33 protein-coding genes are annotated in these 43637 nt (G+C 41.3%); 14 read left to right on the forward strand and 19 right to left on the reverse strand.

Annotated elements, in window-relative coordinates; all coding sequences use genetic code 11:
• Positions 1-649: 649 nt before the first annotated feature.
• From galE to RCZ04_RS04735, 7 genes are all read right to left on the reverse strand, one after another.
• The gene (gene galE / locus RCZ04_RS04705; protein WP_460484802.1) at positions 650-1669 is read right to left on the reverse strand and encodes an NAD-dependent epimerase/dehydratase family protein; all 1020 of its coding nucleotides are present in this window, start codon (positions 1667-1669) and stop codon (positions 650-652) included.
• A gap of 120 nt (positions 1670-1789) precedes the next feature.
• Entirely contained in the window at positions 1790-2317 is a 528-nt protein-coding gene (locus tag RCZ04_RS04710; RefSeq protein ID WP_460484803.1) for a Crp/Fnr family transcriptional regulator, read from the reverse strand.
• Positions 2314-2988 (reverse strand): L-2-amino-thiazoline-4-carboxylic acid hydrolase, encoded by a 675-nt coding sequence (locus RCZ04_RS04715; protein ID WP_460484804.1) that lies wholly within the window; start codon positions 2986-2988, stop codon positions 2314-2316. Before RCZ04_RS04715 ends, RCZ04_RS04710 begins: the two co-directional genes overlap by 4 nt.
• Positions 2989-3063: 75 nt before the next feature.
• Positions 3064-3624, reverse strand: coding sequence for a Crp/Fnr family transcriptional regulator (locus tag RCZ04_RS04720; RefSeq protein WP_460484805.1), 561 nt, complete (start codon positions 3622-3624; stop codon positions 3064-3066).
• 205 nt (positions 3625-3829) lie between these two features.
• Positions 3830-4732 carry a DUF3078 domain-containing protein gene (locus RCZ04_RS04725; RefSeq protein WP_460484806.1) on the reverse strand — a complete coding sequence of 301 codons (903 nt, stop codon included), beginning with the start codon at positions 4730-4732 and terminating at the stop codon, positions 3830-3832.
• Between the two features lie 20 nt (positions 4733-4752).
• Positions 4753-5076 (reverse strand): iron-sulfur cluster assembly protein, encoded by a 324-nt coding sequence (locus RCZ04_RS04730; RefSeq protein ID WP_460484807.1) that lies wholly within the window; start codon positions 5074-5076, stop codon positions 4753-4755.
• Between the two features lie 9 nt (positions 5077-5085).
• Positions 5086-5508 carry a SufE family protein gene (locus tag RCZ04_RS04735; protein ID WP_460484808.1) on the reverse strand — a complete coding sequence of 141 codons (423 nt, stop codon included), beginning with the start codon at positions 5506-5508 and terminating at the stop codon, positions 5086-5088.
• Positions 5509-6188: 680 nt separating this feature from the next.
• On the opposite strand from RCZ04_RS04735, the gene RCZ04_RS04740 reads away from it, so the two are divergent.
• From RCZ04_RS04740 to RCZ04_RS04750, 3 genes are all read left to right on the forward strand, one after another.
• Complete coding sequence (locus RCZ04_RS04740) at positions 6189-7511, forward strand: vWA domain-containing protein (protein WP_460484809.1); 1323 nt, start codon at positions 6189-6191, stop codon at positions 7509-7511.
• Positions 7512-7545: 34 nt separating this feature from the next.
• The gene (locus RCZ04_RS04745) at positions 7546-9834 is read left to right on the forward strand and encodes a hypothetical protein (RefSeq protein WP_460484810.1); all 2289 of its coding nucleotides are present in this window, start codon (positions 7546-7548) and stop codon (positions 9832-9834) included.
• An 89-nt stretch (positions 9835-9923) separates the two neighbouring features.
• Positions 9924-11510, forward strand: coding sequence for a DUF5018 domain-containing protein (locus tag RCZ04_RS04750; RefSeq protein ID WP_460484811.1), 1587 nt, complete (start codon positions 9924-9926; stop codon positions 11508-11510).
• A gap of 106 nt (positions 11511-11616) precedes the next feature.
• Here the strand turns inward: RCZ04_RS04750 and ilvA are convergent, their stop codons facing one another.
• The 6 genes from ilvA to RCZ04_RS04780 all read right to left on the reverse strand — a co-directional run bounded on the left by ilvA (position 11617) and on the right by RCZ04_RS04780 (position 19046).
• On the reverse strand, positions 11617-12804 hold the full coding sequence (ilvA, locus tag RCZ04_RS04755) for a threonine ammonia-lyase (RefSeq protein ID WP_460484812.1): 1188 nt from the start codon (positions 12802-12804) through the stop codon (positions 11617-11619).
• A 267-nt stretch (positions 12805-13071) separates the two neighbouring features.
• Entirely contained in the window at positions 13072-13902 is an 831-nt protein-coding gene (locus RCZ04_RS04760; protein ID WP_460484834.1) for a leucine-rich repeat domain-containing protein, read from the reverse strand.
• A 16-nt stretch (positions 13903-13918) separates the two neighbouring features.
• Positions 13919-14731 carry a leucine-rich repeat domain-containing protein gene (locus tag RCZ04_RS04765; RefSeq protein WP_460484813.1) on the reverse strand — a complete coding sequence of 271 codons (813 nt, stop codon included), beginning with the start codon at positions 14729-14731 and terminating at the stop codon, positions 13919-13921.
• Between the two features lie 618 nt (positions 14732-15349).
• Positions 15350-16186, reverse strand: coding sequence for a leucine-rich repeat domain-containing protein (locus RCZ04_RS04770; protein ID WP_460484814.1), 837 nt, complete (start codon positions 16184-16186; stop codon positions 15350-15352).
• Positions 16187-16414: 228 nt separating this feature from the next.
• Positions 16415-17236 carry a mechanosensitive ion channel family protein gene (locus RCZ04_RS04775; protein WP_460484815.1) on the reverse strand — a complete coding sequence of 274 codons (822 nt, stop codon included), beginning with the start codon at positions 17234-17236 and terminating at the stop codon, positions 16415-16417.
• Positions 17237-17366: 130 nt separating this feature from the next.
• The gene (locus tag RCZ04_RS04780) at positions 17367-19046 is read right to left on the reverse strand and encodes a DUF6377 domain-containing protein (RefSeq protein WP_460484816.1); all 1680 of its coding nucleotides are present in this window, start codon (positions 19044-19046) and stop codon (positions 17367-17369) included.
• 1028 nt (positions 19047-20074) lie between these two features.
• On the opposite strand from RCZ04_RS04780, the gene RCZ04_RS04785 reads away from it, so the two are divergent.
• The 6 genes from RCZ04_RS04785 (at position 20075) to RCZ04_RS04810 (ending at position 26933) form a co-directional block, all read left to right on the forward strand.
• Positions 20075-20725, forward strand: coding sequence for a peptidoglycan-binding protein LysM (locus RCZ04_RS04785; RefSeq protein WP_460484817.1), 651 nt, complete (start codon positions 20075-20077; stop codon positions 20723-20725).
• Positions 20726-20882: 157 nt separating this feature from the next.
• Positions 20883-21104 (forward strand): hypothetical protein, encoded by a 222-nt coding sequence (locus RCZ04_RS04790; RefSeq protein WP_460484818.1) that lies wholly within the window; start codon positions 20883-20885, stop codon positions 21102-21104.
• A gap of 134 nt (positions 21105-21238) precedes the next feature.
• On the forward strand, positions 21239-22222 hold the full coding sequence (locus RCZ04_RS04795) for a hypothetical protein (RefSeq protein ID WP_460484819.1): 984 nt from the start codon (positions 21239-21241) through the stop codon (positions 22220-22222).
• A 213-nt stretch (positions 22223-22435) separates the two neighbouring features.
• Entirely contained in the window at positions 22436-25474 is a 3039-nt protein-coding gene (locus tag RCZ04_RS04800; RefSeq protein ID WP_460484820.1) for a leucine--tRNA ligase, read from the forward strand.
• A gap of 62 nt (positions 25475-25536) precedes the next feature.
• Positions 25537-26244, forward strand: coding sequence for a hypothetical protein (locus tag RCZ04_RS04805; RefSeq protein WP_460484821.1), 708 nt, complete (start codon positions 25537-25539; stop codon positions 26242-26244).
• Positions 26241-26933, forward strand: a complete 693-nt coding sequence (locus RCZ04_RS04810; protein ID WP_460484822.1) for a hypothetical protein — start codon at positions 26241-26243, stop codon at positions 26931-26933. Before RCZ04_RS04805 ends, RCZ04_RS04810 begins: the two co-directional genes overlap by 4 nt.
• A gap of 491 nt (positions 26934-27424) precedes the next feature.
• Here RCZ04_RS04810 and RCZ04_RS04815 read toward each other — a convergent pair whose 3' ends face one another.
• Positions 27425-28660 carry a hypothetical protein gene (locus RCZ04_RS04815; protein WP_460484823.1) on the reverse strand — a complete coding sequence of 412 codons (1236 nt, stop codon included), beginning with the start codon at positions 28658-28660 and terminating at the stop codon, positions 27425-27427.
• 640 nt (positions 28661-29300) lie between these two features.
• On the opposite strand from RCZ04_RS04815, the gene RCZ04_RS04820 reads away from it, so the two are divergent.
• The 3 genes from RCZ04_RS04820 to RCZ04_RS04830 all read left to right on the forward strand — a co-directional run bounded on the left by RCZ04_RS04820 (position 29301) and on the right by RCZ04_RS04830 (position 32305).
• Entirely contained in the window at positions 29301-29723 is a 423-nt protein-coding gene (locus RCZ04_RS04820; protein ID WP_460484824.1) for a hypothetical protein, read from the forward strand.
• A gap of 92 nt (positions 29724-29815) precedes the next feature.
• A complete protein-coding gene (locus RCZ04_RS04825; RefSeq protein ID WP_460484825.1) occupies positions 29816-30025 on the forward strand; it encodes a four helix bundle suffix domain-containing protein in 210 nt (69 codons plus the stop codon).
• Positions 30026-30133: 108 nt separating this feature from the next.
• The gene (locus tag RCZ04_RS04830; RefSeq protein WP_460484826.1) at positions 30134-32305 is read left to right on the forward strand and encodes a glutamine synthetase III family protein; all 2172 of its coding nucleotides are present in this window, start codon (positions 30134-30136) and stop codon (positions 32303-32305) included.
• A 691-nt stretch (positions 32306-32996) separates the two neighbouring features.
• Here RCZ04_RS04830 and hemL read toward each other — a convergent pair.
• From hemL to RCZ04_RS04845, 3 genes are all read right to left on the reverse strand, one after another.
• Entirely contained in the window at positions 32997-34283 is a 1287-nt protein-coding gene (hemL, locus tag RCZ04_RS04835; RefSeq protein WP_460484827.1) for a glutamate-1-semialdehyde 2,1-aminomutase, read from the reverse strand.
• Positions 34284-34334: 51 nt separating this feature from the next.
• Complete coding sequence (locus RCZ04_RS04840; protein ID WP_460484828.1) at positions 34335-35270, reverse strand: carbohydrate kinase family protein; 936 nt, start codon at positions 35268-35270, stop codon at positions 34335-34337.
• 188 nt (positions 35271-35458) lie between these two features.
• A complete protein-coding gene (locus RCZ04_RS04845; protein WP_460484829.1) occupies positions 35459-36820 on the reverse strand; it encodes an O-antigen ligase family protein in 1362 nt (453 codons plus the stop codon).
• A gap of 77 nt (positions 36821-36897) precedes the next feature.
• Between RCZ04_RS04845 and RCZ04_RS04850 the strand changes: the two genes are divergently transcribed.
• Both RCZ04_RS04850 and RCZ04_RS04855 read left to right on the forward strand, forming a co-directional pair.
• A complete protein-coding gene (locus tag RCZ04_RS04850; protein WP_460484830.1) occupies positions 36898-37983 on the forward strand; it encodes a glycosyltransferase family 4 protein in 1086 nt (361 codons plus the stop codon).
• Positions 37984-38007: 24 nt separating this feature from the next.
• Complete coding sequence (locus RCZ04_RS04855) at positions 38008-39945, forward strand: LTA synthase family protein (protein WP_460484831.1); 1938 nt, start codon at positions 38008-38010, stop codon at positions 39943-39945.
• Positions 39946-39949: 4 nt separating this feature from the next.
• Here the strand turns inward: RCZ04_RS04855 and RCZ04_RS04860 are convergent, their stop codons facing one another.
• Positions 39950-43255 carry a glycosyltransferase family 117 protein gene (locus RCZ04_RS04860; protein ID WP_460484832.1) on the reverse strand — a complete coding sequence of 1102 codons (3306 nt, stop codon included), beginning with the start codon at positions 43253-43255 and terminating at the stop codon, positions 39950-39952.
• A 155-nt stretch (positions 43256-43410) separates the two neighbouring features.
• Positions 43411-43637: hypothetical protein (locus tag RCZ04_RS04865; RefSeq protein ID WP_460484833.1), on the reverse strand; the 227-nt coding region annotated here is incomplete at its 5' end.

Here is a 43637-nt window from a genome sequence, read left to right on the forward strand (position 1 = left end):
AACCTATTTCAGGATATGACACATCTACCCTTCATCTCTCCCCCACTACACTCCCCCTCTCCGAGTGGGCTAGGGGGATGTTCCCCTCGCCATTCGTCATTTGTCTCCCGTCGCATCTCCCCCTTTGAAGGAAGTCCGCGAGAGCGGAGTATGTGAATAGGAGGATGTTTCTCTCCCTTTCCCGTCCCTACAGTTCCCCCTCCACGAGGGGGCTAGGGGGAGGTTTTCTTCGCTCTTCGTCATTTGTCTCCCGTCGCATCTCCCCCCTTGAGGGGGGCAGGGGGGATGTTTAAACAATATTAAAAAGATATTTATACAACAATAATAACCGTCACAACCCTATTGTCTATTGCCTAAGGCCTAACACTTCTTCCCCTTTCTTTCGTCTCGAAACCCCATTTTTGGCATTTTTGGCATTATTGTATTATGGTATTATGGTATGAATCAATCACTTATATACCNNTATAAGCTTCCTATAAGCTTTGTATAAGCTAACCATACCCATTTTACCTTTTACCTTTTATCTTTTACCTAAAAACCCCTTTCCGAATCCCTCCGTTTCCTTCCGAAATCACAGATATCTCACTTTTAGCGATACACACTTTTCCAAAGTTTTTAATCGCTCGTCGTGCTACGACCTTGCACCGTGCTACGACCGCACTTTTTGTTCCCATTGCCAAGCCGAGCGCATCGCATCGTCCAAAGTGCTTTGGGCTTTCCAGCCAAGTACATTGTTTGCCTTGTCGGTATTGGCGTAAGCAGCAGTAATATCACCCGCACGCCTTCCTACAATTTGGTAATTGAGCTTCTTGCCCGATACACGTTCAAAACTTTGAATCACTTCAAGCACGGTACTACCTTTGCCAGTTCCTATGTTGAAGACTTCATAGTTTTCAGCGTTCTTACCATCTAATAAACGTTGAAGAGCAATCACGTGAGCTTTCGCCAAATCCACCACGTGAATATAATCGCGAATGCAAGTGCCATCGGGGGTCGGGTAGTCGCCACCAAAAACCGAAAGTTTTTCACGCAACCCTATAGCCGTTTGAGTGATATAAGGAACTAAGTTTTGAGGTACGCCCAGCGGAAGTTCGCCTATTTCAGCCGAAGGGTGTGCCCCAATAGGATTAAAATAGCGCAAGGCAATTGCATTGAGCGAAGGAGTAACCTTGCAAGTATCACTGATAATCTCCTCACTGATTTGCTTAGTATTACCATAAGGCGATTCAGCTTTCTTCACAGGAGCATTCTCAGTAATAGGCAACTCATCCGCCTGACCGTATACGGTGCAAGACGAACTGAAAATAAAGCGTGCTTTGGGCAACTTGCTCAGTTCTTGCAATAAGTATACAAGGCTGGTAAGGTTGTTTTCGTAATACAAAAGCGGTTTCTCCACGCTCTCACCTACAGCTTTAGAGGCAGCAAAGTGAATAAGTCCTTGCACATCCTGATGGCGCTTAAAGAAATCCTGTACATCAGCCTTATCGCGCAAGTCAAACTTTTCGAATACCGGCATTTTACCAGTGATTTTCGCAATGTGGTCTTTTACGTTTTCTTGAGCGTTGGAAAGGTTATCAATAATAACCACATCAAAGCCTGCGTTTTGCAATTCAACTACGGTGTGCGAGCCAATAAAGCCCAATCCACCTGTTACTACTATTTTTTTCATTTGCTTAAACTAATTTCTTTTGATTGTATTCCTTTTATCGCCACAAAAGTACAAAAAAAGAAATGATGTGCAATACAACACATCATTTTTTATTCAGTATTAAACACTAATCACTAACCGTTAAAATATTCTCTTCCTAATCCTGCTCAGCGCTTGTGGAGTAATCCCAATATACGAAGCGATGTATTTCAGCGGTATATTCCGTATCAGCTTAGGGTCTTTTTCCAATAGATAGCGGTAAATCTCTTCCGGTGATTGTAATAAAAACTGTGCTTCTCGTTGCATCTTTTCAATGAGTAAATGTTCTAAAATATCAGCTTTTATTTGCAAGTATTCCTGCTGCTGAATCAGGGCATCAAGGTGTTCACGCCCTATTTTATAGGCAGTAACCTCTTTGAGTGCTTGAATAGAGAAGAGCGAGGGTTCTTGCTTTACAAACGAGGCATACGACATAAAAAACTGCTCGGCAAAGAGGATATCTACCGTCGTTTCTTTATCGGTAGTGGGGTTGTAATAAAAGAAGCGCACAATACCTTCCGTAAGGTAATACAATGAGTGTTCTACCTCACCCGCACGAGTGATGAACTCGTCTTTATCGAAATGCACTTCAGTGAAATACTGACTGAGGAAATCAAGGTTTAAGGTCATCTTATTTCTTTTATTTTTTCTTGCTTTACAAACCACATTTGGCAGTCATTGCCCGTAGCAAAAGTAGTAGGTCGTACAAATTGTAAATTGTGTTGCTCTGGCTTGATCCCTTTTATCCAACCGCAATCTACTTGGCATATAATTCTCTGCAAAAAAGTATGCTCAAGAGCTTTTAGCACTTCATGGAATAAGCATCTTTTAATTTGTAATACATAACCATATGCATCATCTATACGGCGTTCAAACACAAAACTTTTACCAAAATAATACACCTCTCGTGCTTTTGATATTTCCACCATCTCCTTAAAAGGATTATCCGAAGCGCTTAAGAAAGCCTCCGTGTTTTGTTCCATAAAAGAGGCTATGGGCTCATTAATAGCAAGGCTCACATACTGAAAAGCGTCTTTTTCCTCCTTGCCTATCTTCACAAAAGCGTTATACAAAGCTACTACCAAAATGGCAAATCGCACATTCCCCTCATCTAATTCATTCTTGATAAGATAAGATACTTTTTCTAATGAGCCGTTAAAACACTGTCCAAAAGCGTTTAAAAAGTCTTTAAACTGTACCTCTTCTATCCATTGTTGGCTTTCTATGTAAGCAAAAGCCTCTTTCTTTACCCACTGATAGCTATCCAGCGGACTAAAACTGTATTGTTCTTCTTGGTTCATTTTACATTTGTTTTATAAATGCAAAATTACATACAGTAATACACAAAAAAGTTGCTATTTGGCAACTTCGTCTTTTTACTTGTAAGATTTTAGCCTACTGATTGAGTATTTAGTCATTCCGAGCATAGAGGCAAGGTCTTTTTGTTTCACTTTTTGCACAAAAGCAGGATAACTAAACAAAGCTTCATAACGCTCCTTTGCAGGTTGTCTCTGGAAGAGCTCAATGGTTTCCATTAACCGTAATATTGTCTGTTGCTGGTTTTGTATAAAGAACTGTTGCCACTCATAACTGTCTTGTAGCAACGAATCTACTTGTTGCTTATGTATTTTCAGCACTTCAGTCTCTTCAATCGCTGTAATAGCATAATGAGAAGGAGCACTATTCATATAACTGTGCTGTTCTGTGAAAAAGTAGTCTTCAAAAGCAATCCAGCTGGTGTATTCCTCTCCTTCGTCGTAAAAGAATACTCTAAGAGCCCCTTTGTTTACAAAGTAATAATGCTCACACACTTGTCCGAAGTCTAACAGCAAGGCATCTTTAGCAACGCTCTCTTTTTGGAAAGCCTCTCTAAGCATCTGTTCCTGTATTTTTAGCTCAGGAACGGTTTTTTGTATGTATGCAATTAGTTTTTCCAATTCTTCTTTAATTCAGCAATAATGTGTGAGGCAAAGGTACTACTATTTTTCTAAATACCAATCTTAGCTCTTACAAAAGCTTCCTCCGAATAATCCACAACCTCTCTATAACAAAACAAAAAAGGACTACCATTAAGGTAGTCCCTTCTCTATTTTTTACTAATTGCTAATGTGCTACAATTGTGTGTGCGACTCGCACCTCACACTAAAACTTGTAGTTTACTCCTAAGCCCAATACTTCGCGAATTTGGAAGGCTTTAGCAGCGTCATCGTCGTAGATAGCTTGGAAAGTGAAGTTAGCTGATAAGTACTTGTTGATAGTCATCACAATGTTTGCAGTATAATCCAAGTCTACGTTTTGTGGTTTGTCGAGATAGTTGCTGTACAAGCTGAGGATATTCTCGAAAGACACATTGTCCATCACAGTAAACTTAGCATAACCGTTCAAGTAGAAACCGAGTTCATAACGAATGTTCTTTTCTTGTTCAACACCGTAGAAAGAACCTGTTTCTGTCCAACGGCTTTTAGCAGTCGTGATTTTAGAAGTTGCAGGAGCCAAGTTCACTTTTAGGTTATCGCTCTTCTTCCACAACATACCAGGACCAAATTGTAAGTATCCAGGTGAAAGCATTTGGTTTATGAGCGTACGACCAGTGCTCTCATATTTGTAACCATCGGTCATTTGTGTTTTGAAGTTCAAGAAGAATGAATAGTACCACTGAGGGTTGTTCAATTGGTAACCGAGTACTGAGTTCACCTCAAAACGGTCAGTGGTTTTTCTTGAATAGTCATCACCTTCAAGTTTAGTAATTCCGTAATCAACAAATACGTTGTTATCCCACGCCCATTTGTCTTTTTTGTAGTTAAAAGCATAGCTCACCGCAAGGCTTGCTGCTACGTTATTAGTTCCCCCTCCTGTCCAATCGTGGTTGAAGGCGGCTTGCGAGAACATCAGTGAAGCGTTACCTCCCTTTGTCCATCGAGGAGCAGGAGCTTCCTCTGTTGGAGCTGCCGTAGGGTCTTGTGCTACACCGTCATTCGTTTGGTCTTCCTGAGCAAATACAGCTACTGAAGACAATAATAAAGCTGAAAATAAAAGTTTTTTCATAAGTGATTTATTTATTATTTTTACAAAAATCCTAATTCAAGTTTTGCCACTTCGCTCATCATATCCTGATTCCACGGTGGGTCAAACGTGATTTCTACAATCGTTTCGTGCACCTCGTCAATGCTCTGTACCTTCTCCTTCACCTCCATCGGTAATGCCTCTGCCACCGGACAGTTAGGCGACGTAAGGGTCATCAAGATTTTTACATCGCGGTCTTCGTTCACAAACACATCGTAAATAAGCCCCAATTCGTAAATATCTACAGGTATTTCAGGGTCGTATATCGTTTTGAGCACTTCAACGATTTTCTCGCCTAATTGCTCTATATTTATTTCTTCAGTCATTTCTATTTCCTAATTTCTAACTCCTATTTCCTTAGCGGCATACCCCTTCATTTGTCCAATCATACTCACCAACCCATTGGCACGAGTAGGTGAAAGGTGGTCTTTCAATCCAATTTTATCAATAAAACTCATATCCGCTTTTACAATATCCTCAGGCGTTTGATGAGAGAACACTTTCACTAATAAAGCAACGATCCCTTTGGTGATAATCGCATCGCTATCGGCAGTAAAGATGAGCTTCCCATCTTGCTTTTCGGCGTGTAACCACACTTGGCTTTGGCAACCTTTAATGAGGTATGCCTCCGTTTTATACTTTTCGTCTATCAGAGGTAACGATTTGCCTAAGTCTATTAAATACTCATAGCGCTGCGTCCAGTCATCAAACAACGAAAAGTCTTCAATAAGCTCATTCTGAATTTGTTGAATAGTCATTTACACTATTTTTAGGGCGCAAAGATAAAAAACAAATACTAATTTGCAATTAATAATACATATTTTAACGCTCTTTTAACGCACTAACCCCCACACATACCTCCTCTCCTTACCGTTACTAATTCCCCCTCAACGAGGGGGCTAGGGGGAGGTTTCTTTTGATTTTTCGTCACACTCCCTCCTATTGCCTATGGCCTAAGGCCTATTACTCCTTCCCCTTTCTTTCGCCTCGAAACCCTATTTTTGGCATTTTTTCCTTCACTCTTAACTACTAATTATCAATCACTTATATACCCTTTATATAATAATCGTCCAAGATTCGTATAAGGTTCGTATAAGCTTTGTATAAGCTAACCATACCCTTCTCACAGCTCATCTTTTACCTTTTACCCAAAAACTCCCTTCCGAATTTCTTCATTTCCTTCCGAAACCACTAATATGTCACTTTTAGCGATACACACTTTGCCAAAGTTTTTAATCGCCCGTCGTGCTACGACCTTTGGCAAAGTAAATTATCAGTATTTCTAACATTATTTAGTATTATCAGTATTTCTAACATTATTTAGTATTATAGGTATTATCGGTATTATCAGTATTATTGACATTTTTAGTATTATAGTATCATTTTGGCATTATTTTCGTATGTCTACTATCAGAAACACAAAAACTATATTCCAAAAATGAAAAACATATCTTTTTTCTTATTGCTATGCCTCGCCCTATTAATAGGCGCTTGTGGCAACCGAAATGCTCATAAACCAGCTACTCACGAAAGCAGTACTGCCGATTACGGAGGTACCGCCGATTACGAAAGTGAAAGCAGTGGTGAATTAGCCGAAATTGTTGTAGTTGAGCCTTCTAAAAGAAGATCCTCCGCTAAAGTAACAGGTGATGTTAGTAAAAGTGCTAAAATGTCTGCCAGCAAACCAGTTGAACGCACTGAACCTAAACACCGTAAGCGTCGCCCCGAAAGCGACCCTCAACCTCAGTCAGGCTTAGTAACCGCTGGTGAATGGAACGACCTCAACAGCTGGGACTTCTATCAAAAAACACTTGACAAAAAAGAGTTTGCCTTTTACCCCGAACATTGGCAAATGTTCACCAATCACCGCATCGCCGTGCTCGTAACTGCCAACAATAAGCCCGCAGTAAACGCCCCTGTAGCCCTCTATCGCAACAATACACTACTGTGGACAGCTAAAACCGACAATGCCGGTAAAGCCGAACTATGGGTGAGCGCCTTCCAAAAAGAACAAGACCTCAACACTCAAAATCTCCGCTTAAAAGTAAACAACGAATGGGTAACCCCCGAAAAAGCCCTCAGCGAAACCTCTCTCAACCGCATCGCACTCAAAAAAGACTCTAAGAACTCTTCAAACGAAGTGCAAATCGCCTTTATGGTTGATGCAACAGGCTCAATGAGCGACGAGTTAGAATTCCTAAAAATGGACTTGAAGAATGTAATCAGCAAGGTAGAAGAAGGCAACAAAAACCTTAAAATCAGTACCGGCACCGTGTTTTACCGCGACGAAGGCGATGACTATGTAGTCAAACATTCCGATTTTACTAAGGATATCAATAAGACCATTCAGTTTATCAACCAGCAAAAAGCTGATGGTGGAGGTGATTTTCCCGAAGCAGTACACACCGCCCTCAATGAGCTTAACAAACTGCAATGGGACGCCGAGGCACGCACACGCATTGCCTTTTTAGTACTCGATGCACCACCACATCACGAAGATAAAGTGATTAAAAGCGTACAAGCATCAGTAAAAACCGCTGCCGAAAAAGGTATCAAGCTCATCCCTATTGTAGCCAGCGGTATTGATAAGCCCACCGAGTTTTTAATGCGCTTTATGGCAATGTACACCAATGGTACCTACGTGTTCATCACTGACGACAGCGGTATCGGCAACAGCCATTTAGAACCCAGTGTAGGCGAATATCAAGTAGAAAAACTTAGCGACCTAATGATTCGCCTTATCAAGAAATATACAGAATAACTTATAACTCTCAACTCTTAACTAATAACTAAAAATGAAAGTACTTCCCTTATTGGCACTCTTTCCGCTATCACTCATAGCGCAAAACCCTATTCCAGCAGGTTCTTACAAAGCCACCTCTCTTGGTAATGCTTTAGAACTCAGAATAGGCAATAACAACACTTACGAATTGATAGGTGCTTCTGGCAATTATACCTTAAAAGATAAAAGAATAGAATTCATCTCTGATACGTCATCTTTCTTAGTTGAAAAGAAGCAGAGCAATAGCCCTAAGTTACAAATCACCTTCAAAATAGCAGCAAGTTTGTTGGGTGACCCTCGTTTCTTGTATGTAGGCTATGAAAATAATAAGGGCGAAGTAGAATATGTGTGTGTCCATAACAAAATTACTTCATTAGAAAATATAGAAAAAACAAAAGACAGCAATGGAATATCTTACTATGTGTTAGAAAGCTTTGAAGTACCACGAACTGAAAACCTTTACTTAGTAAATGCCCATTCAGTAGTGTTCGACAATAAATCTAAAGAAGTAATCATTGAGAAGTTTCCTATCGGGAAGAGCACCAATGCCGTAGAAGTAGAGTTTTTAGGTACTAATAACATACTGAACTTAAAAGGAACATACAACCCCGATAAAGGAACCATTTCCCTTACCGAAGGCGATTCCGATAACGCAATTCTGTTCAGTGGTAAAGCAAGTGCTTCTAATCCGGCAGAAGTAGCCCGTAGCAATAAGGAAAATGTAAAGAACTGGAAGCACCTTATCGCTTTTGAGGAGGAGAAAGATATCCCCGAATACAATCCCGAGAAAAGAGCTAAAGAGAAAACCCAAGCAGTTGTTTCAATACCCAAGAACCTCAATGCAGCACTTGCTTCAGCTGATAAGCACAGTAGGTTAGTAATCGTTTTCCAGCAACCCGATAACAAGGAGGCGCAAGCACAGTTCAAGGCCCTCTTTGCTAAATATCAAGAAGAAGGCAGTAGCAATGACTATGAATTTAGTGATGATAAGCAGTACAAACGCTATCCCTATGAACTCTATTTAGCAACTGCCAAAGATATGAAGACTCTCAAAGCTAAAGGCGTACCTACAGGTAACCAAATGGCAGTATTAGACGTGGCAGGTAATCTGCTTTACAGTCAGCCATCTACAGTTGAAGAAGCTGCTAATGATGAAATCCTAACAAGTTACGCTTACGGACAGCAGTTTGGTACTATGGCAATGGCTCGTGCACTCGATAAGGCTTTGAGCAACCCAAAACTCTCAGTAAAAGCCCTCCAAGAGATATTTATTACTTTTCTCAAGAAAGACAGTCAGCGAGTGTATTTGTTGGCTAAAAATCGTCCTGAGCATAAGACAGGTGACTCTAACGAAGAAGAGCAGTTCGACTATATCGCTCAAGAGCAAGAAGATTATTTTTCCGAACTCAAAAACCAAAAAGGCATTTACCAGATGCAACTCACCCCACAGCAGGCAACTGCTCAATGGGAACGAGTCGTGAACGCTCATAAGAAAGACAGCAAACTCGACGCTGAGTATGCCCTATTGCTCGCCCTTAATAATACTGGTGGCGACTATTACTACCGCATTTTCAATGCCGAAAAACCTACTTCATCAGCCGATATAGATGCCATTGCTTATTTGGTGAAATTCGCCGATGAGATTAAAGCTCATAACGAAAAACTCGTTCCTAAAGACGATGATTATTTAGACTATCAACAACGCTTAGAGAAAGGCGTAATAGAGTACAATAAAGGAAATCTTAGTACCCAACTTGACCGTATAGGTGCTAACGATAAGAGTCTCTTTAACGCTGTAAAAACTGTTTATACCGAAGGCGTAAAAAAGAATCTTTTTACTGCTGATGATTACATTGACTTTCTCTATGAAAACAATGTGGAAGAAGCCAGCGCTTACTTTGGTCAGTACTACAAAAATCTATTGCAAAGAGATAGCAACCTTATCGCAGCTCTTGATAAAGCATTCAGTGAAGATGACGATGATAACAGTTGGAAGTATTACAAAATGCGCTTTGCCAATCGTGCTAACAACATCGCTTGGAAAGTGTATGAAGAAAATAGGAACAACCCTGCTAAACTCACAGAACCCTATCAGTGGGCTACCTCAGCGGTGCAGTTAGAACCTGAAAACCCCTATTATTTAGATACCCTTGCCCACTTGCTATATGCCCGTGGTGAGAAACAAGAAGCGATTAAGCTCGAAGAAAAAGCCGTAAAACTCCTTTCAACTACCGATGATGAATTTGAGTCACAACGAGAAGAGGTAAAAGCTAATCTCAAGAAGATGAAACAAGGAGAATAAATAAAAAATGATGTGCAGTCTTGCACATCATTTCTTTTTTTGTACTTTTGCACTCTCTAACAGCAAGCAATTATAAACAATTATCTACGATGAAAAAATTATATGTTTTATGCATTTTGTTGCTCACTTTATCGTGTAGCAAAGACGATGGTGAAATACAGCAGTTGAGTACTGCAAAAGATATGCTTTCGTTTGCCTTTACCATAGAAGGAAATACTTATAGCGGTACTATTAGCAACACCACAGTCAGCGTTCTGTTACCCGAAGATACCGAGGTAACTACCCTTACCCCAACTATCACAGTCTCTAAAGGAGCTACCGTAAGCCCCAATAGTGGGGTTGCTCAAGATTTCTCAAAGGTAGTAACCTATACAGTAACTGCTGAAAACAAAAGTACCCAAGTGTACACCGTATCAGTAACTACCGAAAAGAGTGAACAACCCGATGAGCCTATTAAAATAACGTTTGACGAAAGAGAGTATCTCAATAAAGCGGGAGGTGAAGTGATTTTCTTTGATGTCAATACCTTACCTGTTAAAAAAGAGCAGATAAAAGTAAAACTTCACAGATACAGAGACGCTCTTTCTTACGACCTCAAAGTACAGAAGATTGACAAAAAAGAAAGACGTGTGTACGTAGTATTGCCCGAATCCTATAAAAATGGTCAGTATCACTTTAGAGCTACTTTTGACAAAGAAGAGGTGGATAGCGGTGCATTTAGTTTAGATAATGGAGAAATGGAGCTACAAGTGTTAGATGTCATTATGTTTGAACCTGTTACCTCTTTAGCAACTATTGAGGCACAAACCTTTAAAACAGTGATAAATGCTAACGCTGAAGCCTTAGAGAAATACACCTATTACTTGCGCAAAAACGGACAAGATTACCCACTTACAGTGAAAAATATCTCAGGTTACAACCTCGAATTTAAGATGTTTAATACCCCTGCAGGAGCTTTCAGTGGAGGTAATGACTTTAAGTTCGTAGTAAAAGGCGGGGCTAAAGAGCAAGTGCTCGATTTTGTAAACAGCAACAAACAAGCCATAAAAATAGAGCCTGTATATGCTCCAGTAATTAAAACCCTTTCAGCAACTAAGCTTAGAACAGATGATGAACTAATAGTAACAGGAGAAAACTTTGCCTATAGCGGTATGAATTATATTAGAGATTACAGATTTTGCAATTTGCTATTGATGCAAGATGGAGAGATAAAAGCAACACTTTACTCTAATCACAGAACAGCTACAGAGGCTAAGTTTAAGATCGGAGAAGAGGTACCTTCAGGCACTTACAAAGTGGTATTCTCTTCACAAGTGAAATTAAAATCAGAAGTTTTTGCTCAAGAGATTACCGTTCAACAACTGACGGCTGGGCGTTTAACGGTTAATCTTGCTAAGATTGTAAATAAAAATGCAGCAAGCAATGCTAAATTTGTTCAGATTTACTTTAACGAGGAATTAAACAACGCTACAATAAAAGCCATTGTATTTCCTAAATTGAAAATAGAAAAAATAATACCTTTCCCACAATATAAAGTCATAAGCTCAGCCCAAATACTATCAGATAATGATTATGACTATTTAGTAGATAACCTACCTTTGAAAGGTTATGTGCTCATAGAAGAAGATGGTAAGGAATACAAAGCTGATTTTTCTTTAGTGATGAGGCAGAGTTAAGATGTAGTGCACCAAAAAATTAAAACACTTTGCCAAAGAGTTAATAGCCTGTCGTGCTACAGACCCTTTGGCAAAGTCTTTTTTATAAAGTCAGTTGGGCTAATAACTACTTAGCCACAATATCGTATCCCTTATCTTTAAAAGCACTCACTAATTGCTGAATATGGTCAGTGCCATTGGTCTCTACCGTGATGAGTACTTCTTTATCGCGGAAACGTGAGAGATTCTTAAACTGGTTATGTGCTAATTTTACTACATTGGCACCCACTTCTGCAATAATTTGAGTAATCTTAGCCAGTTCACCAGGGCGGTCAGGAATGCTTACCGAGAAGTTAAAAATCCGGTCTCTGCTTACCAATCCTTTGCTTATCATTGACGAAATCATCAGTACATCAATGTTTCCTCCACTCACTACAGGCACAACATTCTTACCTCGGTCGCTTAGCTTCTTAAGGGCAGCCAAAGGTAATACACCAGAGTTCTCAGCTATAAGCTTGTGTTTTTCTGCCAGTAGTAAGAAAGCTTCCGTTAGTTCATAGTCATCTACGGTCACCACCTCATCTACATACTTCTTAATATAATCAAAATTTAGCTCTCCTATGCGCTTTACAGCTGTACCATCGGCAATGGTATTCGCTTCAGCCAAAGTTACAAGCTTGTTCTTCTTCAGAGCCTCTGTTGCCGAGGCAGCTCCTGAGGGCTCTACCCCTACAATCTTCACTTCTGGTTTAATTTGTTTCGCTGCACAAGCAATCCCCGATATAAGTCCACCTCCTCCTATAGGTACGACAATCACATCAGTTTCGGGCAACTGTTCCAGTATTTCCAGTGCAATAGTGCCTTGCCCTTCTAACACATCGGGGTCATTAAAAGGGTGTACAAACACATAGCCCTCCTTTTCTTCGAGTTCTTTAGCTTTTTGGTAAGCATCGTCGTACACATCGCCATAAAGTACCACTTCTGCACCGTATTTCTTGGTAGATTGTACTTTGATAAGGGGCGTGGTTTTTGGCATTACTATCACGGCTTTAATGCCTAATTCGCGTGCTGCATAAGCCACACCCTGTGCGTGGTTCCCCGCCGAGGAAGCAATCACTCCGCGCTGTTTTTCAGCTTCGCTGAGCTTAAGCATCTTGTTATATGCCCCGCGAATCTTAAAAGCCCCAGTCTTTTGTAAGTTTTCTGGCTTGATGTAGATTTGGTTGCCAGACTCTTCTGAGAAGAGCGGACTGTAAATAAGAGGCGTTGGTAAGAGCACACTCCTAAGGTGCTCACGTGCTGTGGTAAAGTTCATAATTTTTCAATTAGTGTTAATTATTAATATGAATCAAGGGTCAAAATATAATAGTTTTTGATTTTACAATATTATCGGCGCTCCCCCTTTGGAGGGTTGTCGGCAATTGCCGAGTAAGTGAATTAGGGGGAGGTTATCTACTCTTTAAGGGTTGTCGGCAACTGCCGAGTAAGTGAATTAGGAGGAGGTTTCTGCACATTTTCTCATTTTCAAATTTGCTAATTCTCTACCTGCCCGTGTGGCTCACACTGTGGCTCACACTGTGGCTCACACCTCAGCTTGAATTTTATCCGAAAAATCACTCCAGCCTTTCGCCCTTTTGTATTGCTCTACCGAGCCCTTAGGCACGTATATCTTCTCTATACGAGTAGCTCTAAAAGGGTTGTTTACTAAAGCAGGAGGGATCACCGCCTTGATAGTAACGGTTCTAAGTTGGTCGCAATGCCAAAAAGCATCATACCCTATAATCTTAATTGTTGCAGGCAAAATCACACTCTTCATCTCCAAACAGCCCGAAATGCCCACAGTTTCTACTTCGGTAAGCCCTGTATTTTCTAAGTTGAGTTCTTTCACATAATTCCAACTGATAGCACCATACCCTAATCTTTCTATTTTATTGAAGTGTATTTCTTCAAGATTATAGGAAGCCGATAGCACACGGTCAGGTAGTACTTTTACATTTGGGAAGGTCATTTTTCTAATTTTTGTATGGAAGAACGCCTTATCTCCAAAAGCAACCGTAGCCTTCGTGTTAAAGATAACCTCACCGCTGAGGTTAGCCTCTTCAAAAGCTCTCTCTTCTATCTCTTTCAAGTTATTCGGAAAAGTAATCGATACTAAGTTCTGATGCTCTTTAAAAGCCTCTTTCCCAATCGTATTCACATTCCGTAACCTACTATCCGCCTCCATATTCAGCTCCGTAGTATTCGCATTTTTCCACTTGATGAGCGTGCGCCCATCGGCACTTAGCTCATAATCAGCTGTAGAATTACCATTGCTATCACCGTCATCACTCTTCTTACAGCTCGCCAAAGCAATTGCCACCAAAGCCAATAATAAAATAATCTTTCTCATTTTCCCATTTGCTAATTTTCTCATCATCTAATTTTCTAATTTAATTAATCGCCTGAATCTTCTCAGCAAAGTCACTCCACCCAGTAGCTTTTTTGTACCGCTCTACTGAGCCCTTAGGCACATAAATAGTAGGAATTAAACTTTTATCCTTCGTACCAAAAATACCATTAACGTGTAACACAGGAGGGTTTACCGCTTTAATAGTAATCTTTTTCAGCACTCTGCAGTCCCAAAAAGCATTCGATTGTATTTTGGTGAGTGTCTCGGGCAGTGTTATCTCTTTCAAACTCCACATTCCTACAAAAACACCGTGCTCTATTTCAATCAGTCCTGTTCCCTCGAAATTAAGAGAGGCAGCTTGGCAGTCTCTCAGCGCGAAAATATCTAATTTCGCCACTTTGCTAAACGTAACCTCTTTTAAATCCCTGCAAATTGAAAGCGAGCTAATACCCAACACTTTCATATTAGGGAGCGTTATCTTTTTCAAGTGACAGTGTTGAAAAGCCTTTTCACCAAAATTAACCGTAGCCTTCGTGTTAAACATAACCTCACCGCTGAGGTTAGCCTCCTCAAAAGCACTCTCCTCTATCTCTTTTAAGTTGTTCGGAAAAGTAATCGATACTAAGTTCTGATGCTCTTTAAAAGCCTCTTTCCCAATCGTATTCACATTCCGTAACCTACTATCCGCTTCCATATTCAGCTCCGTAGTATTCGCATTTTTCCATTTGATGAGCGTGCGCCCATCAGCGCTGAGCTCATAATCAGCCGTAGAATTACCGTTGCTGTCATCACTGCTCTTCTTACAGCTCACCCAAGCAATCGCCACCAAAGCTAATAATAAAATCTTTCTCATTATATTAATTATTTTTATAGTATTCGTCCTTCGTTCCTCGTCCTTCGTCATTCCTTCACCTTTGCGTCACCAATTCCCCCTCTCCGAGGGGGCTAGGGGGAGGTTATCCCCTTAGGAGATAGCCAGCGAGGGCTCACAGCTGGGTATGTGCACTACGAGAGCAGAGTATGTGAATAGGGGGAGGTTATCTTCATTTTGAGTTTGTCATTTGTTCGCCTTACCTTCGCCTGTTCCCCCTGCCTGTGCGGCTCGCGCTTCTTTTTCTTTCGTCTCGAAACCCCATTGTTGGCATTTTTAGCATTATTGTATTATAGTATGAATCAATTACTTATACGCTCTTTGTATAACAATCGTCCAAGATTCGTATAAGCTTCCTATAAGCTTTGTATAAGCTCCGCATACCCATTTTACCTTTTACCTTTTATCTTTTACCTAAAAACACCCTTCCGAACTTTTCCGTTTTTTTTTACAACACCAATATCCCATTTTCCATCACATACTCCCCCTCTCTGAGGGGGCTAGGGGGAGGTTATTTCCTCCAAACCCCTCAGAAATTTTGGAACTTTCTCCAACAAGTCCGAAATGTCCGACTCGTCCGAACAAGTCCAACCAAGATTATTAATTAGGAATCAACTGAAACCTATCCAATAAATTCTTCCAATTATTATCTCCTTTGTAGATATCCATCAAATTCTTAGGCTTTCTTGGGATATAAAAAGAAGGAAGCTTAGTTTTCGCTATCCCAGAGAAAGGGTCTCCCTCTAAATACGGAGGATAAAGCGCTAAGATAGTAACATTCTCCAAAGCAGTACAGTTTGCAAACGATCTATCCCCTATCGTTTTCAAGTTCATAGTCACCGAAAGGATAGCCCTTTTCAACAGCTTACAATTGGCAAAAGCCTCTTTTCCAATATGAGTAACCCCCGCATTAGTTAAATCTACTATTTCAAGTGTTCCACAAGACGAAAAAGCCCCATCAGCTATTATGCCAGTCTTTTTAAAAGTAACTTCTTTCAAATTCCTACAATCAGCAAAAATCTGTTTCGAAAGCTCTTTAGTATTCGGTAACACCACCTTTCTGATATTCGAACGATAAAAAACCCTCTCACCAAACGCTACATCTGAATAAGAATTAAAGTTCACCCCATCACTGAGGTTCGTTCCCGAAAAGGCATCATTACCTATTTCTTTTAAATTATCCGAAAAAGTAATCGCTCTTAAACTTTTAAGGTCTTTAAACGCATTATTGGCAATAGTATTCACATTCCGTAAATTGCTATCCCCCTGCATATCAATAGTAATAGTACTACTGTTAGTCCATTTCACTAAGGTAAGTCCATCAGCGCTAAGCGTGTAGTCATTAGGCGATACGTTTACCTCATTACCGCCGTCGTCTTTCTTCTTACAACTCACTAAAACAATAGCCACAAAGGCTAAAAAGAAAACTTTTCTCATCGTATAATCATTTTTATGATGTTAAATACGCCACAAAAGTACTAAATAATCAGCAATTAGCAATAAAATATTCACAAAAAAAATACCGACTATCTTCATAGCCGGTATAAGATGAAGCAAAAGTATAAAAAAAGTACCAATTAGCAATGAATAAAAAACAATTTTAACGTTAATTCACATTCTATCATTAACCATTAATCATTGCTCATTAACTATTAATCACTGCTCCTACTGGTGCACCTGCACTTGTGGGAAAGGTATCTCAATACCTGCTTCATCAAAACGGTTCTTGATAGTTTCTAAAGTCCGAAAGATACACCCCCCGTGGTCAGCAGTCAAACACCAATAACGCAACGAAAGGTTCACTGAGCTATCAGCCAATTCCTCTACATACACCACAGGCTCAGGTTCAGGTAAAGCTTTCGGCTCTTCTTTTGCAATTTGCAAGAGCACTTCGCGTGCCTTTTGTATATCCGAGCTATACCCTATCCCTACCAATACGTATACCCTGCGTTTTTCCTCCCTGCTGTAATTGATAATGCTATTACTAAAAAGCTGAGTGTTTGGGATAATTGCCTGTTCGTTGTTCGCTTTGTTAAGAGTTGTGGCAAACAGACCTATATTCTTCACAGTGCCCTTTTCCCCGTTGCCTTCAATGGTATCGCCTACCCGAAAAGGTTTGAATACCAATATCATTATCCCGCTGGCAAAGTTAGAAAGTGACCCTTGCAATGCCAATCCCACTGCCACAAAACCACTGGTAATAATCGCGATAAACTGGGTTGCGGGCAGTCCTATCACTTGCACTATGGTAAGGAACAGCGCAATATACAGTATCCACCGTACTACTTGCAACAGGAATCCCTGCAACGCAAGGTCTACCCCGCGACGTACCATCAAGCTTTTAAGCAGTTTGGTAATAAACCTGATAATGTATCGCCCTATAAAGTAAAGTGCAATTGCCCACAATAGTGTAGGCGCAAACTTGATAAGTCCCGTAATCCACTCTTTAATGAGCCCTTCAAAATCAGCAGTCGAAAATTCATTCATCTTTTATTTATTTTTATCTTTATTTAGTAGCTTCTAACTCCCTCCAGTCCTCCCAGTCCGCCCCGCCAGCATAAGTCCACTTATCAGCATAATCCCATTCCCCCAACCATTAACCATTAATCATTAACCATTAACCATTAATCTTGCTTTTCCCTATCTTCATCACACTTTCTTCAAAGCTGTCGCGTGGCACAATAGCTTTGTTGCGCACCCGCGTCCGATAGTTGTAAATCGTATTGGTAGAATAATGCAAGAAGGTCGCTATTTTAGAACTATCAGTAATGCCCAACCGTATCAGTGCAAAAATCCGCAACTCTGGCGTCATCTCGTGAGGTCTGGGCGAAAAGCGCTCCTCTTCCGCTAACAGGGCGTTGAACTCAGCGATAAAGTTCGGAAACAAATGTAAGAAAATATCGTCAAATAGCTTGTAAAACTCCTTCAGCTCGTGTTCTATCATCTCGGTAGACCGTAGCACCTTGTTCAGCTCGTCCCAATTGCGCTCTTTCGCCTTTTTTACAAGCATCTTCTGGTACATCTCAAGCTTACTAATGTACACCGAACACAAGTTAAAAAACTGACCAATATACGCTTCTTTCACCTCATCGCTCTCCAATAGCTCCGCATTCACTTCCGAAAGCCTTTGGTTTGTACTGTTCAACTCGCTCACTACCTCGCGCAAATGCTCGTTCAGTTGTTCCAAATCTTGGTTTTTGTGATACAGCTCTTTCCGTATTTTGGCAATGCGCTTTACTTGTCGGGTAACCAATACCACTGCAATAATTAGGCACACCGCAAAAAGCCCAACTAACCATAACGAGTTGCGCAACTTGGTATTCTGACTGTGAATGCGCTCCTGATAAGCCTTCTCAATAATCGGAAAGATGCGCATCACCTCGTCCGAACGCAATTGAGCATTGCAGAAAGTCGCATCTTCCATCGCCGATTTGATACACGTATAAGCGTTCTCTACTTCCCCTAATTGAAACAGCGCCGATGCCAGTTCCAGCATCGAAGCGTTTTCCTTAATCGCATCCTTGATGTCACAACTCGCCGAAATAGTAAAGTATTTTATTTGGTTAGGAATGTCCTTTTTCTTCTTGTAGAGGGTGCCGAGCACATACCCCAGCACAGCTTTTTCGTGTTCATCAGTGTGCATCAAGGCAAAGCGGTCTAAAAGCAGTTTTTCGGCTTCATCGTAACGCTTCGCATCAGTAAGCACTCCCGCATAAAGCAAGATATAATGGGTAGAGTTTTTATCCACCAAATTCAGCAAAAGGTCACGATAGCGGTTGCTCTTATTGATGTATTCCTTAGCATTCGGGTTGTTAAAAGCATAGTTGTTGTAAAGATTTTGGTAGCAATTGTAGTATTTAATGATGTCATAGCCTTCTAAATCACTAAGCGGAACAGATTGTAACAAGTCCGCAGCGTCCAAGTAATTACCCGAAATGATATACAGCGAAGCCAGTTCTAACCGCGAATCGTTTTGCCAATCAGTTTTTTGAAGCTCCTCCGCAATGCGAATATTCTCCTTCACGTAGTACACTGCCGAGTCCGATATATACGTCTTAAATTCGTCAAACAACCGCTGATTAATCGCATAGTGCTGTTCTGCCGTCGCGTTAGGCACTTTCAGCAAGTCAATCGCCTCTTTAATTTTCCGTTCTTTTTGCTGAGTGTAAACCTCTTTTTTACCGATAAGCGCCGTAAGCTCACTCAGTAAAGTCTTGTTTTGTTCCACTTGTGCAAAGCCGTAGTAGGGGAGAAGTAGTAGATAAAGTATTAACAATATAAGTAGTTTATGGTTCATATATAGAAAAAACAGCTTTCTTTTTTAGTTATTGATAACCGCAAAAGTACAAACTAATTCCCAAATTCCCAAATTTATTCCACCTCACCCCCTCTTTTCCCGTCGCTACAGTCCCCTCTCTCCGAAGCAGCTAAGAAGAGGTTTCTCTCACTTTCCCGTCGCTACAGTCCCCTCTCTCCGAAGCGGCTAAGAAGAGGTTTCTCTCACTTTCCCGTCACCACACTCCCCCTTTGGAGGGGGCTAGGGGGAGGTTTTCTCTCTTTTCCCGTCACTACGTTCCCCCTCTCCAGCCTTTATTTCTTGCATCTTCCCCACCGCATCTCCCCCCTTGAGGGGGGTAGGGGGGATGTTATCCTACCATTTTCCCGTCGCTTTTCCGTCACTAATTCCCCCTATCCGAGGGGGTTAGGGGGAGGTTTCCACCGCATCTCCCCCTATTGCTTATAGCCTAATGCCTATGGCCTCTTCTCTTTCTTTCGCCACGAAACCCCATTTTTGCCATTATTGGCATTGTTGTATTACAGTATTAATCAATTACTTATACACCCTTTGTATACCAATCGTCCAAGATTCGTATAAGCATCCTATAAGCTTTGTATAAGCTAACCATACCCATCTCACAGTCCATCTTTTATCTTTTACCTAAAAGCCCTCTTACGAATTTTTCCATTTCCTTCCGATATTCCCAACCCTTTACTGCCTGTAGTGCTACGACCTCGCATCCCCAATAATCCGACTTATCCGAATAATCTGACCTATCCTAAAAATCCTACTTATAGCAGTACTTCCATAAAAAATATTTCCATCGCTCAACAATAATTTAAAATCCTGCTAACTAAAAGTCCTAATCCTTGTGTTTACTGATGTTTAAAGAAGTTGTTATCATAATCACTTATAACACTATTAGCAAATTTATAGGGTGAAATAGTTGTGTTTGGCATTTTTTTTGTAATTTTGCCCCCGAAATAATTTTAAGCAGGTCTACTTCTCTTGAAGAACACACGTAAGTCTTAAAGAAAACAATTTTTATGAAAAATGCAAAAAAGAGGTATTATTGCGCCATAATGATGGTCGTATTTTTTATGTTGGGCTTTACTGTAAAAAGCGATGAAGAAAGAACTACCGTAGTTCCGCCCAGCTTTGTAGTAGATATACCTCGTTTGGTTACCGCTATGCCAAAAGAAATAACAAGCGACCCCAATCTGTTTTCCTTAAATCCACCCAAAATAGGAAAAGGATTTATAGGCTTTAAAGAAGCCTTAGCCTACCGCGAGTCACGAGGCGATTATTTTATAGTCAATAGGTTCGGCTATATGGGGAAATATCAATTCGGAAAATCAGCTTTACAGTTCTACGGAGTAAAAGACGTTCAGCAATTCCTCAACTCTCCTGAACAACAAGAACGACTTTTTACACTTAGTCTTCAGCGCAACAAATGGTATTTGCGCAATGAAATCAAACAATACGTAGGTACTAAAATTAACGGTATAGAAATTACCGAGTCAGGCATATTAGCCGCTGCTCACTTAGTCGGAGCTCAATCAGTAAAAAAATATCTAAAGAAAAAAGGACGCTATGCCTTCGCCGATGGCAATGGCACCACACTGCAAAACTACTTAAAACACTTTGCGGGGTACGACACAACGCACATTACTCCTGAAAGACTCCCCCGTTTTTAAAACAGTAAGTTAATCGAAAACATAAACACTCTTCGTCTTTGTCAAGGTTTTATAATCTTGACAAGGACTTTTGTTTTTTATATTCAGCATTTGCTCATTTGCTAATTACTTCATACCTTTGTACCCTAACCAATAAAAGCCCGTGTGGCTTGCTCCTATGCCCATTTCAATAAAACTCAAAAAACGCTGGGATATCTATCCCACTCTGCAAGATGTACTCACCGCTACACAAAACCTCAGTGTATCGCCTTTTGGTACTACCTTAGACGATGAGTTACAAGATTTTCGCGGGATTAAACTCATTGGTACATCACAGAACCTTACCGAGTCGCACACCCAGATGATTTATCGTTTAAATATCCAGAAAAGGCAGCACTGAGCCAAACCCTCTACAATTTCGTTCGTGACGCCGCCGAAGCCACAGGGTGTAGAGTAACAAATATAGTGTATTCATAAATAATTCAATTTGTTAGTCATTGATTACTTTAAACATTAAGAATGAAAATCAAAAAGATGATATATTTATTTTTGTTGGCAGTTGTTATCTGCTCTGCAATCAGTCTTCTGTGGCTGTTCCGCAATCCATCTTATGAAAAAATAGAAAAAACATTCGTACAAGCATCTAATTCTGCAATTAAAAAAGAAATTCCTGCTCTTAATCTAAATTTTTTGGTAGACAAGATAGCTTATTCTGAACCTGTTTATTTTCCTAACGGAGTGGAAACAGTCGATTTTACAGAACACTTAGAAGCTATAAATTTAGAAATCCCCGATTGGAACAGAGAAGAATTATATGAGGTAAAAGCTTCTACCAAAGCAGGTGTCTTAGATCCCGCATTTTTAATATACAAATGGGATTCCAATACCTCCAACACACTCATTTTTCATCACGGAGCATCAGAATATCCTTTCTATGGTATTTTCTCTAACATTTTCAAAAAAGAGAGAATCAACGATTTAGGTGTAAACCTAATCGTAGTCCGAACTCCTTTTCACAAGCAAAAGGGGGCTTTGAAACAGGGCACAGCGAACCTATCGACCTTTATGGCAACGATGGCAACAAGTGTGAAATTAACCGAAAAGCTGATTCACACGTTACGACAAAAAGGAGTACAGACTATCGAAATTGGCGGATTTAGTTTAGGAGCTGTGATAGCAAACAGGCACCGGACGATATATAATTCAGCTGATTTCTATGTGCCGATAGTAGGAACTGTAGCACACGAAAAGTTTTTTATTTTCCCAAAGAAAGACATTACTGAAAGTGAAATTGAGCGAAACAGAATCATTACACGTCACTTAAATTTTTCAGCCCAATGGCAAGAAAACCAATCTCCCAATGTGTTTCCAGTGATGGCTCGCTACGATCTGTTTTTACCACTTCACCAGCACGCTCCCGCTTATGGAAATATAGAAGTGGAAATTTGGAATACGGGACATTTATCCACTGCTCTTTTCTACGATGCAATGCGGTATGTTCTGCTAAAAAACTTATAGAGTAAAGTAAAACGTATGAAATTAGTTAAAGAAGTATGGCTATAGCTATAGAAATCTTACAAATCTAAAACAAAAATTTCTGTAAATTTCTGCGACTTGTCGCACTTCTTTTGAAAATAAATTTCCTGTGTTTGCTCTATTTTTCCTCATTCGTAACTCGTCATTTGTCATTTTTTATTACCTTTGCCCCCTACTATTAATTGTTAATTGAAAATGACCTACAATCACAAAGAAATAGAAGCCTTTTGGCAAGAATATTGGGCGAAACACGAAACTTTTAAAGCCCAAAACAACAGCGATAAACCTAAGTACTACGTGCTTGATATGTTCCCTTACCCCTCAGGGGCGGGCTTGCACGTAGGGCACCCACTGGGCTATATCGCCAGCGATATTGTGGCGCGCTACAAGCGACACAAAGGTTTTAACGTGTTGCACCCTCAGGGGTACGACAGTTTTGGCTTGCCTGCCGAACAGTACGCTATCCAAACCGGTCAGCATCCTGCGCTTACTACCGCGCAGAATATTGCGCGCTACCGCGAGCAGCTGGACAAAATAGGCTTTTCATTCGACTGGAGCCGCGAGGTCAAAACCTCTGACCCTGCCTATTACCGCCATACCCAGTGGATATTTATTGAGCTCTTCAACTCGTGGTATAACAACGCAACCGACAAGGCAGAGCCCATCGAAACCCTTATTGCCCTCTTTGAAACTGAAGGCAACAAGAAAGTCAATGCAGCCTGCGATGAGGATACCCCACGCTTTAGTGCCGCCCAATGGCACGCAATGACAGCCGAAAGCAAAGAACGCCATTTGCTAAAATACCGCCTTACCTATTTGGCAGAAACCGAAGTAAACTGGTGTCCTGCTTTGGGTACTGTATTGGCTAACGACGAGATTGTCAATGGCGTATCCGAGCGCGGTGGGCACCCCGTCATTCGCAAGAAGATGACCCAATGGAGTATGCGTATCACCGCTTATGCCGAACGCCTTTTGCAGGGTTTAGACACCATCGATTGGAGCGAAAGCATCAAAGAAAGCCAACGCAACTGGATAGGGAAGTCAGTAGGGGCGTCTGTAGATTTTGCGCTCGCTGGAGGCGAGCGCAAAATCGGGGTCTTCACTACCCGCCCCGACACCCTCTTCGGCGTTTGCTACCTTACTTTGGCTCCAGAGCACGAGTTGGTGCCCCTTATCACAACCGACGAGCAGCGTGCTGAGGTAGAAGCCTATATTGCTGCTACTGCCAAACGCTCAGAACGTGACCGTATGGCCGATACTAAAACTGTATCGGGTGCTTTTACAGGGGCGTATGCCGTGCACCCACTCACCGGCAAAGAGCTCCCTATTTGGATAGGCGACTATGTGTTGGCAAGTTATGGCACGGGGGCTGTAATGGCAGTACCTGCGGGCGATGAACGCGATTACGCCTTTGCTAAACACTTTGAGGGTAAGAAAGGAATGCCCGAGATTATCAATATCTTTGACAAAGACATTTCAGAAGGAGCCTTTACCGAAAAAGAGGGAATGACCTATCAAAACTCTGATTTCCTCAATGGTTGTACCAGATTTAAAGAGGCAGTTGCCAAAGTATTAGCTGCCTTAGAAGCGATAGGCGCAGGCAAGGCGAAAGTAAATTACCGCCTGAGAGATGCTGTTTTTTCACGCCAGCGTTATTGGGGCGAACCTTTCCCTGTTTACTATAAGAACGGCCTACCTCAAATGATAGATGAGTCCCACCTCCCTATTCTCCTCCCCGAAGTAGAGAAATACCTCCCTACCGAAGAGGGCAACCCACCATTGGGCAATGCTGCGGTATGGGCGTGGGATACTGTTACAAACGAGGTAGTAAGCAATGAGCTCATCGACCATAAAACCGTCTTCCCGTTGGAATTGAATACGATGCCAGGTTGGGCAGGTTCCTCTTGGTATTGGTTGGAGTATATGATGGAGAAAGACCAGCGCGGGGTATTCCCTACCAAAGCGGTAGAAGACTATTGGCAAAACGTAGATTTGTACGTAGGTGGTAGTGAGCACGCTACGGGGCACTTGTTGTACTCCCGCTTCTGGAACAAATTCCTAAAAGACCGCGGTTTTGCCCCTACCGAAGAACCGTTTAAAAAGCTGATTAACCAAGGAATGATACAAGGCTTTATAGAAAGTTGTTTCAGAGAAACAAGTAGCAATGGAAAAGTTCGCAATGATAATTATAGAAATTATAGCGATAGTGTTACAGTTATTCCTGATAAAGTTGGCTCATCCACTATAATTTTTGACAAAAATAGTTTAGAGAGATCTTTTCAGTTTGACCCTGATACCAAAACATCTGAGAATATTCAGAAATTACCTATACCTATTGAATATGTTTCAGACTACGAATATCCTGATAAACCTTCTTATCTTGATTTTAAAGGAGTTTCAGAATATGCTAAATGGATGAGATTTGACTACCCTGTGTTTGTAACAAAAGAAGGTTTCTTACTATTAGAGGAACAAGAGTATATTGGTTTTGGAAATCCTCTTAAAAAATTACCTTTAGAAGAATTTAAATTTTACACAGATGAAGAATTAGGTAAAATCTCCAAATCTAAATACAATGTGGTAAACCCCGATGATATTTGCGAGCAATACGGTGCTGATACGTTGCGTTTGTACGAAATGTTCTTAGGTCCGTTGGAACAAGCCAAACCTTGGAACACGGCAGGTATTTCGGGTGTGTACAACTTCTTGCGCAAGCTATGGCGTTTGTATTTTTCTGAAAGTGGCTGGCAAGTAACCGAAGAGCCTGCTACCCCCGAAATGCTCAAAACCCTACACAAAACTATCAAGAAGGTGAATGAGGATATTGAAAACTTCTCGTTCAATACTTCGGTGAGTCAGTTTATGATTTGTGTGAATGAGCTTTCTACCTTAAAATGTAGGCATAAAGCAGTGTTAGAACCCTTGGCAGTACTCGTAGCACCTTTTGCCCCTCATATTGCTGAAGAACTGTGGAAACACTTAGGGCATACTGAAAGCATTATCTTTGCGGCTTATCCTGAGCACAACGAGGCGTATTTGCAAGAAAACAGCAAAGAATACCCCGTATCCTTCAACGGTAAAGTGCGCTTCAAACGCGAGTTTGCTACCACTATGACTCCCGCCGAGATAGAACAAGCTATTTTGGCCGACCCTCAAACGGTAGAACAACTCCAAGGCAAAGCCCCTAAAAAGGTGATTGTAGTGCCTAACAGAATTATCAATATTGTAATGTAATATAAAAGTCGTTAGTCATTAGTGATTAACGACTTTTTACTTCTTAACTTTTACCTAAAATTATGGATAGAATTTATATTATTTGCTTTGCATTTTTAGTAGCATTAATAGCAATCTTTATGTACCTTGCGATAGTGCACAAAAATGCCTTTGAAGAGCGATTAGCACTTTTTCGTCCTACTCACCAACTACCACAAAAGCGGGAAACCTATATGCAAGGTGTTCGCAAATACCGCAAATATGCTAATATTACTTTGATGTTGATATTTTACCTTCCTTTATGTGCTTTTACCCTGCTGATGCTTAATGAAGGATATCACGAAATGGGAAGGCTGTGTATCCCCATTCCTGATGAGATTAAGCTACTTATACTGCTTGCCCTTGTGCCTGTTATAGGAGTGCATTACCTCATTAGCCGCGTGCTGAAACGCAATGAAAAAGCCCTGCGAATGTTGCTTGAGCGAATGAGCGATAGTGATTTTGAGCTATTGTTAGAAATAAAAGGCGTTCTGCCAATCAGCAGCAAGTACAATCCGCCGTTTGTGTTGTGCAAACATCGGTTGTATCTCTTTATTTTCTATATGATTCGCGAGATTGACCCCGCCGAAATTACTGATATGAAATGCTATTGGGGTTGGGGTCGTGGTAGGAGTAACGTGTTTGTACGAATCAAATTGTCGAAGAAAATGATTGGTATAACAATGTTAGAAAAGGTGTTTCCTTACTTTGAGAAGATTGTTAAAAAGTACACAAAAACTCAAATAATATGACCGACTATATTTATTTACTCGCCTTTGTGCCTTTGATTGTTTTTCTTCTTGTTTTTATGTACCTTACGATGGTGCGCAAGAACGAATTTGAAGAGCGCTTGGCACTTTTTCGTCCTACTCACCAGCTTTCCCAAAAGCGCGAAGCTTATTTGAAAGGACTGCACAAGTTTCGCTACTGGGTTATTGGGATCATCATTGTAGTGTTTGTAGCACCTTTGCCTATCGTCTTTCTGCTGATGTGGCAAGAGGGGCTACCAGTGTTACAGTTGCTCTCATTTGATGAAGTAAATTCAGAAGTGCTCATTCTCTGCCTGATAGGTTGCTTGGGCTATTGGCTTATCAACTACGTGTTCAAGCGCAACGAAAAAGCCCTGCGAATGCTGGTAGAACAAATGAGCGACAGTGATTTTGAACACTTGCTAAAAGTAAAGAGTAAGCTCTTCGTTATCACCTGCTACAGTCCGCCGTTTGTGTTGTGCAACAAGCAACTGTACTTCTTTCTCTTCTACGCAATACGCGAAATCGACCCCGCAAAAATCACAGATATAGATTGGGGCTATACCAAAAACGGTTTTTATGTAAAAATCAAATCGCCGAAAACTACAAGAATTACAATGTCGCGTGGGGTACTGCCTTATTTGTTGCAAATTGTGAATAAGTATAACAAAAAAATACACGTAACTTTTTAATTAGCAAATAGGGAGAGATTGTTTGGACGAGTCGGACATTTCAGACTTGTTGGAGAAAGATAACGAAGAATGTCGGAAGGGTGTTTTTAGGTAAAAGATAAAAGGTAAAGGGTAAAAAGGGTATGCTGAGCTTATACAAAGCTTATAGGAAGCTTATACGAATCTTGGACGATTGTTATACAAAGGGCATATAAGTAATTGATTAATACTATGATACAACAATGCCAATAATACTAAAAATTGGGTTTCGAGGCGAAAGAAAAGAAAAAGGCAATAGGTCTTAGGCAATAGGCAATAGGGGGAAAAGGACGAGGAACGAGGGGCGAATGACGAGGGGAATACCGAGAATATTTGAACTTTGCCAAAGTTTCAAACTTTGGCAAAGTGTTATAGCACATAATAAACCTCCCCCTAGCCCCCTCCGAGAGGGGGAACTGTAGTGACGGAAAGATGAAGGGAAGATGGGGGAAGTTTATAAGATGGGAATCTTTTTATTCTGTCCACGAGAAAAGGCGCATATCTCCTGCTTCTAAGGTGTATGTTTTTACGCTTGTCCAATCAACTGTATGTAGACGGGCTTCTTTGGTTACTTCTTGTACTTCGGGGGTGGCTTTTATCTCTAAGGGCAATGTTTTAAGTGGACTGTGGTTTACAATCATCAAATAGTGGCGCGAACCATTCTGCAAGAGCGAAACGGTTGCTCCTATATCACCTGTTTTGAGGACTTCAAAGTTTTTAGGCAATACCAGTCTTTTTGTGCCTGCGGGAATACTTTTGCCTGTATGCCATACATTGAGCATCTTCGCTCCTACAAACACCCCTGATAGTTTTTGTACTTCGGTATTGGCTTGTGCTAATCGGTAATAGATAGCGTTTTTAGAGCCGTCGGGTGCAATAGGGGCTTTGTAGGTAAGGTTATCAATGGGGGTGGTATAGGTGTAGAACTGCATCAGTTGTGAGCCGTAGGCTAAGTTAGTATACAGTTGCAAGCGGAGGTCGGCGAGGGTGGGCTCTGGGTATCCGCCTTCACCGAGAGGGTGGGACGATGATAGCACGAGCGTCCAGAGAGGAATGTGTAGTTCTTTGGCTTTGGCTGAAAATACTTCCAAGTTTTTATACCACAATCCGTTTACAGTTCTCTCTTTGGCTCCTTTGTTGAGCACAATAGGGTAGAAGGTAGATGAGAGCATTTGCAAAGGGAGGGTGCGGGTAGCTTTTTCAAGATAAGCATCAAAAGAAGCGCCTAATTGCTTTTCGGAAGTATCTATCGAGAGGAAATTTACGTAGCAGATGCCTTTTTTATCGATTTGCTGAAAGCGTTTCATCTTCGCAGCTACCTTATCTAAATCTTTCATTGAGGGCTCATCTGTCATAAACCAACCTGCTACGGCAGGGTGGTCTTTTAAGGCTTTAATCGTGGCTTCGGTATCGGTGGAGAGTTCTGAGCAATGCACGATGCTCTTTATTTGTAAGGCTTGCATTTTATCCAAAGCCTCTTTGGTTTGGGCGAGGGAGGTGTTATAGGGGAACATATTGTAGTTGAAGCCCGCTTGTTTCATTTCTTGATAGGCTTCAGTAGACGATTGGGGGGAAAGTCCTATCCAAGCCATCATTGGGAAGGGGGTGTTGTTAGAGATAAGGTTGGAGTTATCTTCGCTGTTGCTATCTTTTCGGCAACTTGAGAAAAGGTATAGGACACTTAAGATGATGTAAAGGGTTCTTTTCATTTAGGGTAATATTTAATGTGAATTTGACGTAAGGTTATTTTGTGATAATCAACCTATATTGTTTAAAAAGCATCGCACGGATTTCACGGATTTCACGGATTGAGGTGTAGATAAATTTAGGTAATAGTAAATCTGTCCACGGATTTTAGCAACGAGTTGCTTGGATTTGACGGAGTATACCGAAAAATCAATTGTAAGTTAGAATTTTGTTATATTGAACTGACTTTATTTATGGTTTTGATAATACAAAAGTACAAAATAAATTGTAAAAACAATTACTATATGAAGAAAAATGATTACTTTTGTCGCAAGAGAGAGAAAAGGACAGGTTAGATTTTTTGGATAGGTTGGATAATTTGGAGAATCTCGGAGAGGCTCAAAAGAGAATTGGATTTTTCATAAGAAAACGAAAAATATCAGAAGAGGTTTTTTAGGTAAAAGATAAAAGGTAAAAGGTAAAATGGGTATGGTTAGCTTATAGAAAGCTTATACGAACCTTATACGAATCTTGGACGATTGTTATACAAAAGGTGTATGAATGCTTGATTAATAGCATAATACAATAATGCCAATAATACTGAAAATAGGGTTTCGAGACGAAAGAAAAAGAATGTTGAGAAGTAATTAAAAACTAAATATAATGAGAAAAATTGTTTTAATGCTCCTTGTTGCCTTGGGAGCGCTTTCTTGCAGTAAAGAGCAAATCAAGAAATTAGAAGGCAAAGTAGATGTAACTGTTTATTTGAAAGACAGCAACGGGACACCTCTTAAAAACTGGGTGATTTATGCCTATGATGAGTGGGGCTGGAAAAACAAAAGTGAGTCGAATCCTACTTTTGGCACGAAGCCATCGGCGACAGATGATGACGGGAAAGCTTCGTTTGTATTGAGTGTAGATGTGGTTGATGGACAAGAAGTGTATCAGTTTGTGGTGTATTACGCTGAGGACAATGCTGGAAAGAAGAACCTTTCGGGCTCTGAAGTTACTAAAAACAGTTTGAAAACAGTGAAGGCGGTAACGCTTAAAACTGATGAAAAACCAACGATTACGATGGGGTTGTAGGAGCGTAGTAGCGAGAAAGGATAGGTTGGGAGAGTCAGACCAGTCAGACTTGTCGGACGGGGTCTGACTAGCTTAAACCTAAAAAAATGCGTATGTATGCTCGTAGTGAAAAGATTTTTACCGGCTACAAAAAACTAATACTTAAGACGAACGACGAAGAATTAGCAAACTTTTGTATAACACTTATCAATCAGACAACTTATTTGCTGAAACGTCTAATAGAGAAACAACAGATAATGTTCCTTGAACAAGGAGGTATTAGAGAACAAATGTATCAAGCGAGAAAAGAATTTAGAGAGTAGTCCTAATAGATTGGACTTGTCTGAAAATGTTAGACCTGTCAGACAAGCTAGACGGAAGAGGAGGACGATTCAAAACTAAGAAAGAATATCTAAACCCTAACACCTAAAATGTTACGATTTACAGCCCTTACTACCGCACAAAACCGCAAACCGGTAGCGGTACCCGAAAATGGCAAACGCTCTGAACTGTTTGCCCAAAATGTATTTAACGAAGAGGCAATGCGCCAATTGATGACACGCGATGCCTTCACCGCCGTAATGAACGCCATTCACAACGGCACTAAAATCGACCGGCGTGTAGCCGACCAAGTGGCGACCGCTATGCGCGACTGGGCAATCTCCAAAGGCGCTACCCACTACACCCACTGGTTCCAACCCCTTACAGGAGGTACTGCCGAAAAACACGACGCTTTCTTTGAGCCCGTTACCCGCGACCGCGCTATCGAGCGTTTCGGAGGCGGTCAGTTGGTGCAACAGGAGTCGGATGCGTCCAGTTTCCCCAATGGCGGTATTCGCAATACCTTTGAGGCACGTGGCTATACCGCTTGGGACCCCTCTTCACCGCCCTTTGTATACGGCACGGTATTGTGTATTCCTACCATCTTTATCGCCTATACGGGCGAAGCGTTGGACAACAAAACGCCGCTGCTCAAAGCCCTCAGTGCGATCGACCAAGCTGCTACTGAGGTAGCCCGCTATTTCGACCGGAATGTGAGCAAGGTAACCACTACTTTGGGCTGCGAACAAGAGTACTTTTTAATAGACAAAGCCCTTGCCAATACCCGCCCCGACCTGATGATTACCGGCAGAACGCTCTTAGGTCACCAAGCCGCTAAAGGACAGCAGTTGGACGACCATTATCTCGGCGCAATACCGAGCCGTGTGCTGGCTTATATGCGCGATTTAGAACAAGAGTGTTTACTATTGGGTATCCCTGTAAAAACGCGCCATAACGAGGTAGCCCCTAACCAGTTTGAGTTGGCTCCTATCTTTGAAGAAGCCAACTTGGCAGTCGACCAAAATTCGCTCCTTATGGACGTGATGCGCAAGGTAGCCGAACGCCACGACTTTGTAATCCTCTTCCACGAAAAACCTTTTGCAGGGGTAAACGGCTCTGGTAAGCATAACAACTGGTCGCTCGTAACCGATACAGGCGTAAACCTTTTGGCACCCAGCAAAACACCTATCAAAAACCTGCAATTCCTGACTTTCTTTATCTGTACCATTAAGGCAGTATGCGAGTACGAACCACTGCTCAGAGCTTCAGTAGCTTCAGCAACTAACGATTACCGTTTGGGGGCGAATGAAGCACCCCCAGCCATAGTATCGGTATTTATTGGCGAACAGCTTACCAAAGTGTTGGAGGCTTTGGAAGTATCTTCCGAAAACCTATCGCCTGAAGAAAAGAGCGAACTCAAGCTCAACGTAGTAGGCAAAATCCCTGATTTGTTTCTCGATACCACTGACCGCAACCGCACTTCGCCCTTTGCCTTTACGGGCAATAAGTTTGAGTTTCGCGCGGTAGGTTCTAAAGCCAACTGTGGTAAGCCGATGATGGTACTTAGCACCATAGTAGCCCAACAATTGGTAGATTTCAAAAAAGCTGTTGATGCGCTTATTGAAGGGGGTAAGAAGAAAGAAGATGCGATTTTCAAAGTGTTGCGTCGTTACCTGAAAGAGAGCAAAAAGATACTTTTTGAAGGCGATGGTTATAGCAAAGAATGGGAGGCAGAGGCTGCCCGTCGCGGTTTGAGTAATCATAAGACCACTCCTGAAGCTTTGAAAGAGAATATCAGTGAGAAGGCAATAAAACTCTTTGAAACAACGGGTGTGCTAAGCAAAGTAGAGCTACACGCACGTTATGAAATTGCCTTAGAGGAATACGTGAAAACCGTGCAGATAGAATCGCGGGTGTTGGGGGATATAGCTCGCAACCACGTCGTACCTACGGCCGTGCGTTACCAAAACACCCTCATTGAGAATGTGAAAGGCTTAAAAGAAATCTTTGGCGACAACTACCAAGAAGTAGCCGCCGAGCAAATAGAGCTCATTCGCCATATTTCCGAACATATCAAGGTGATCCACAGTAAGGTTGATGCGATGATTGAAGCTCGCAAACGCGCTAATAATCTTCCTAACTTTGAAGCCAAAGCCGATGCTTATTGTACCTTAGTGAAACCTTTCTTTGACGAAATTCGTTACCACTGCGATAAACTCGAACTTATGGTTGATGATGAGTTGTGGACACTTACCAAATACCGCGAGTTGTTTTTTAATTAGGTGTGAGGTCGTAGCACGGTGTGAGGTCGTAGCACGACGAGCGATTAAAAACTTTAGCAAAGTGTATATCGCTAAAAGTGACATATCAGTGGTTTCGGAAGGAAACGGAAATGTTCGGAAGGGTGTTTTTAGGTAAAAGATAAAAGGTAAAAGGTAAAATGGGTATGGTTAGCTTATACAAAGCTTATAGGAAGCTTATANNAAAGGTAAAATGGGTATGGTTAGCTTATACAAAGCTTATAGGAAGCTTATACGAATCTTGGACGATTGTTATACAAAGGGTGTATAAGTAATTGATTAATACTATAATACAACAATGCCAATAATACTAAAAATAGGGTTTCGAGGCGAAAGAAAAAGGTCGTAGCACGACGGGCAGGTAGGAGGAGAAATTAGAGAATTAGCAAATTTGGAAATGAGAAAATGTGCAGAAACCTCCCCCTGACCCCCTCCAAAGGGGGAGTGTAGGGACGAAAAAGAGGGAGAAAAATGATGAAAACCTCCACCTATTCACTTACTCCGCTATCGCGGACAGGCTTTGAAGAGGGGAATACAGTGATGGAAAGGTGAAGGGGAGAGGGGAGAAGGACAGTTTTTAGATATTAATAGAAAACACTTTGTCAAAAGTATTGTAACGGGTTACACCGTTGAGGACTTTTGACAAAGTGTAGTATAGAGGTAATTGTGAGTGCTATAATTCCATTATGACTCTGCCGAGAGCGCCGATGGTCTTATCGAGATCTTCGTAAGTAAGGGCATCGTTGAGGAAATAACTTTCAAAAGCGCTTGGAGGTAAATAGATACCTTCGCGTAGCATTCCGTGAAAATACTTGCGGAAGCGTGCGGTATCGCTCTTAGCTGAGCTGGCAAAATCGGTTACGGGTGCTTCGGCAAAGAAGAGGGTAAACATTGAACCAAAGCTATTGATTTGGTAAGGAATGCCCGAACGTTTCAGTACGTTGTCGAAACCTTCGTGCAAGTAAGCTGTCTTTTTCGCCAAACTATCGAATATTTCAGGATTTTCATTCAGGGCAGTGAGCATCGCTAAACCGGCGCTCATCGCCAAAGGATTTCCGCTAAGAGTACCCGCTTGATACACGGGACCTTCGGGAGCTAAGTAGCTCATCACTTCTTTACTACCGGCAAAAGCACCGACTGGTAGTCCGCCACCAATCACTTTACCAAAGGTTACAATATCGGCTTTGATATTGAAGAGCTCTTGTGCGCCACCTTTGGCTAAGCGGAAACCGGTCATCACTTCATCGAATATCAAAATCGCACCGTTTTCAGTACATAATTGACGCAAGCCTTCCAAGAAACCTTCGGCAGGAGGTACGCACCCCATATTACCCGCTACGGGTTCGATAATCACACAAGCGATTTGCTGTGGATTCGCGTCAAAAAGGGCTTTTACGGAGGCTAAATCGTTATAATTTGCTAAAAGGGTGTCTTTAGCTGTGCCTTGTGTTACGCCAGGGCTATTGGGACTACCGAAAGTGGCGCCACCACTGCCCGCTTCGATAAGGAAAGCATCGGAATGACCGTGGTAGCAACCGGCGAATTTGATAATCTTCTCGCGACCGGTGTAGCCTCGAGCCAAGCGCACAGCACTCATACAGGCTTCGGTACCGCTGTTCACAAATCGAATCTTGTCGATATTGGGCACCATTGAGACCGCTAATTCGGCAATTTGTACTTCGACTTCGGTAGGAATCCCGAAGGAAGTACCTTTCTTGGCGCGCTGGGTTACTGCCTCAATCACAGGAGGGTAAGCGTGACCTAAGATGAGGGGTCCCCAAGAGGCGATATAATCGATATACTTGCGGTTGTCTTCATCGGTGAGGAAAGCGCCTTGGGCTTCTTTGATGAAAATAGGATGTCCGCCGACGGCATTGAAAGCGCGTACGGGAGAATTGACTCCGCCGGGGAGTACTTGTTGGGCTGCTGCGAATAGTTCGCTACTTCTTTTGTAAATCATATTTAGGCGTTAGGTTTTAGTCCTCAGGCAATAGGTCTCAGGGCTTAATCCTTAGGTATTAGGGGTTATTTGAATATCAAATTGAGTAAGGTCACGGAATTGTCGTAGTCGGGCGTGGCGCTCGTCTTGGGTGAGGGTAAGCAGGCGGTCGGCACCGAACTTTTCGATACAAAAAGAGGCGATGTTTGAGCCGTGCACAATGGCATTTTTTAGATTGCTGAACGAATAGTCGCGGGTTTTGGTGAGATAACCTACGAGTCCGCCAGCAAAAGCATCGCCAGCGCCGGTAGGGTCAAAGACTTCGGCTAAGGGGAGGGCAGGGGCAAAGAATACTTTATCTTCGTGGAATAGCAGTGCCCCGTGTTCGCCTTTTTTAATTACGACGAACTTCACGCCCATTGCCATAATGCGCTGGGCGGCTTTGACGAGAGAATACTCTTTGGTGAGTTGGCGAGCTTCCTCATCGTTAATTGTGAGCATATCTACGCGTGCGATAACTTCCATTAGCAAATCCCAAGTGTGGTTCATCCAGTAGTTCATTGTGTCCATCACCACTAATTTAGGGCGTTCATACATCTGGTCGAGTACGTCCATTTGCAGGGTGGGGTGGAGGTTGCCGAGTAAGAGCACTTCGGCATTTCGAAAAGCTTCAGGAACTGTGGGCTTAAAATTGACAAGTACATTTAGTTGGGTATCGAGGGTGTCGCGTTGGTTCATATCGTTGTGATATTTACCGCTCCAAAAGAGGGTTTTGCCACCGTGCACGATTTCAATACCTGAGACGTCGATATGGCGCTGGGTAAGGAGGTTTAAGTAGGTTTGTGGATAGTCGTCGCCGACGATAGAGACGACAGCTGAGGGAACCTCAAACTGAGCGGCAGCGAGGGCTATATAGTTTGCTGAGCCCCCCATAATAGCGTTGCTTTTTCCGAAAGGAGTTTCGATTTGGTCGAAAGCGATGCTTCCGAGAATGAGTAGTTTATTCATTTATTTATGAAAAGACGATCTGTGAGTAATAGATTTCGGGGGCAAAGGTAGTGAAAAAAGAAGAGACAGAGAAGTGAAAGGCGAAAAAAGTTTTGTGAATAAGTGAGCTAAGCGGGAGGGGAGGAAAAAAAATATCTATAAAACGAGGATGATGATAGAGGAATACTTTTAAAAGAAGAAAAAAGAGGTTAAGTTTGCTTGGGAGGAATAAGGCAGAAAAGAAAGAAAGGAATACAAATGGGTAATCCCATCACGCCATCGGTAGCATTGAAGATGGCGAAAGCAAGGAGTACGTAAATCCCTAAGAAATATCTCGCCTTTAGCCCATAGTAAACTACTAAAATATGAAAAGCTAAAAACAATAAAAGCCCCAAAATACCCTGATCAGATAATGCTGTTAAGAATTCATTATGTAAAGACACTAAATCTATATTAGCTTGATGAAGTAGGAAAGCTTCGTGAAAAGCGCCTCCTCCTAAAAAAGGATACTCAAAAAAACTTTTGAAAACTAGCGTACTCATTTTTAATCGTGAAGGATCATTGAAAAAAGTAGTTTGTGTAATGGATAGTATTACACCTGATATAGCAACAAATGTAGCTAAAATTGTGTAAAAAAATATACTTTTACGGCTTTTAACATATCTCATAAGACCTACCCAAATAAATAAACTAACTAATATAAAAAATCCTAATATTGCGACTCGAGCTTGTAACAACAGAGAAACTATTAGTAGTAAAAGCGCGTAAAAAGAAAGCTGAGAAGTAGTGATAATTTTCTTTTTGCCTTCCTGCCAAAGCCAATAAGATACTGCCAAAACCGTAAGAAAAATCCATGCTATTTTACTTGGATGAAAAGTCTTGCTCCACCCTATTGATTGATAATAATTGTAAATCCCTGTTTCTACGTTATACCCTAAGTATTCTTTATTTAAAGTGAGAAAAGACCAAAAAGATTGGTTCAATTGTTTTACAGTTAAAATATAGGCAATAAAAGTAAGTGTTAATAAATTAATAAAAAAAGAAAAAATAGGATATATAAAAGCTTTTTGTTCTTTAGCTTCCACGCGGTAAAAACAACTAATAATAGGCAAAAATATAAAAGCAGTGTAATAATCAATATGAGCCCAGCCTTGTCTAACATCTGACGACCAAAGGCAGCTCATTATTTTCAAGGAGCTAAAAAGAAACAGTACAACCATTATTGGATGAGGGGAATAGAATGTTTTCTTAACGAGCCCATATATCAAACAAAGCCCTAATAACAAAATACTTAACCCTAAGGGTGTTTTACGATTGTAGATGTATATACAAGCTGTAAAAGTAGCTAAAAAAGTAATAAACAACCGATAATAATCTATATTTTTAAATAATTGTTTCCGTTTTAAGTAAACATCTACACTTGCTACTAACAAAGAAATTACTAATCCGATATGATAAAAAAAATCTAAAAGTCCATCAACAGCAGGTATATTGAAATCAATAGGAAACACAAAATACACCCCTGCAAAGATTATAAAAAATAGGTTGATGAATAGGCTGAGAAACTTCATTTAATTATTTTTTTTTGCAAAAGTAGTATTTTTCTGTAATTTTGCATTCTATAAATAAAATATTTTTCACATTCTATATGTGTATTATCAATAATAAGATATTATTAGATTTAGAGCGTCTGCGTTATCCTAATTCAGGGTTAGCAAATGTGTTTAGAAACTTAGCTAAAGGAATAACTCTATTAGCTCCTGAACTTAATGTGTCTTATTTTGGCATAGAAAAAGAGATAAAAAAAATATCACCTCTAATTAGGATTGTGCTTTATAAGAAATGGCATCGATATTTAGAATTCTTCAGTAAGGGTTTTGATATTATTCATGTGAGCCATCAGCTATCAAGATATTTCCAAAAACCTTATAAACATACTCAAAAAATCCTTACCCTCCACGATTTGAATTTTTTGTACGAGGATATTAGTGAGTACAAGCGCCATAAACTACTCAATAGGGTGAATACTAATTTGGTTCATACCGATTACCTCGTGTGTATTTCCGAGTTTGTAAAACAAGATGTATTGCAAAACGTTACTCTTTTGCACTTAGATAATTTAAAGGAAATTACTGTTATCCACAACGGCATCTCTTTCCCCAAAAATAAATCTTACCCCTTAAATGAAAAGTTTGCTTTCTTAAAAAATCGCCCTTTTTTGCTCAATATAGGGGTGCTTTTTAGCAAAAAAAACCAAAAGAGCTTAGTAGAAGCGCTCCCTTTTTTAAAAGAAGATTTAGTTCTAGTATCCTCCGAAAAGAAAGAACCTTACGCTACCGAGGTAATGAATACCATTCACTTATTAGGATTAGAAAATAGAGTGCACTTCTTTAGTAATATCAGCGAAGATGAAAAATACGCCTTGCTACAACATTGTGAGGCGCTCTGCCAGCCTTCCCTTGCCGAGGGATTTGGCATCCCTCCTATCGAAGCAATGGCTTTTGGTAAACCTATTTTCTTGAGCACCTACACCAGTTTGCCCGAAATAGGGGGCGATGTAGCTTTCTACTTCGATAGCTTCAACCCTCAAGCAATGGCTCACACTATTGAACAAGGACTCAAAGCATATCACAACCCTACACTCAACTACCCCTCTCGCCTAAAAGAGTGGGCTCAACAATTTAGCTACCTCACTATGGCTAAAGAATATATCAATTTGTACAACAGAGTTTAACAACAAAATAACAAGTATACTTTTATGAAATCTTTCCGCACTGCCGAATATAAAACACTTGCCTACCGATTGGCATTAGCCTACCTTTTCTACTTTTTAGCTCGTATTGCTTTTTATACCTTCAATAGCGCTCATCTAAATGTTGAAGGTGTAGGTGAATTCTTCCGCTTAGCTTTCTACGGCTTGCTGTTCGATACTACGGCTATCATCTACGTAAACCTGTTGTTCATCTTCCTCAGTGTGCTCCCTTTGCTCATCAACACCAAGAAGTCTTTCCAAAAAGTATTGTTTTGGGTCTACTTCCTTTGTAATATCCCTGCTTATTTGCTCAACTTTATTGATATTGCTTATTTTGCCTATAACAAAACACGCCTCACTACCAACGATTGGGCATTGGTGGAAAATGAACACAACCCTATTACCCTGCTCGCTGGCTTTTTGGTGCAATACTGGGCTATTTTCCTCACCTTTGCAGTTTTCGTGTTTTTATGGATATTCCTCTACAAAAGAGTGAAAGTTAAAAAAGAAAAGATAGCCGCTCGAAAACCTTATTTCATTACCTCTATCATTGTGCTGGTACTGCTTGCCCCTACACTGATTTTCGGCATACGCGGTTTTTCGTTCAAAGCAGGGGTAATTCCGCTTACCGTTATGGATGCCAGCAAATACGCTCGAGATATTTCCCAAGTGAACGTACTGCTCAACACACCTTTTACAATCTTGCGCACTATGGGCAAAAACAAAGGTTTTAAAGAATTTAAATTCACTACCCAAGCCTATATCAATGAAAATATCAAGCCTATCAAACAATATCACCGCAATGTCACTAACCAGCCCAATATAGTAGTCATTATCCTTGAAGGTATGGGCGCTGAATACTTCGGGGTGATGAACCAAAATACACAAATACCCAACTACCGCACTCATACCCCTTTCTTAGATTCATTAGCACAACAAGGCTACTACTTTACAAATATCTATGCGAATAGTATCCATTCTATCGAAGGTATTTCGGCAGTAACTGCAGGTATGCCTACTTTCCAAACCGCTTGGGTGCGTTCGGGTTACGCACAGCGCAAAGTGTCTTCTCTGCCCGAAATCGCACGCTCTTTAGGCTACCAAACGCTCTTCGCGCACGGGGCTACCAATGGCTCTATGAATTTCGATGGCTATACCCACCAAATAGGCTACGAAACCTACTTAGGCCGTACCGAATTCAACGACGACCGCTATTACAACGGCAGTTGGGGTATAGACGACGAGCCTTTCTTGCAGTACTTCGCTAAAAACATCAACCTGATGAAACGCCCATTCTTAGCTACCGTATTTACCCTTTCCTCTCACGGGCCTTACAAAGTGCCTGCTCCGCTTGACAAGCGTTTCAATACCGGCGATATGCCAATGCACAACGTTGTAGAGTACGCCGATTACTCCATTGGCAAGTTCTTCGATACCGTTAAAAAAGAAGATTGGTATAACAATACTATTTTTGCTATCTTACCCGACCATACTACTGAAGATTACTACGATTATTACAAACAAAAAATCGCACATCACCATATGCCTATTATCTTGTTTAGCCCTAATAAAAACTTAATTCCACAAGGTAGTTCGGATGTTTTAGGGCAACAAATCGATATTTTCCCTACACTTGTAGATTTGATGGGCTACCAAAAACCTTTCCGCTCTTGGGGGCGTAGCCTATTGGCTAATATCCCCGATGAAACCCCCCGTGCTTTTGTTACCCACACGCAGTTCTACCAGCTCATTCAAGGTAATTACATTTACGTGTTAGACCTGCAAGGCGAAGTAGTGGGCGTGTATGCCAAAGACGATTTAAACCTCTCCCACAACCTCAAAGACCTAAGCTCCCATAATGAAGAAATGAAAAAAGGCATCGCTGATATGCGTGCCTTTATTCAGGATTATATGGATAGAATTATCAATGATAAATTGCAATAATGTCCTAATTTTCACTATCTTTCACCCTTACCGTGTCTACAACCTCATCCCTCTCATCATCGCTTAGCATCTTCATATACTCATCAAACTCTTCCGATTTCATAAACGGACTTGCCTTCGCTCTGAGCACTTCTACTTGTCTTCCGTAAAAATCCTTGTCCAGAGGCGCTATGAGCAATAATAATTCTCCATAACGGTCTATGGTGTACTGTATTCTGGCAGTATTAGCATAGCGCTCATCGGGCGATAAGTGTGCGTAATAATTCAGTTCTTCTTGATACTTACCAAATATCTGCAAAGCCAATCTGCGTGCGGTCTCTTTCTCTCCTACCCTAAAATATCCTTGTATAAACGGGTCAAGAGTGAAGTAATAACCATAAGCTTCCAATGGCATATTTTTCATACCAATGTTCAAAACGTCTTTAGCTTTGTTTAACTTACCTTCTTCTATCAGCTTTTCAGTAAGGCGTGCCAAATTACCGCGGAAGATAATACTGTTCTTACGCGTTTCAGGATCTAAGTAAATACCAGGTTTCCCCATATTGCCCCAATCCCATTTCTTGATAATGTCGTACATCAAGTCAGAATCTATACGTCCCATATCAAAAGGGTGATTTTTGTCAATAGGAGTTTTAATAGGCACGAGTTTATATACCAATCCGTCTAATTGCAAGTATTCCTTCATCCAGATATACTCAGCAGCGTCCATACTGCCACCGGTGAAGTATATAGGGCGTTTCCAATCGTTATAAGCCAAAATATCGAGCATTACAATCCGCGCTTTATCAATAGCGCTGGGCAACGTGATATCTATATAATCTACTATCTTATCAGCATCTTCAGGCTTTACAATACCGCTCTTCAGTACGTTTTCTTTATTCACCGGAATCCGTATTTTGTTCGTAGGGTAGTAGTTAAAAGTTCTTCCTTCAGCACTACTGCTACTGAGCTGTGTATTGGGGTCATCGCTGGTTACCCATTTCACAAAGTCTTTAATATTCCAGCGGTTCTCGGTGCGTTTTTGAAAATACACCCCTTCACGCACCCCGTGAGCATATTGTTTGTGCACCATTTCACCTGGTATCGGACTACTTTCGTACGCCTGGCGCTTCATTTGGTCGATATACCAATCCGTTTGCAACAAGCTGGTATTAATTATCCGCACATCGGTGCGATAGCCTTCTATTTCTTGGGCATACCACAATAAGAACGTGTCGTTATCGCCAATCGTGAATATCATAGCGTCTTTATCTTTAGCCACCGAACTCAAATAAGCGTCCGCAATAAACTCCGCCGAATACTTTTGCGAGCGGTTGTGGTCGTCCCAATTCTCACTTGCCATCAGCACAGGTACAGCAAGCACACTCGCTACCACTGCCAAAGGCGCTCCTATTCTTGGCGAAAGCACCTTCCTAAGTGCGTGGAATAACGCGTATACCCCTACTCCTATCCATATAGCAAAAGCGTAGAACGAACCTACTAACGCATAATCTCGCTCTCGCGGTTCAAACGGTCGTTCGTTCAGGTATATTTTCATTGCCAAACCCGTAAAGAGGAATAGCATCATCACTACCCACGTTTGGCGTTCGCTCTTCGTCGCCATAAAAAGTAAACCTAAAAGTCCTAAGAGCAAAGGTAAGAAATAGTAAGTATTACGCGCTTTATTGTTCAGCACATCGGCAGGAAGGTTGTCTTGTGAGCCAAGGCGGAAACTATCAATAGGCTTAATGCCCGATAGCCAGTTGCCGTGGTCATTCTCCATCTTGCCTTGCACATCGTCTTGCCTGCCTATGAAGTTCCAAGCAAAATAGCGGAAGTACATATACCCAAACTGATACTCAAACAAATAACGCATATTCTTCCAAAAACTTGGCTTCTCTACTTCTATATAGTCCCGATATTCAGTAAGGAATTGGTCGTAACGCTCCGGTGGAAGCGGTTGTATTTGCATTTGTCTTTGCACTTCTTGCAAGAACTGATACAGTTTAGGCTCATTGTACGCTTCTTCTTTTATTTTAAACGTAAGCAGTCCTGTCAGCTTCATATAATTCGCCGCGTGTTGCGCACTCCACATTCTCGGCAAAACACCCTCTTGTTTGCTATTCGATGCCATCTGAGCGTTTTTGTACTGATTCACGATGATGTATTTGCCTAAAGCATAATCACGCTCGTATTTTGGCTTCGCATCTTCATACGGTTTTTCTTCGTCCAATCCAGCGTATTTGTCCGAATACATAGGACCGTAGAACAAATGCGTTTCAGGGTATTGTTCAAGGTTGTAATAAGCTAATAGCAAGCGCGCATCAGTCGGACTGTTTTCGTTGATAACCGTATCGGCATTGGCGCGAATAGGTATCATCAGCCAAGACGAAAACCCTATAAACACAAACAACAAGCATAAAACACCGGTCTGCAAGCGTACTCTGTTTTTCTTATAAGCGTAGTTGAGCGTAAAATAAAAGAACGCAATAACGCTCAGTCCCGCAATAATAGTCCCTGAGTTGAACGGCATACCAAAGCTATTCACAAAAAACACTTCCAAATAACCAAAGTACGCCAAGGTGTAAGGCAGTATCAGTTTAAATATCAACAGCAAAATAGCAATAGAAACTACATTAGCAATGATGAAGTTTACTGCCGTCTTCTTGTAGTTACTCTTGAAGAAATAAAGCATACCGATGGCTGGAATCGTCAGTAAAGCCATAAAGTGCACCCCAAACGAAAGCCCCACAACCAAAGAGATAAGTAATAACCAACGGTCGCCTCGTGGTTCGTGCAAACTGTCCGTCCACTTGATGCCTAACCAAAACATAGCCGACATAAAGAGCATTGCCATTGCATACACCTCTGCTTCCACCGCGTTAAACCAAAAACTATCCGAGAAAGTATAGGCAAGAGCCCCTACTGCCCCACTCCCCAAAACAGCGATAAATTGCCCTTGGGTAAGCGCAGAGGGCGTTTCTCCTTCAACAGAATCTGTTCTCTTTAAGGCGATTTTCTTAGTCAAGTTTACAATGATGAAGTACAAGAAAAGAACCGTAAAAGCACTCGATAAAACCGACATATAATTCACAAACAGCGCAATCTTATCCGAGTTTGGAGCAAAAGCAGCTATAAAAGCACCTATCATTTGGAATAAAGGCGCTCCAGGGGGGTGACCCACTTCCAATTTCGCTGAGGTAGCGATATATTCGCCACAATCCCAAAAGCTAACCGTAGGTTCTACCGTAAGCCCATAAGTAATGAGAGCTACAGCAAAAACAGCCCACCCCACAATGAGGTTATATTTCTTAAATTGATTCTCTGTCATCAGTACTTTATATTTCAAAGTGCAAAAGTAAGAAACAATTACCAATTGACCAAATTTCTCCATCAGCTGTACCCCCACAATCCTCCATCTTATCCCCTTTTTACCCCCTCTTTACCATAACTTCCCGTCCCCACAGTTCCCCCTCTCCGAGGGGGTCAGGGGGAGGTTTTCTCCATTTTTCCTTCACTTCCCCATCGCCACACTCTCCCCTCCCCGAGGGTAGTCAGCGAGCTGGCACAGCTTAATATGTGTATTAGGGGGAGGTTTCTGCACATTTTCTCATTTTCAAATTTGCTAATTCTCTCATTTTCTACCTGCCTGTGCGGCTCGCACTTCCTCTTTCTTTCGCCTCGAAACCCTATTTTTGGCATTTTTAGTATTA

The sequence above is a fragment of the Capnocytophaga sp. HP1101 genome (assembly GCF_054772415.1).

Excerpts from the sequence above, each read along its gene's own strand:
- RCZ04_RS04750 (WP_460484811.1), top strand. The coding sequence starts at position 9,924 with ATGAAAAAATTATATGTTTTATGCATTTTGTTGCTCACTTTATCGTGT.
- RCZ04_RS04850 (WP_460484830.1), top strand. The coding sequence starts at position 36,898 with ATGTGTATTATCAATAATAAGATATTATTAGATTTAGAGCGTCTGCGT.
- galE (WP_460484802.1), bottom strand. The coding sequence starts at position 1,669 with ATGAAAAAAATAGTAGTAACAGGTGGATTGGGCTTTATTGGCTCGCAC.
- RCZ04_RS04860 (WP_460484832.1), bottom strand. The coding sequence starts at position 43,255 with ATGACAGAGAATCAATTTAAGAAATATAACCTCATTGTGGGGTGGGCT.
- RCZ04_RS04810 (WP_460484822.1), top strand. The coding sequence starts at position 26,241 with ATGACCGACTATATTTATTTACTCGCCTTTGTGCCTTTGATTGTTTTT.
- RCZ04_RS04745 (WP_460484810.1), top strand. The coding sequence starts at position 7,546 with ATGAAAGTACTTCCCTTATTGGCACTCTTTCCGCTATCACTCATAGCG.
- ilvA (WP_460484812.1), bottom strand. The coding sequence starts at position 12,804 with ATGAACTTTACCACAGCACGTGAGCACCTTAGGAGTGTGCTCTTACCA.
- RCZ04_RS04740 (WP_460484809.1), top strand. The coding sequence starts at position 6,189 with ATGAAAAACATATCTTTTTTCTTATTGCTATGCCTCGCCCTATTAATA.
- hemL (WP_460484827.1), bottom strand. The coding sequence starts at position 34,283 with ATGATTTACAAAAGAAGTAGCGAACTATTCGCAGCAGCCCAACAAGTA.
- RCZ04_RS04790 (WP_460484818.1), top strand. The coding sequence starts at position 20,883 with ATGCCCATTTCAATAAAACTCAAAAAACGCTGGGATATCTATCCCACT.
- RCZ04_RS04795 (WP_460484819.1), top strand. The coding sequence starts at position 21,239 with ATGATATATTTATTTTTGTTGGCAGTTGTTATCTGCTCTGCAATCAGT.
- RCZ04_RS04735 (WP_460484808.1), bottom strand. The coding sequence starts at position 5,508 with ATGACTATTCAACAAATTCAGAATGAGCTTATTGAAGACTTTTCGTTG.
- RCZ04_RS04800 (WP_460484820.1), top strand. The coding sequence starts at position 22,436 with ATGACCTACAATCACAAAGAAATAGAAGCCTTTTGGCAAGAATATTGG.
- RCZ04_RS04845 (WP_460484829.1), bottom strand. The coding sequence starts at position 36,820 with ATGAAGTTTCTCAGCCTATTCATCAACCTATTTTTTATAATCTTTGCA.
- RCZ04_RS04820 (WP_460484824.1), top strand. The coding sequence starts at position 29,301 with ATGAGAAAAATTGTTTTAATGCTCCTTGTTGCCTTGGGAGCGCTTTCT.
- RCZ04_RS04805 (WP_460484821.1), top strand. The coding sequence starts at position 25,537 with ATGGATAGAATTTATATTATTTGCTTTGCATTTTTAGTAGCATTAATA.
- RCZ04_RS04775 (WP_460484815.1), bottom strand. The coding sequence starts at position 17,236 with ATGAATGAATTTTCGACTGCTGATTTTGAAGGGCTCATTAAAGAGTGG.
- RCZ04_RS04785 (WP_460484817.1), top strand. The coding sequence starts at position 20,075 with ATGAAAAATGCAAAAAAGAGGTATTATTGCGCCATAATGATGGTCGTA.
- RCZ04_RS04815 (WP_460484823.1), bottom strand. The coding sequence starts at position 28,660 with ATGAAAAGAACCCTTTACATCATCTTAAGTGTCCTATACCTTTTCTCA.
- RCZ04_RS04770 (WP_460484814.1), bottom strand. The coding sequence starts at position 16,186 with ATGAGAAAAGTTTTCTTTTTAGCCTTTGTGGCTATTGTTTTAGTGAGT.
- RCZ04_RS04760 (WP_460484834.1), bottom strand. The coding sequence starts at position 13,902 with ATGAGAAAATTAGCAAATGGGAAAATGAGAAAGATTATTTTATTATTG.
- RCZ04_RS04840 (WP_460484828.1), bottom strand. The coding sequence starts at position 35,270 with ATGAATAAACTACTCATTCTCGGAAGCATCGCTTTCGACCAAATCGAA.
- RCZ04_RS04825 (WP_460484825.1), top strand. The coding sequence starts at position 29,816 with ATGTATGCTCGTAGTGAAAAGATTTTTACCGGCTACAAAAAACTAATA.
- RCZ04_RS04710 (WP_460484803.1), bottom strand. The coding sequence starts at position 2,317 with ATGACCTTAAACCTTGATTTCCTCAGTCAGTATTTCACTGAAGTGCAT.
- RCZ04_RS04830 (WP_460484826.1), top strand. The coding sequence starts at position 30,134 with ATGTTACGATTTACAGCCCTTACTACCGCACAAAACCGCAAACCGGTA.
- RCZ04_RS04855 (WP_460484831.1), top strand. The coding sequence starts at position 38,008 with ATGAAATCTTTCCGCACTGCCGAATATAAAACACTTGCCTACCGATTG.
- RCZ04_RS04715 (WP_460484804.1), bottom strand. The coding sequence starts at position 2,988 with ATGAACCAAGAAGAACAATACAGTTTTAGTCCGCTGGATAGCTATCAG.
- RCZ04_RS04725 (WP_460484806.1), bottom strand. The coding sequence starts at position 4,732 with ATGAAAAAACTTTTATTTTCAGCTTTATTATTGTCTTCAGTAGCTGTA.
- RCZ04_RS04730 (WP_460484807.1), bottom strand. The coding sequence starts at position 5,076 with ATGACTGAAGAAATAAATATAGAGCAATTAGGCGAGAAAATCGTTGAA.
- RCZ04_RS04780 (WP_460484816.1), bottom strand. The coding sequence starts at position 19,046 with ATGAACCATAAACTACTTATATTGTTAATACTTTATCTACTACTTCTC.
- RCZ04_RS04765 (WP_460484813.1), bottom strand. The coding sequence starts at position 14,731 with ATGAGAAAGATTTTATTATTAGCTTTGGTGGCGATTGCTTGGGTGAGC.